Annotated in this window: 55 protein-coding genes and 2 tRNA genes (2 of these 57 running past the window's edge); 25 read left to right on the forward strand and 32 right to left on the reverse strand. The window is 55.0% G+C overall.

Translation table 11 applies throughout. The features are described 5' to 3' along the window. From rpsO to BFV65_RS18645, 7 genes are all read right to left on the reverse strand, one after another. Positions 1-61 carry the start of a 30S ribosomal protein S15 gene (gene rpsO / locus BFV65_RS18615; RefSeq protein ID WP_003861789.1) on the reverse strand. Its footprint begins 209 nt before the window's first position, so the window shows 61 of its 270 coding nt (coding positions 1-61); its start codon is at positions 59-61; its stop codon lies beyond the left edge, outside the window. 154 nt (positions 62-215) lie between these two features. Further along, on the reverse strand, positions 216-1166 hold the full coding sequence (gene truB, locus BFV65_RS18620) for a tRNA pseudouridine(55) synthase TruB (RefSeq protein ID WP_023298718.1): 951 nt from the start codon (positions 1164-1166) through the stop codon (positions 216-218). Further along, positions 1166-1570, reverse strand: coding sequence for a 30S ribosome-binding factor RbfA (gene rbfA / locus BFV65_RS18625; protein ID WP_003861793.1), 405 nt, complete (start codon positions 1568-1570; stop codon positions 1166-1168). Before rbfA ends, truB begins: the two co-directional genes overlap by 1 nt. Before the next feature lie 106 nt (positions 1571-1676). Beyond that, on the reverse strand, positions 1677-4364 hold the full coding sequence (gene infB, locus BFV65_RS18630; protein WP_022649517.1) for a translation initiation factor IF-2: 2688 nt from the start codon (positions 4362-4364) through the stop codon (positions 1677-1679). Positions 4365-4388: 24 nt separating this feature from the next. Continuing rightward, on the reverse strand, positions 4389-5891 hold the full coding sequence (gene nusA, locus BFV65_RS18635) for a transcription termination factor NusA (protein WP_003861798.1): 1503 nt from the start codon (positions 5889-5891) through the stop codon (positions 4389-4391). A gap of 28 nt (positions 5892-5919) precedes the next feature. Continuing rightward, complete coding sequence (gene rimP, locus BFV65_RS18640; RefSeq protein ID WP_014833432.1) at positions 5920-6372, reverse strand: ribosome maturation factor RimP; 453 nt, start codon at positions 6370-6372, stop codon at positions 5920-5922. A gap of 207 nt (positions 6373-6579) precedes the next feature. Next, positions 6580-6656: transfer RNA gene (locus tag BFV65_RS18645), tRNA-Met, on the reverse strand. A gap of 287 nt (positions 6657-6943) precedes the next feature. Here BFV65_RS18645 and argG point away from each other — a divergent pair. Beyond that, positions 6944-8290 (forward strand): argininosuccinate synthase, encoded by a 1347-nt coding sequence (argG, locus tag BFV65_RS18650; protein WP_022649518.1) that lies wholly within the window; start codon positions 6944-6946, stop codon positions 8288-8290. A 187-nt stretch (positions 8291-8477) separates the two neighbouring features. On the opposite strand, the gene BFV65_RS18655 is transcribed toward argG, so the two are convergent. The 6 genes from BFV65_RS18655 to rlmE form a co-directional block, all read right to left on the reverse strand. After that, positions 8478-8564, reverse strand: a tRNA-Leu gene (locus tag BFV65_RS18655). Between the two features lie 9 nt (positions 8565-8573). Further along, positions 8574-8906, reverse strand: a complete 333-nt coding sequence (secG, locus tag BFV65_RS18660; RefSeq protein ID WP_022649519.1) for a preprotein translocase subunit SecG — start codon at positions 8904-8906, stop codon at positions 8574-8576. A 222-nt stretch (positions 8907-9128) separates the two neighbouring features. After that, complete coding sequence (gene glmM, locus BFV65_RS18665; protein WP_003861804.1) at positions 9129-10466, reverse strand: phosphoglucosamine mutase; 1338 nt, start codon at positions 10464-10466, stop codon at positions 9129-9131. Beyond that, positions 10459-11307, reverse strand: coding sequence for a dihydropteroate synthase (gene folP, locus BFV65_RS18670; protein WP_063841041.1), 849 nt, complete (start codon positions 11305-11307; stop codon positions 10459-10461). The genes glmM and folP overlap by 8 nt, the downstream gene beginning before the upstream one ends. Before the next feature lie 98 nt (positions 11308-11405). Further along, positions 11406-13340, reverse strand: coding sequence for an ATP-dependent zinc metalloprotease FtsH (gene ftsH / locus BFV65_RS18675; protein WP_003861810.1), 1935 nt, complete (start codon positions 13338-13340; stop codon positions 11406-11408). A 102-nt stretch (positions 13341-13442) separates the two neighbouring features. After that, positions 13443-14069 carry a 23S rRNA (uridine(2552)-2'-O)-methyltransferase RlmE gene (gene rlmE, locus BFV65_RS18680; protein WP_003861812.1) on the reverse strand — a complete coding sequence of 209 codons (627 nt, stop codon included), beginning with the start codon at positions 14067-14069 and terminating at the stop codon, positions 13443-13445. A 127-nt stretch (positions 14070-14196) separates the two neighbouring features. Here rlmE and yhbY point away from each other — a divergent pair, with 127 nt between their 5' ends. Then, the gene (gene yhbY / locus BFV65_RS18685) at positions 14197-14490 is read left to right on the forward strand and encodes a ribosome assembly RNA-binding protein YhbY (protein ID WP_003861814.1); all 294 of its coding nucleotides are present in this window, start codon (positions 14197-14199) and stop codon (positions 14488-14490) included. A 151-nt stretch (positions 14491-14641) separates the two neighbouring features. Here yhbY and greA read toward each other — a convergent pair whose 3' ends face one another. Further along, entirely contained in the window at positions 14642-15118 is a 477-nt protein-coding gene (gene greA / locus BFV65_RS18690) for a transcription elongation factor GreA (protein WP_023298719.1), read from the reverse strand. A gap of 228 nt (positions 15119-15346) precedes the next feature. Here greA and dacB point away from each other — a divergent pair, with 228 nt between their 5' ends. Genes dacB through pmrB form a run of 3 tightly spaced genes read left to right on the forward strand, consistent with a single transcriptional unit; the run spans position 15347 to position 18485 of the window. Then, positions 15347-16780: a serine-type D-Ala-D-Ala carboxypeptidase gene (gene dacB, locus BFV65_RS18695; RefSeq protein WP_003861817.1), complete on the forward strand. Its 1434-nt coding sequence runs from the start codon at positions 15347-15349 to the stop codon at positions 16778-16780. Between the two features lie 2 nt (positions 16781-16782). Beyond that, positions 16783-17445 (forward strand): two-component system response regulator PmrA, encoded by a 663-nt coding sequence (gene pmrA, locus BFV65_RS18700; protein WP_003861819.1) that lies wholly within the window; start codon positions 16783-16785, stop codon positions 17443-17445. After that, on the forward strand, positions 17442-18485 hold the full coding sequence (gene pmrB / locus BFV65_RS18705) for a two-component system sensor histidine kinase PmrB (RefSeq protein WP_069596990.1): 1044 nt from the start codon (positions 17442-17444) through the stop codon (positions 18483-18485). The genes pmrA and pmrB overlap by 4 nt, the downstream gene beginning before the upstream one ends. A 32-nt stretch (positions 18486-18517) precedes the next feature. Here the strand turns inward: pmrB and cgtA are convergent, their stop codons facing one another. The 4 genes from cgtA to rplU all read right to left on the reverse strand — a co-directional run bounded on the left by cgtA (position 18518) and on the right by rplU (position 21358). After that, positions 18518-19693 (reverse strand): Obg family GTPase CgtA, encoded by a 1176-nt coding sequence (gene cgtA / locus BFV65_RS18710; protein WP_069596991.1) that lies wholly within the window; start codon positions 19691-19693, stop codon positions 18518-18520. Positions 19694-19708: 15 nt separating this feature from the next. Further along, positions 19709-20674 carry a DMT family transporter gene (locus BFV65_RS18715; protein ID WP_003861826.1) on the reverse strand — a complete coding sequence of 322 codons (966 nt, stop codon included), beginning with the start codon at positions 20672-20674 and terminating at the stop codon, positions 19709-19711. 95 nt (positions 20675-20769) lie between these two features. Next, positions 20770-21027 carry a 50S ribosomal protein L27 gene (gene rpmA, locus BFV65_RS18720; RefSeq protein ID WP_003861831.1) on the reverse strand — a complete coding sequence of 86 codons (258 nt, stop codon included), beginning with the start codon at positions 21025-21027 and terminating at the stop codon, positions 20770-20772. Between the two features lie 19 nt (positions 21028-21046). Next, positions 21047-21358, reverse strand: coding sequence for a 50S ribosomal protein L21 (gene rplU / locus BFV65_RS18725; protein WP_003025032.1), 312 nt, complete (start codon positions 21356-21358; stop codon positions 21047-21049). Positions 21359-21615: 257 nt separating this feature from the next. Here rplU and ispB point away from each other — a divergent pair, with 257 nt between their 5' ends. Both ispB and sfsB read left to right on the forward strand, forming a co-directional pair. Further along, on the forward strand, positions 21616-22587 hold the full coding sequence (ispB, locus tag BFV65_RS18730; RefSeq protein WP_006812126.1) for an octaprenyl diphosphate synthase: 972 nt from the start codon (positions 21616-21618) through the stop codon (positions 22585-22587). A 229-nt stretch (positions 22588-22816) separates the two neighbouring features. Continuing rightward, complete coding sequence (gene sfsB / locus BFV65_RS18735) at positions 22817-23104, forward strand: DNA-binding transcriptional regulator SfsB (RefSeq protein ID WP_017382732.1); 288 nt, start codon at positions 22817-22819, stop codon at positions 23102-23104. 63 nt (positions 23105-23167) lie between these two features. Here the strand turns inward: sfsB and murA are convergent, their stop codons facing one another. The 7 genes from murA to mlaF form a co-directional block, all read right to left on the reverse strand. Further along, complete coding sequence (gene murA, locus BFV65_RS18740) at positions 23168-24427, reverse strand: UDP-N-acetylglucosamine 1-carboxyvinyltransferase (RefSeq protein WP_006812128.1); 1260 nt, start codon at positions 24425-24427, stop codon at positions 23168-23170. Between the two features lie 50 nt (positions 24428-24477). Further along, positions 24478-24732, reverse strand: a complete 255-nt coding sequence (gene ibaG, locus BFV65_RS18745) for a BolA family iron metabolism protein IbaG (RefSeq protein ID WP_003861840.1) — start codon at positions 24730-24732, stop codon at positions 24478-24480. 126 nt (positions 24733-24858) lie between these two features. Then, positions 24859-25152, reverse strand: a complete 294-nt coding sequence (mlaB, locus tag BFV65_RS18750) for a lipid asymmetry maintenance protein MlaB (protein WP_022649525.1) — start codon at positions 25150-25152, stop codon at positions 24859-24861. Further along, complete coding sequence (gene mlaC / locus BFV65_RS18755) at positions 25152-25787, reverse strand: phospholipid-binding protein MlaC (protein WP_006812130.1); 636 nt, start codon at positions 25785-25787, stop codon at positions 25152-25154. Before mlaC ends, mlaB begins: the two co-directional genes overlap by 1 nt. Positions 25788-25805: 18 nt before the next feature. Next, positions 25806-26354, reverse strand: a complete 549-nt coding sequence (gene mlaD / locus BFV65_RS18760) for an outer membrane lipid asymmetry maintenance protein MlaD (protein ID WP_022649526.1) — start codon at positions 26352-26354, stop codon at positions 25806-25808. Positions 26355-26358: 4 nt separating this feature from the next. Further along, the gene (gene mlaE, locus BFV65_RS18765; protein WP_003861848.1) at positions 26359-27141 is read right to left on the reverse strand and encodes a lipid asymmetry maintenance ABC transporter permease subunit MlaE; all 783 of its coding nucleotides are present in this window, start codon (positions 27139-27141) and stop codon (positions 26359-26361) included. A 7-nt stretch (positions 27142-27148) separates the two neighbouring features. Beyond that, the gene (gene mlaF, locus BFV65_RS18770) at positions 27149-27961 is read right to left on the reverse strand and encodes a phospholipid ABC transporter ATP-binding protein MlaF (RefSeq protein ID WP_022649527.1); all 813 of its coding nucleotides are present in this window, start codon (positions 27959-27961) and stop codon (positions 27149-27151) included. A gap of 227 nt (positions 27962-28188) precedes the next feature. Here mlaF and BFV65_RS18775 point away from each other — a divergent pair, with 227 nt between their 5' ends. The 11 genes from BFV65_RS18775 (at position 28189) to npr (ending at position 36108) form a co-directional block, all read left to right on the forward strand. Continuing rightward, complete coding sequence (locus tag BFV65_RS18775; protein ID WP_003861852.1) at positions 28189-29166, forward strand: calcium/sodium antiporter; 978 nt, start codon at positions 28189-28191, stop codon at positions 29164-29166. A 13-nt stretch (positions 29167-29179) separates the two neighbouring features. After that, positions 29180-30166 carry an arabinose-5-phosphate isomerase KdsD gene (kdsD, locus tag BFV65_RS18780; protein WP_003861853.1) on the forward strand — a complete coding sequence of 329 codons (987 nt, stop codon included), beginning with the start codon at positions 29180-29182 and terminating at the stop codon, positions 30164-30166. A gap of 14 nt (positions 30167-30180) precedes the next feature. Then, positions 30181-30747, forward strand: a complete 567-nt coding sequence (gene kdsC, locus BFV65_RS18785; RefSeq protein WP_017382729.1) for a 3-deoxy-manno-octulosonate-8-phosphatase KdsC — start codon at positions 30181-30183, stop codon at positions 30745-30747. Beyond that, a complete protein-coding gene (gene lptC / locus BFV65_RS18790) occupies positions 30744-31319 on the forward strand; it encodes an LPS export ABC transporter periplasmic protein LptC (RefSeq protein ID WP_022649529.1) in 576 nt (191 codons plus the stop codon). Before kdsC ends, lptC begins: the two co-directional genes overlap by 4 nt. After that, the gene (gene lptA / locus BFV65_RS18795; RefSeq protein WP_006812136.1) at positions 31288-31842 is read left to right on the forward strand and encodes a lipopolysaccharide ABC transporter substrate-binding protein LptA; all 555 of its coding nucleotides are present in this window, start codon (positions 31288-31290) and stop codon (positions 31840-31842) included. Before lptC ends, lptA begins: the two co-directional genes overlap by 32 nt. A gap of 6 nt (positions 31843-31848) precedes the next feature. Then, positions 31849-32574 carry an LPS export ABC transporter ATP-binding protein gene (lptB, locus tag BFV65_RS18800; protein WP_003861862.1) on the forward strand — a complete coding sequence of 242 codons (726 nt, stop codon included), beginning with the start codon at positions 31849-31851 and terminating at the stop codon, positions 32572-32574. Positions 32575-32621: 47 nt separating this feature from the next. Beyond that, positions 32622-34055, forward strand: coding sequence for an RNA polymerase factor sigma-54 (gene rpoN / locus BFV65_RS18805; protein WP_022649530.1), 1434 nt, complete (start codon positions 32622-32624; stop codon positions 34053-34055). A 22-nt stretch (positions 34056-34077) separates the two neighbouring features. Continuing rightward, on the forward strand, positions 34078-34365 hold the full coding sequence (gene hpf, locus BFV65_RS18810) for a ribosome hibernation promoting factor (protein WP_014171818.1): 288 nt from the start codon (positions 34078-34080) through the stop codon (positions 34363-34365). Positions 34366-34447: 82 nt separating this feature from the next. Further along, on the forward strand, positions 34448-34939 hold the full coding sequence (ptsN, locus tag BFV65_RS18815) for a PTS IIA-like nitrogen regulatory protein PtsN (protein ID WP_003861869.1): 492 nt from the start codon (positions 34448-34450) through the stop codon (positions 34937-34939). 45 nt (positions 34940-34984) lie between these two features. Continuing rightward, positions 34985-35839, forward strand: coding sequence for an RNase adapter RapZ (rapZ, locus tag BFV65_RS18820; protein ID WP_003861870.1), 855 nt, complete (start codon positions 34985-34987; stop codon positions 35837-35839). Further along, positions 35836-36108: a PTS phosphocarrier protein NPr gene (npr, locus tag BFV65_RS18825; protein WP_003861872.1), complete on the forward strand. Its 273-nt coding sequence runs from the start codon at positions 35836-35838 to the stop codon at positions 36106-36108. Before rapZ ends, npr begins: the two co-directional genes overlap by 4 nt. A 39-nt stretch (positions 36109-36147) precedes the next feature. Here the strand turns inward: npr and mtgA are convergent, their stop codons facing one another. The 5 genes from mtgA to lptF all read right to left on the reverse strand — a co-directional run bounded on the left by mtgA (position 36148) and on the right by lptF (position 42409). Next, on the reverse strand, positions 36148-36873 hold the full coding sequence (gene mtgA / locus BFV65_RS18830; RefSeq protein WP_069596992.1) for a monofunctional biosynthetic peptidoglycan transglycosylase: 726 nt from the start codon (positions 36871-36873) through the stop codon (positions 36148-36150). Further along, complete coding sequence (gene elbB / locus BFV65_RS18835) at positions 36870-37523, reverse strand: isoprenoid biosynthesis glyoxalase ElbB (RefSeq protein WP_069596993.1); 654 nt, start codon at positions 37521-37523, stop codon at positions 36870-36872. The genes mtgA and elbB overlap by 4 nt, the downstream gene beginning before the upstream one ends. 232 nt (positions 37524-37755) lie before the next feature. Beyond that, complete coding sequence (gene arcB, locus BFV65_RS18840) at positions 37756-40089, reverse strand: aerobic respiration two-component sensor histidine kinase ArcB (protein ID WP_048966237.1); 2334 nt, start codon at positions 40087-40089, stop codon at positions 37756-37758. A 137-nt stretch (positions 40090-40226) separates the two neighbouring features. After that, entirely contained in the window at positions 40227-41309 is a 1083-nt protein-coding gene (lptG, locus tag BFV65_RS18845) for an LPS export ABC transporter permease LptG (RefSeq protein WP_022649534.1), read from the reverse strand. Beyond that, on the reverse strand, positions 41309-42409 hold the full coding sequence (gene lptF, locus BFV65_RS18850; protein ID WP_023307066.1) for an LPS export ABC transporter permease LptF: 1101 nt from the start codon (positions 42407-42409) through the stop codon (positions 41309-41311). The genes lptG and lptF overlap by 1 nt, the downstream gene beginning before the upstream one ends. A gap of 265 nt (positions 42410-42674) precedes the next feature. On the opposite strand from lptF, the gene pepA reads away from it, so the two are divergent. The 5 genes from pepA to ahr all read left to right on the forward strand — a co-directional run bounded on the left by pepA (position 42675) and on the right by ahr (position 49333). Beyond that, positions 42675-44186 carry a leucyl aminopeptidase gene (gene pepA / locus BFV65_RS18855; RefSeq protein WP_003861882.1) on the forward strand — a complete coding sequence of 504 codons (1512 nt, stop codon included), beginning with the start codon at positions 42675-42677 and terminating at the stop codon, positions 44184-44186. A 118-nt stretch (positions 44187-44304) separates the two neighbouring features. Then, positions 44305-44748, forward strand: coding sequence for a DNA polymerase III subunit chi (gene holC, locus BFV65_RS18860; protein WP_003861884.1), 444 nt, complete (start codon positions 44305-44307; stop codon positions 44746-44748). Continuing rightward, positions 44748-47603 (forward strand): valine--tRNA ligase, encoded by a 2856-nt coding sequence (locus BFV65_RS18865; protein WP_069596994.1) that lies wholly within the window; start codon positions 44748-44750, stop codon positions 47601-47603. The genes holC and BFV65_RS18865 overlap by 1 nt, the downstream gene beginning before the upstream one ends. 123 nt (positions 47604-47726) lie before the next feature. Further along, the gene (locus tag BFV65_RS18870) at positions 47727-48230 is read left to right on the forward strand and encodes a GNAT family N-acetyltransferase (RefSeq protein ID WP_003861887.1); all 504 of its coding nucleotides are present in this window, start codon (positions 47727-47729) and stop codon (positions 48228-48230) included. Positions 48231-48313: 83 nt separating this feature from the next. Next, positions 48314-49333 carry an NADPH-dependent aldehyde reductase Ahr gene (ahr, locus tag BFV65_RS18875; RefSeq protein WP_022649538.1) on the forward strand — a complete coding sequence of 340 codons (1020 nt, stop codon included), beginning with the start codon at positions 48314-48316 and terminating at the stop codon, positions 49331-49333. A 43-nt stretch (positions 49334-49376) separates the two neighbouring features. On the opposite strand, the gene BFV65_RS18880 is transcribed toward ahr, so the two are convergent. Next, positions 49377-51017 (reverse strand): dihydroxyacetone kinase subunit DhaK, encoded by a 1641-nt coding sequence (locus BFV65_RS18880; RefSeq protein ID WP_038416798.1) that lies wholly within the window; start codon positions 51015-51017, stop codon positions 49377-49379. 137 nt (positions 51018-51154) lie between these two features. Here BFV65_RS18880 and BFV65_RS18885 point away from each other — a divergent pair, with 137 nt between their 5' ends. Continuing rightward, positions 51155-52657: a helicase HerA-like C-terminal domain-containing protein gene (locus tag BFV65_RS18885; RefSeq protein WP_038416799.1), complete on the forward strand. Its 1503-nt coding sequence runs from the start codon at positions 51155-51157 to the stop codon at positions 52655-52657. Here the strand turns inward: BFV65_RS18885 and mnmL are convergent. After that, positions 52637-53578, reverse strand: coding sequence for a tRNA modification radical SAM protein MnmL/YtqA (gene mnmL, locus BFV65_RS18890; RefSeq protein ID WP_096147825.1), 942 nt, complete (start codon positions 53576-53578; stop codon positions 52637-52639). The two genes, BFV65_RS18885 and mnmL, sit on opposite strands and share 21 nt — an antisense overlap. 687 nt (positions 53579-54265) lie before the next feature. Between mnmL and gltB the strand changes: the two genes are divergently transcribed. Then, on the forward strand, positions 54266-57137 hold the 5' portion of the coding sequence (gene gltB, locus BFV65_RS18895) for a glutamate synthase large subunit (protein WP_069596995.1). It continues 1589 nt past the right edge of the window; the window shows 2872 of its 4461 coding nt (coding positions 1-2872); its start codon is at positions 54266-54268; its stop codon lies off the right edge, out of view.

Raw genomic sequence — 57137 nt, forward strand, 5'->3', positions numbered from 1 at the left:
CGTTAGTACCACGACCAAACTCAGAAACGATTTTAGCTTTAGCTTCAACGCTTAGAGACATTTTCAAACTCCAAAGTATAAAGAATGTAAGGATGCCGATCTCTAATTCAGCTATCCCATGTACGCCCCGCAGATTGTTAAACAATTTACCAGGCGTTAAGCGGCGATATTCTACTCGTCTCCCCTGCTTATCGCAAGGTGAGGCGTTATCACCGTCACGCTTCGACCGGGTATTCGACGACCAGACGACGCGGGGCAACGCGCCCTTCACCGTCCATTTCGCCCATCCCGATAAACTTGCCTTCCTCCCCTTCCGTCACACGGACCAGGCCCTCAAGCGGCGCCCCCGTTGTGCGGACCGGGTTTCCGTTCTTAAAGTAAACGGACGATGTTAAAGGAAGATTAACAACCGGGAAATCTGCTGCCGGACTGTCCATTGGCATCAGCAGCGGATCCAGCAGATCTGCCGGCGCAATTCCCTGCGCTTGCGCCTGTTCAGCCAGGGCGTGCAGATGCTCAAGCGTTACCATACGTTCGACCGGATACTTGCTGACCGCCAGACGACGCAGATAAATCACATGCGCGCCGCAGCCCAGCTTTTCACCGAGGTCGTCAATGATGGTGCGGATGTAGGTCCCTTTCGAACAGTGTACTTCCAGCTCCAGCTCATCACCTTCGTGGCGAATGAACAGCAGCTCATACACGGTAATCGGACGGGCTTCACGCGGAACGTCAATGCCCTGACGCGCATATTCGTAAAGCTTCTTGCCCTGATATTTCAACGCCGAATACATCGACGGCACCTGCATTGTGTCGCCCCGGAAGCTCTCCAGCGCCGCATCAAGTTGCTCTGCGCTGAAGGTTACCGGACGCTCTTCAACGACCTGACCATCCGCATCGGAAGTGTCCGTGCGCTGGCCCAGTTTGGCAATCACGCGGTAGCGCTTATCGGAATCCAGCAGATACTGGGAAAACTTTGTCGCTTCACCCAGGCAGATCGGGAGCATCCCGGTTGCCAGCGGATCCAGCGCGCCGGTGTGCCCCGCGCGATTGGCGTTATAAATACGCTTTACTTTTTGCAGCACGTCGTTGCTGGATGCGCCCTGTGGTTTATCCAGCAACAGCACGCCATGCACGTCACGACCGCGACGACGAGGACGACTCATCAGTCCTCCTTGCTGTCGTCCGCCGGGTTAACACGACGCTCATCGTCATGTTTCACCACGCTGGTCACCAGGTTGGACATACGCATACCCTCAACCAGCGAGTTGTCGTAGAAGAAGGTCAGCTCCGGCACAATACGCAGACGCATCGCTTTGCCAAGCAGAGAGCGGATGAAACCAGAGGCTTCCTGCAGCGCTTTAATGCCGTTCTTCACGGCGTCTTCATCCTGGTCATTCAGGAATGTCACAAACACTTTGGCGTACGCCAGGTCGCGGGACATTTCCACGCCAGACACGGTGGTCATCATCCCCACGCGTGGATCTTTGATTTCACGTTGCAGAATGAGAGCGATCTCTTTCTGCATCTCCTGCGCGACGCGCTGTGGGCGACCAAATTCTTTCGCCATAATAAATTCTCCAGACAAAAAAGGGGCTTAAGCCCCTTTTTAAAATTACTGCCGGGTGGCGCTTCGCTTACCCGGCCTACGCTAATTAATCTTCAGTTGACGAAGATTACGCGATGGTACGCTGAATTTCGATGATCTCGAACACTTCGATCATATCGCCAACGCGAACGTCGTTGTAGTTCTTAACACCGATACCACATTCCATGCCGTTACGAACTTCGTTAACGTCATCTTTGAAGCGGCGCAGGGATTCCAGCTCACCTTCGTAGATAACCACGTTGTCGCGCAGTACGCGGATTGGGTTGTGACGCTTAATGGTCCCTTCGGTAACCATACAGCCCGCGATCGCACCGAATTTCGGTGATTTGAACACGTCACGTACTTCAGCCAGACCGATGATCTGCTGTTTCAGCTCAGGAGACAGCATGCCGCTCATCGCTGCTTTCACTTCGTCAATCAGGTTATAGATGACGGAGTAGTAACGCAGATCCAGGCTTTCAGCATCGATAACTTTACGCGCAGATGCGTCAGCACGAACGTTGAAGCCAACCAGGATAGCGTTGGACGCGGCTGCCAGGGTTGCGTCGGTTTCGGTGATACCACCTACGCCAGAACCGATGATCTTCACTTTCACTTCGTCGGTAGACAGTTTCAGCAAGGAGTCGGAGATCGCTTCCACAGAACCCTGTACGTCCGCTTTCAGAACGATGTTCACTTCGTGAACTTCGCCTTCAGTCATGTTGGCGAACATGTTCTCGAGTTTAGATTTCTGCTGGCGAGCCAGTTTCACCTCACGGAATTTACCCTGACGATACAGCGCCACTTCACGTGCTTTCTTCTCGTCACGTACCACGGTTACTTCGTCACCGGCAGCCGGAACACCGGACAGGCCGAGGATTTCCACTGGGATGGACGGACCCGCTTCCAGCACTTCCTGACCCAGTTCGTTACGCATCGCACGAACGCGACCGTATTCGAAACCACACAGAACGATGTCGCCCTTGTGCAGAGTACCTTCGCGAACCAGAACGGTTGCAACCGGACCACGACCTTTATCCAGGAAGGATTCGATTACCGCGCCGCTCGCCATACCTTTACGAACCGCTTTCAGCTCCAGAACTTCAGCCTGAAGCAGGATAGCGTTCAGCAGGTCGTCGATACCGGTACCTGCTTTTGCAGAAACAGGGATAAACTGCGCTTCACCGCCCCACTCTTCCGGCATAACGCCGTACTGTGACAGTTCGTTCTTAACGCGATCCATATCGGCTTCTGGCTTATCGATTTTGTTGACTGCAACAACCAAAGGCACCTGCGCCGCTTTCGCGTGCTGGATAGCTTCAATGGTCTGTGGCATCACGCCATCATCGGCAGCAACAACCAGAACAACGATATCCGTTGCCTGAGCACCACGAGCACGCATTGAGGTAAACGCTGCGTGGCCTGGGGTATCCAGGAAGGTGATCATGCCGTTTTCGGTTTCTACGTGGTAAGCACCGATATGCTGGGTAATACCACCCGCTTCGCCGGAGGCAACCTTAGTAGAACGAATGTAGTCAAGCAGAGAGGTTTTACCGTGGTCAACGTGACCCATGATGGTCACAACCGGTGCGCGCGGTTCAGCCGCTGCGCCCGTATCACGGTCGCTCATTACTGCTTCTTCCAGCTCGTTTTCACGACGCAGGATAACTTTGTGGCCCATCTCCTCGGCAACCAGCTGTGCGGTTTCCTGGTCGATGACCTGGTTGATGGTGGCCATTGCGCCCAGCTTCATCATCGCTTTGATGACCTGAGAGCCTTTCACCGCCATCTTGTTAGCCAGTTCGCCAACGGTGATGGTTTCGCCGATCACAACGTCACGGTTAACGGCCTGAGCTGGCTTCTGGAAGCCCTGCTGCAGAGCGGAACCTTTACGCTTACCGCCTTTACCACCGCGAACCGCTGCACGTGCTTCTTCACGGTCAGCTTTAGATTCAGCGTGCTTGTTACCTTTTTTCGCAGGACGCGCCGCTTTTGTACTGCGAGTACGGCCACGACCACCTTCAACTTCACGGTCGTTATCGTCTTCTGCCTGGCGCGCATGCTGAGAAGTGGTTACGTGATAATCGCTGTTGTCTTCAGTTGGTTCAGCGGTATTCACACCGTTCTTCTCGTTTTCTTCTGCCATGCGACGCGCTTCTTCGGCGACGCGGCGAGCTTCTTCTTCAAGCTTTCGGCGGGCTTCTTCTTCCGCTTTACGCTTCAGCTCGGCAGCTTCATTTTCACGGCGGGCTTTTTCAGCCTGGGCAGTTTTGGTCATTTCGTCGGTCTGTTGATTGCTCACTTTGTCTTTTTCCGCAGCGTCACGCTTCGCTTTTTCACCGGCGTCGCGTTTCGCTTTTTCTGCGGCCTCACGTTCAGCTTTTAATTCTGCTTCGCGTTTAGCAGTGGCTTCTGCCTCACGCTGAGCTTGTTCTTCCGCTTCACGCTGTGCCTGCTCTTCCGCAGCAAGGCGTTCTGCCTCTTGCGGATCACGTTTTACAAAGGTGCGCGTCTTGCGGACTTCAATTTGTACCGATTTGCTTTTGCCACCGGTACCAGGGATGTTCAACGTGCTACGCGTTTTGCGCTGCAGCGTTAACTTGTCAGGCGTAGAGCCGTGTTCACGGTTCAGGTGCGCTAACAAGGTTTGTTTTTCTTGCGCGGTCACCGAGTCATCAGCGGCCTTCGGGATCCCTGCATCAGCAAATTGCTGTACCAGGCGGTCCACGGAGGTCTGAATCTCAGCAGCCAGCGATTTTACAGTTACATCAGTCATGCTGTTCCTTCCTGCTACAGTTTATTACGCTTCGTCGCCGAACCAGCAAATATTACGTGCGGCCATGATGAGTTCGCCGGCTTTCTCGTCGGTTAAACCTTCGATATCAGCCAGGTCATCAACGCCTTGCTCAGCGAGATCTTCCAGCGTACAAACACCACGGGCAGCCAGCTTGAACGCAATCGCACGATCAAGACCTTCCAGATTCAGCAGGTCATCAGCCGGCTTCTTATCGCCAAGGCTTTCTTCCTGAGCCAGCGCCAGGGTGGTCAGTGCGTTTTTAGCGCGTTCACGCAGGGCTTCAACGGTTGGTTCATCCAGACCGTCAATTTCCAGCAGCTCTTTCATTGGCACGTAGGCCAGTTCTTCCAGCGTAGAGAAACCTTCTTCAACCAGCACAGTGGCGAAGTCTTCGTCAATGTCCAGGTATTTGGTGAAGGTATCGATCGCCGCGTGGGCTTCAGCCTGATGCTTGGCCTGAAGGTCATCAACGGTCATCACGTTGAGTTCCCAGCCGCTCAGCTGTGACGCCAGACGTACGTTCTGACCGTTACGGCCAATCGCCTGCGCCAGGTTGCCCGCTTCTACAGCGATATCCATGGTGTGTTTGTCTTCGTCAACAACGATAGACGCCACATCAGCCGGTGCCATTGCGTTGATCACGAACTGCGCCGGATTGTCGTCCCACAGAACGATATCAATACGCTCGCCGCCCAGTTCGGTAGAAACCGCCTGAACACGTGCGCCACGCATACCGACGCAAGCACCGACCGGGTCGATACGCTTGTCGTTGGTTTTCACCGCAATTTTCGCACGGGAACCCGGATCGCGGGCCGCCGCTTTGATTTCGATAACTTCTTCGCCGATTTCCGGCACTTCGATACGGAACAGTTCAACCAGCATTTCTGGTTTAGAACGCGTCACGAACAGCTGTGCACCACGTGCTTCAGGACGTACGGCATACAGCACACCACGAATACGGTCGCCTGGGCGGAAGTTTTCACGCGGCAGCATGTCTTCACGCAGGATAACAGCTTCAGCGTTACCCGGCAGCCCTTCGGATTTGATCTCCAGAGAGATGTTATCGCGGTTCACTTTCTTCACCACGCCAGTGATGATTTCGCCTTCCTGATCGCGGAACTGATCGACAACCAGCGCGCGCTCGGCTTCGCGAACTTTCTGCACGATAACCTGCTTCGCGGTCTGGGTGGTGATACGGTCGAAGGTGACAGATTCAATCTGATCTTCAACGTAGTCACCCACGTTCAGACTTTCGTCTTCAAAACGTGCCGCTTCCAGGGTGATCTCTTTGGTCGGTTGGGTCACTTCTTCAACGATTACCCAACGACGGAATGTATCGAAGTCACCGCTTTTACGATCGATTTCTACGCGAACATCGATCTCTTGTTCGTATTTTTTCTTGGTTGCTGTAGCTAGTGCACTTTCCAGCGCTTCGAAAATCTTCTCACGCGGCAGTGATTTCTCGTTGGAGACGGCTTCAACAACAGCCAAAATTTCTTTGTTCATCGCGGGCTTTTCACCTCAATCCAGACTGTTAAAAGTGGGGAACCAGGTTCGCCTTCTGGATATTACTCAGCGCGAACACTTCATCTTTGCCTTCGACTGTCACCGTGATCATTTCACCATCAACGGCTTTGATAATTCCCTGCCATTTACGGCGGTTCTGTACGGCCATACGCAGAACGAGAGCCACTTCTTCACCGGTAAAGCGCACATAGTGCTCGGCCGTGAACATCGGACGATCGAGGCCAGGTGAGGAAACTTCCAGGTTGTACGCAACGGTAATCGGATCTTCAACATCAAGAACCGCACTCACCTGGTGGCTGACATCAGCACAATCATCAACATTGATGCCATCTTCACTATCAATATAGATGCGCAGCGTCGATGTGCGGCCGCGAACGAATTCGATGCCGACCAGTTCGTAGCCCAGTGCTTCGACCGGTGCAGTAATCATCTCTGTTAATTTTTGCTCTAATGTGGACAAGCCCACCCCCAAGACATAAAAAAAGGGCGTAAAGCCCAGTTATTCTGTAGTCAGATAACAAAAAACCCCGATAAATCGGGGCTTTAGATAACTGAACCCTATAGCCACAACTGTGGCCTGGAGCACTTTCCGAAAGAATTTTTTCAAATCCAGCTACGAAGGCTCTAAGTCTTCACAGTATATTTGAAAAAGAACTTTACAGGAAAGTGGTTGCGGGGGCCGGATTTGAACCGACGACCTTCGGGTTATGAGCCCGACGAGCTACCAGGCTGCTCCACCCCGCGCCTGAAACGTGGCAAATTCTACGCGTTTTGGACAGAATTTGCAAATAATGCTGGGATTTGGTACCGAAGACGGGACGTAAAATCGGCGTTTAGTATATTGATAGTTGACCCCACCTGTCAACCCAGCTTCTGCCAGACAGAACAGACCAATTTTTTTACAAAAAACGCACGAGTCTCTTCCGGTCTTCGACAAAAGATGATTAAATGAATACTCACTTATTTTGCATAAAAATGCACAAGAGAGCGAAAGCGGTCTCTAATCAGTCAATCAAGCAGGGTTTTATTCTATGACGACGATTCTCAAGCATCTTCCGGTAGGACAACGTATTGGCATCGCTTTCTCAGGCGGCCTGGATACCAGCGCTGCACTGCTGTGGATGCGCCAGAAGGGAGCGGTTCCGTATGCATATACTGCGAACCTGGGTCAGCCGGACGAGGAAGATTATGACGCGATCCCTCGTCGTGCCATGGAGTATGGCGCAGAGAACGCACGTCTGATTGACTGCCGTAAGCAACTGGTCGCTGAAGGCATTGCCGCTATCCAGTGCGGTGCTTTTCATAATACTACCGGCGGCCTGACCTATTTTAATACCACTCCGCTGGGTCGTGCTGTCACCGGCACCATGCTGGTCGCCGCCATGAAAGAAGATGGCGTGAACATCTGGGGTGATGGCAGTACCTATAAAGGCAACGATATTGAACGTTTCTATCGTTACGGTCTGCTGACCAACGCTGAGTTGCAGATCTACAAACCGTGGCTGGATACCGACTTCATCGACGAACTGGGTGGCCGTCATGAAATGTCTGAGTTTATGATTGCCTGCGGCTTTGACTATAAGATGTCCGTTGAGAAAGCCTACTCAACCGACTCCAACATGCTGGGTGCGACGCACGAAGCGAAAGACCTGGAATTCCTGAACTCCAGCGTAAAAATTGTTAACCCGATCATGGGCGTAAAATTCTGGGATGAGAACGTGAAGATCCCGGCGGAAGAAGTGACCGTGCGTTTCGAACGCGGCCATCCGGTTGCCCTGAACGGTAAAACCTTCTCAGACGATGTTGAACTGATGCTGGAAGCGAACCGCATCGGCGGTCGTCACGGTCTGGGTATGAGCGATCAGATCGAAAACCGTATCATCGAAGCGAAAAGCCGTGGCATTTACGAAGCTCCGGGGATGGCGCTGCTGCACATCGCTTACGAGCGTCTGCTGACCGGTATTCACAACGAAGACACCATTGAGCAGTATCACGCTCATGGCCGTCAGCTGGGCAAACTGCTGTATCAGGGTCGCTGGTTTGATCCACAGGCGCTGATGCTGCGTGACGCCCTGCAACGTTGGGTGGCGAGCGCAATCACCGGCGAAGTGACGCTGGAACTGCGTCGCGGCAATGATTACTCCATCCTCAATACCGTGTCTGACAACCTGACCTATAAAGCAGAGCGTCTGACCATGGAGAAAGGTGAGTCAGTATTCTCTCCGGACGATCGTATTGGCCAGCTGACCATGCGTAACCTGGACATCACCGATACCCGTGAGAAGCTGTTCAACTATGTTGAGAATGGCCTGCTCTCCGCGAATTCCGGTAATGGTCTGCCGCAGGTTGAGAATCTGGAACACAGCGATAAGAAGTAATCGACAGCAAGACATGCAAAAGGCGCCCAATGGGCGCCTTTTTTGTGGTCTTCGTAGGCCCGGTAAGCGCAGCGCCACCGGGCAAAACGGCGGGCGGCGCTGCGCTTACCCGCCCTACAATAGATCGGAAACACAGAATGTACAGACGAAAAAAAAGACGTCTTGCGACGTCTTTCTTCTGGAATATTGGTACCGAGGATGGGACTCGAACCCACAAGCCCGTTAGGGCACTACCACCTCAAGGTAGCGTGTCTACCAATTCCACCACCTCGGTACTGAATACTTACTGCGGGATATCGCTGGTTGGCTTAGCCGGTGCAGCTGGCTGAGTTTGCTCACTTTTTGCTGGCGCGCTCAGATTTTCCCACTCGCTTCCTTTACTGGTCTTGTTGCTGTTGATATTGCCCAGCACCAGACTGATGATGAAGAACAGCGTAGCCAGAATCGCCGTCGTACGGGTCATGAAGTTCGCAGAACCACTTGAACCGAACAGCGTACCGGAAGCGCCTGCTCCGAAGGAGGCTCCCATATCAGCGCCTTTACCTTGCTGCAGCATAATCAGCGCTACGAGAGCGATGGCTACAATAAGGAAAATAACTAAAAGAGCTTCGTACATAATCAACCTGTTCCTTGCGGATTTGCCGCATACCAATGCTTCGACCAATTAGCAGGATTTTGTTTCCCACTGAAGCGGGTGTGAATACTAACCAAAGCGAATCACCTTCGCAAGGGCATTTTCGAGGCATTGTATCAACTGCGGAAAAAAACAGCAAAAAGCCATTAATTGCTTAAAACAAAGGCGGCAAACGCCGCCTTTTTAAACACTTATTCTGAAAGATTATGCAGCTTTCACTGCATCCGCAATGCGGTGCGCAAATTCAGTTACCTGCGCTTCGTCTTCACCTTCCACCATCACGCGGATCAGCGGCTCGGTACCCGACTTACGCAGCAGGACGCGTCCACGACTGCCAAGCGTCGCTTCCACCTCTGCCATCACCGCTTTCACGTTATCATTTTCCAGCGGGTCGCCTTTACCAGCGGTGAAACGCACGTTCACCAGGATCTGCGGGAACATTTTCATGCCGCTGCACAGATCGTGCAGGCTCATATGGTTACGCGCCATCGCGGCAACAACCTGAAGCGCCGCCACAATGCCGTCACCGGTGGTGGTTTTATCGAGCAGGATCACGTGGCCGGAGTTTTCCGCGCCAATGCGCCAGCCTTTTTCCTGAAGTTTTTCCAGCACGTAGCGGTCACCCACTTTCGCGCGAACAAACGGGATGCCCAGCTGTTTCAGCGCCAGCTCCAGACCCATATTGCTCATCAGCGTGCCCACCGCGCCACCGCGCAGTTGCCCCTGACGCAGGCCTTCACGCGCAATGATGTATAGGATCTGATCGCCGTCGACCTTGTTACCTTCGTGGTCAACCATGATCACACGGTCGCCATCGCCATCCAGGGCAATACCCAGATCGGCTTTTTCAGCCAGTACACGCGCCTGCAAGGCACGCACGTCTGTCGCGCCGACTTCTTCATTGATGTTCAGACCGTCCGGCTCGCAGCCGATGGTGATCACTTTCGCGCCCAGCTCGCGGAAAACATTCGGCGCAATGTGATAGGTCGCACCGTTTGCACAGTCCACCACAATTTTGAGGTGTGCCAGGCTCAGTTCATTCGGGAACGTGCCTTTGCAGAATTCAATGTAGCGGCCTGCGGCATCGACAATACGGTTGGCTTTACCCAACTCAGCGGAGTCGACACAGGTGATCTCTTTCTCCATTTCCGCTTCAATCGCCTCTTCCACGTCATCCGGCAGTTTAGTGCCGTCGATGGAGAAGAATTTGATACCGTTGTCATAGAACGGATTATGAGAAGCTGAAATGACGATGCCCGCTTCCGCACGGAAGGTACGAGTCAGATAGGCAACAGCAGGGGTCGGCATTGGCCCCGTAAAGGAAGCTGAAAGCCCCGCCGCCGCCAGCCCGGCTTCCAGCGCGGACTCAAGCATATAACCCGAAATACGGGTATCTTTACCAATAATGATCTTACGGGAGCCATGACGCGCCAGTACCTTACCCGCCGCCCAGCCCAGCTTCAGGACAAAGTCAGGGGTAATTGGCGCATCGCCTACGCGCCCACGGATGCCATCGGTACCAAAATATTTACGATTACTCATAGCGTTTGTTTTCCTTCGCTGCCAGTGTGGCTTCCACCACACGCATGGCTTCTACTGTTTCTTTTACGTCATGGACGCGAATGATGTGTGCACCTTGCATCGCGGCAATCACCGCGCAGGCCAGACTGCCGCTCAGACGTTCGTTCGGCCCGACATTCAACAACTGACCAATCATCGATTTTCTCGACATTCCCACCAGCAGTGGCAGGCCGAACTGATGAAACTCTGATAAGCGCGCAAGCAACGCGTAATTGTGTGAGAGATTTTTACCGAAACCGAAGCCCGGGTCGAGCAGCAATTTCTCTTTTGCGATACCCGCACGTTCACAGCGTTCGATATGCTCAATAAAGAAGCGGGTGACGTCGGCAAACACATCTTCATATTTTGGCGCCTCCTGCATTGTCTTAGGCTGGCCCTGCATATGCATCAGACACACCGGTAGCCCGATTTCAGCGGCGGCTTCAATTGCGCCCGGCTCGGTCAGCGAGCGGATATCATTGATAATGTGAGCGCCCACTCTCGCCACTTCACGGATCACTTCGGGTTTGGAGGTATCAACAGAGATCCACACTTCAAAGCGCCGGGCGATAGCCTCCACCACCGGCACCACGCGCGCCAGCTCTTCTTCCACCGAAACCTCCGCCGCGCCAGGCCGCGTTGACTCCCCTCCAACGTCAATGATGGTGGCACCCGCGTTGATCATTAAATTCGCGTGTTTAACCGCGTCGATAAGCGAGTTATGCGTGCCGCCGTCAGAGAAGGAATCAGGCGTGACATTCAGGATCCCCATCACATGCGGATGTGAAAGGTCGAGATGCGAGTCCTGGGCGAAGAGTTTCATGGCTAAATCCCTGTTATTTTCATGGTTATATAAAAAAGAAAAACCCCGGAGCACGCTCCAGGGTTTGATGTACAGACAAACGCTTCAACAGCAGTGACTTACTTGTCGCCCAACTGCTCTGACATGGTGTTGCCCGGGTTTGGCGTACGCGGTTCATCGACCGGACGCGGTGCACGCGGGGTGCCATTGTTGTCAGAATTGTTAGACGCGCCTGGGTCTTCCCAGCCTGCTGGCGGACGCACTTCGCGGCGAGCCATCAGGTCGTCAATCTGCGGCGCATCGATGGTCTCATATTTCATGAGCGCATCTTTCATCGAATGCAGGATGTCCATATTGTCATTCAGGATCTGACGGGCGCGAGCGTAGTTACGCTCAATCAGCGCTTTCACTTCCTGGTCGATGATACGAGCCGTTTCATCGGACATATGTTTCGCTTTTGCCACGGAGCGGCCCAGGAATACTTCGCCCTCTTCTTCTGCATAGAGCAGCGGACCGAGTTTGTCGGAGAAGCCCCACTGGGTCACCATGTTACGTGCCAGGTTTGTCGCCACTTTAATATCGTTCGACGCACCGGTGGAAACATGTTCCGCACCGTAGATGATCTCTTCTGCCAGACGACCGCCGTACAGGGTTGAAATCTGACTTTCCAGCTTCTGACGGCTGGCGCTGATCGCGTCGCCTTCAGGCAGGAAGAAGGTCACACCCAACGCACGACCGCGTGGAATGATCGTCACCTTGTGTACCGGATCGTGTTCCGGCACCAGACGACCGATAATCGCGTGGCCCGCTTCGTGATATGCCGTGGACTCTTTCTGCGCTTCCGTCATCACCATGGAGCGACGTTCCGCACCCATCATGATTTTGTCTTTCGCTTTCTCAAATTCCACCATGGACACTACACGCTTGTTACCGCGAGCGGCAAACAGTGCTGCCTCGTTGACCAGGTTAGCCAGATCCGCACCGGAGAAGCCTGGAGTACCACGCGCGATGATTGCCGCGTCGATATCTGGTGCCAGCGGTACGCGACGCATATGCACTTTCAGGATCTGTTCACGACCACGAACATCCGGCAGACCGACCACAACCTGACGGTCGAAACGGCCTGGACGCAGCAGCGCAGGGTCGAGTACGTCTGGACGGTTAGTTGCCGCGATAACGATGATACCTTCGTTACCTTCAAAGCCGTCCATTTCAACCAGCATCTGGTTCAGGGTCTGCTCACGTTCATCGTGACCACCGCCCAGGCCTGCGCCACGCTGGCGGCCAACGGCGTCGATTTCATCGATGAAGATGATGCACGGTGCTGCCTTCTTAGCCTGCTCGAACATGTCACGCACACGAGATGCACCGACACCCACGAACATTTCAACGAAGTCAGAACCTGAAATAGTAAAGAACGGGACCTTCGCTTCACCCGCGATGGCTTTTGCCAGCAGGGTTTTACCGGTACCCGGAGGGCCGACCATCAGGACGCCTTTCGGGATCTTACCGCCCAGTTTCTGGAAACGGCTCGGCTCGCGCAGGTATTCAACCAGTTCACCCACCTCTTCTTTTGCTTCGTCACAACCTGCTACGTCAGCAAAGGTGGTCTTGATCTGGTCTTCCGTCAGCATACGCGCCTTGCTCTTACCGAACGACATGGCACCTTTGCCACCACCGCCCTGCATCTGGCGCATAAAGAAGATCCAGACACCGATAAGAAGCAGCATCGGGAACCAGGAAATGAAGATAGAAGCCAACAGGCTTGGTTCTTCCGGCGGCTCGCCTACCACTTTGACGTTTTTGGTCAGAAGGTTATCAAGCAGCTTAGGATCGTTCACCGGGATGTAAGTCGTGTAACGGTTACTATCTTTCTTGGTAACGTTGATCTCACGTCCGTTGATACGCGCTTCGCGAACCTGGTCCTGATTGACCTCTTGCAGGAAGGTAGAATAATCCACCTTGCGGCCATTCGACTCGCTGGGCCCAAAGCTCTGGAAAACTGACATCAGCACAACGGCAATGACCAGCCAGAGTATTAGGTTTTTCGCCATGTCACTCAAGGGATTAACCTCATATTACAACTGTGTTAAAAACAGCGTCAGGATACTCTATATCCAGTTTCATTCAAACTTTCGCCTGAAATCTACCGGTTATCATTTTCGCCCGGTCGCTACAATATACACTTCACGGGAACGGGCCCGGGAAGAGTCCGGCTTACGAACTTTGACCTTCGCAAACAGGGAGCGAATTTCCTTAAGATACTCCTCGAAACCTTCGCCCTGAAACACCTTCACAACAAAACTACCACCAGGCGCTAGTACATCACGACACATTTCTAACGCTAGTTCCACCAGATACATGGCGCGGGGGATATCCACCGCCGGTGTTCCACACATATTTGGTGCCATATCCGACATGACAACCTGGACCTTACTGTCACCTACACGATCAAGTAATGCTTTAAGCACTAATTCATCACGAAAGTCGCCCTGAAGGAAGTCGACACCGACGATGGGATCCATTGGTAAAAGATCGCATGCGATGATTCGGCCCGTTCCGCCGATCTGCGTAACCGCATACTGGGACCATCCGCCAGGTGCCGCACCGAGGTCGACCACCGTCATTCCCGGTTTAAAAAGTTTGTCACTTTGCTGTATTTCATCAAGTTTAAACCAGGCGCGGGAACGTAACCCCTTTTTCTGCGCCTGTTGAACATATTTATCGCTAAAGTGTTCCTGAAGCCAGCGGCTGGAGCTGGCAGAACGCTTTTTACCTGTCATTTAACATTTCCGTCCTGGTTCATCGTTACTTGCCTGTGACGTAAATTTCTACGCAGCTATTTGGCGATATTAGGGAGATGGCGGTAGAATGAACCGTTTTCAATCCCAACGTAAGCAAAAATATACGATGAATCTGAGTACTAAACAAAAACAGCACCTTAAAGGTCTGGCACATCCGCTCAAGCCTGTAGTGATGCTTGGCAACAATGGTTTGACCGAAGGGGTGCTTGCCGAGATTGAACAAGCGCTGGAACACCACGAGCTGATCAAGGTGAAAATCGCCTCTGAAGACAGAGACACTAAAAACCTGATCGTGGAAGCCATCGTGCGCGAAACCGGCGCCTGTAATGTACAGGTCATCGGTAAAACGCTGGTGCTCTATCGCCCATCTAAAGAGCGCAAAATCTCGCTGCCACGTTAAGGATATCCTGAATCAAACACATTTTCTGTGTGAAACGAGGGATTTCTTTCAGCAGGCGAGCAAAATGCCATGCTCCTTGAGTTGATAAAAGGCCGCTATGCGGCCTTTTTCTTTTCTTTACAATGTATCAACATCTTAGAAGAGAAGCGAATTACAGGTATTCAACCTTAATAATTTCGTATTCCACTTCGCCACCCGGGGTGCGGATAATCACAACATCATCCTGCTCTTTGCCAATCAGGCCGCGAGCAATCGGGGAGTTCACCGAAATCAGGTTCTGTTTGAAGTCCGCTTCATCATCACCCACGATGCGATAGGTTTGCTCTTCGTCGTTGTCCAGATTCAGGACGGTGACGGTAGAGCCAAAGATCACGCGACCGTTGTTTGGCATTTTAGTGATATCGATAACCTGCGCGTTGGACAGTTTCGCTTCGATATCTTTGATGCGCCCCTCGCAGAAACCCTGCTGCTCACGCGCCGCGTGGTATTCAGCATTCTCTTTCAGGTCGCCATGCTCACGCGCATCCGCGATAGCGGCGATGATTTCAGGGCGACGTACGGATTTCAGAAAATCCAGCTCTTCGCGCAGTTTTTCGGCACCACGTAAGGTCATCGGAATAGCTTGCATTTGTTATACCTCTTAAACATTCCTGTTGGGAGCAGTGTTCCCTGCTCCAGCCCACCTGAACAGGCCAGAAGCAAAAAGAAAACCGACCCGGGAGCAACGCCCCAGGTCAGCAGCAATTTTTCAATTTGATACGCATTTTACCGCGAAGTTCACTATGGGTCATCGTTTACTTTACAGTGCCATGCACCGTAGTATGACGGTTTGTTTTCGGGTTGTTAGCGCGAGATTATGCGATTTTCCAGTTTTATCATCGGATTGACTACCAGTATAACGTTCACCGTTCAGGCCGCGAATGTTGATGAGTACATTAATCAACTGCCCGCCGGCGCGAACCTTGCCCTGATGGTGCAGAAGGTTGGCGCGCAGGCTCCCGAGATTGACTATCACAGTCAACAGATGGCGCTGCCTGCCAGTACCCAGAAGGTGATCACTGCCCTCGCCGCCCTGCTCCAGCTCGGGCCTGACTTCCGTTTTACTACCACCCTTGAAACCAGAGGTAACGTTGAGGGTGGCGAACTGAAAGGCGATCTTATCGCCCGTTTTGGTGGCGATCCCACCTTTAAGCGCCAGGATGTCCGCAACATGGTGGCGGTACTGAAAAAATCCGGCGTAACAAAAATTGATGGCAACGTGCTGATCGACACCTCCATTTTCGCCAGCCACGATAAAGCGCCTGGCTGGCCATGGAACGACATGACGCAGTGCTTTAGCGCCCCGCCAGCCGCCGCCATCGTTGACCGTAACTGCTTCTCCGTATCGCTTTACAGCGCGCCAAAACCCAATGACTTAGCGTTTATCCGCGTGGCGTCTTACTACCCGGTCACGATGTTCAGCCAGGTGCGGACGCTGGCGAAAGGCTCCCCGGAGGCACAGTATTGTGAGCTCGACGTGGTACCGGGCGATCTCAATCGCTATACGCTCACCGGCTGCCTGACCCAGCGGGCCGATCCCCTCCCGCTGGCCTTTGCCATTCAGGATGGCGCAGGCTATGCCGGTGCCATTTTTAAAGATGAACTGAAGCAGGCGGGCATAACCTACACCGGAACGCTGCTGCGCCAGACGCAGGTGAATGAACCAGGCACGGTGATTGCCAGCAAACAGTCCGCGCCACTGCATGATTTGCTTAAGATTATGCTGAAAAAGTCGGATAACATGATTGCCGACACGGTGTTCCGTATGATCGGGCACGCGCGCTTTGGTGTGCCAGGAACCTGGCGGGCCGGTTCTGATGCCGTACGTCAGATCCTGCGCCAGCAGGCGGGTATCGATCTGGGCAATACGATCGCTGTCGACGGTTCCGGTTTATCGCGCCATAACCTGATCTCACCGGCCACCATGATGCAGGTGTTGCAGTACATCGCTCAGCATGACGCTGAGCTAAACTTTATTACAATGCTGCCGCTCGCCGGACACGATGGGTCACTTCAGTACCGTGCGGGCCTTCACGCTGCAGGCGTGGATGGCAAAGTGTCAGCCAAAACGGGTTCCCTGCAGGGCGTTTACAACCTTGCCGGTTTTATCACGACAGCCAGCGGGCAACGCATGGCCTTTGTGCAGTATCTGTCCGGCTATGCCGTCGAACCGGCTGACCAGCGCAATCGTCGTATTCCACTGGTGCGTTTCGAAAGCAGGCTCTATAAGGACATCTACCAGAATAACTAGCGATGAAACTACTGATAGTTGAAGACGATCTGTTATTACAGGAAGGGTTAGCGCTGGCGCTGGGGAATGAGGGCTACGCCCTGGATTGTGCCGCCACGGCGGCTGAAGCAGATGCCTTGATCCAGAGCGGAGAATACAGCCTTGTGATCCTGGATTTGGGACTGCCGGATAAAGACGGCGCGACGCTGCTCTGCCAGTGGCGTCGTCGCGGAGTGGAGAATCCCGTATTGATTCTTACCGCCCGCGATGCCATTGAAGACAGAATTAACGGGCTGGATTCTGGCGCTGACGATTATCTGGTAAAACCCTTCGCCCTTGCCGAGCTACAGGCTCGCGTACGGGCGTTGATCCGCCGCTATCAGGGCCACAGCGACAACCTGCTGACGGACGGGGATATCACCCTCAATCTGCAAACTCAGCAGGTGCTGCGCCAGTCTCAGCCTGTGGAAGTGACCCCAAAAGAGTTCGCTCTGCTGACGCGTCTGATCATGCGCAGCGGGCAGACCGTGCACCGTGAAACGCTGCAACAGGACATCTACTCCTGGCAGGACGATCCAGGATCAAACACGCTTGAAGTTCACATTCATAATCTGCGCCGCAAGCTCGGTAAAGATCGCATCAAAACCGTACGTGGCGTGGGTTACCGTCTGGAGAGCCAGAAATGAACAGTATGCGCCGGCGATTAATGGTGTTGCTGGCGGTTATACTGCTATTTTTTCAACTGGTTAGCGTAGTCTGGCTGTGGCATGAGAGCCGCGAGCAAATCGGTTTTCTGGTGAACGAAACATTGTCTGCGAAAGCGCGCAACAACCATGTCGAAAAAGAGATCCGCGAAGCCATTGCCTCCCTGCTGGTCCCTTCTCTGGTGATGGTCGGTTTTACCCTGTTCTTCTCATTCTGGGCCGTCACCTGGATCACCCGACCACTCAACAAACTTCGCGTCAGCCTTGCGAACCGTTCGGCGGATAATCTGACTCCCCTGCCGATGTATTCTGATATGGAAGAGATAGGCGCTGTGACCACATCGCTCAATCAACTCCTCGCCCGGCTGGATCACACTATTCAACAGGAACGCCTGTTTACCGCCGATGCGGCACACGAGTTACGTACGCCGCTTGCGGGGATCAGGCTCCATCTGGAACTGATGGCTCAGTCCGGTTCCCCTCAGGCCACGCCACTGATAAACCGGATCGATCAGTTGATGCACACGGTGGAACAGCTGCTGATGCTGGCGCGTGCCGGACAGGCGATGGCCAGCGGCCATTACGATACCGTGAACTGGACTGAGACGATCATTGCTCCGCTTAACCTGGAGCATGAAGCCAAAGAGCATACGGTGATATGGCCGGCCCACAGCGCGCTGACGGTTCAGGGGGACGCCGTCCTGTTACGTCTGATGCTAAGGAACCTTCTGGAGAATGCCGCCCGCTACAGCCCGGCAGGCACAACCATTGAAGTGGCATTAACAGCGACGGAGAGCGGTACCCGGGTGAGCGTTACCGATCAGGGGCCGGGTATTGATGAGGCACACCGCCAGTCGATCACCGAACCTTTCCGACGTCTCGACCAGCGCTACGGCGGCAGCGGCCTTGGGCTGAGCATCGTACAGCGTATCGTACAGCTCCATCATGGCAATTTAACGCTGGAGAACGGCGCTGCGGGCGGCCTCATCGCCAGCTGTTGGTTACCGGCGAAAATAGGATAAAAAAAGCCCCGTTAAGGGGCTTTATACTGAAGTTAGTGCTTGTAGATGAACTCGACGCCTTCTTCGTCGTCTTCATCCCAGTCATCGTCCCAGTCTTCATCATCTTCATCCGCTTCCAGCTCTTCGAGCTGCTGGCGGTGGTAGTCATCCCACATGAATTCAACTTTTTCAGGCTGTTTTGCCTCTTCTGCCTGAACAACCGGATTCTCGATGATAAAGGTCATCACATCCCAGCAGAGATCTTTCACGCCAACCTGGCTGGCGGCAGAGATCAGGTAGTACTTATCTTCCCAACCCATCGCTTCGGCAATCGCTTTAGCTTTCGCTTCAGCTTCCGCTTTATCCATCAGGTCGATCTTGTTAAATACCAGCCAGCGCGGTTTTTGCGCCAGTTTTTCACTGTATTTCTCCAGCTCACCGATAATGATACGGGCGTTTTCAACCGGATCGGAACCGTCGATTGGATCGATGTCGATGAGGTGCAACAGTACGCGACAACGCTCAAGGTGCTTCAGGAAGCGAATCCCCAGACCGGCGCCTTCTGCTGCCCCTTCAATCAGACCCGGGATGTCAGCGATCACGAAGCTCTTCTCGTTATCCATACGGACAACGCCCAGGCTCGGTACCAGCGTCGTAAACGGATAATCCGCCACTTTTGGTTTCGCCGCAGAGACCGCACGGATAAACGTCGATTTACCGGCGTTTGGCATACCCAGCATCCCCACATCCGCCAGCAGCATCAGTTCCAGTTGCAGGTCGCGCTTATCACCCGGGGTACCCATGGTTTTCTGACGCGGGGTACGGTTAACGGAAGATTTGAAACGGCTGTTACCCAGACCGTGCCAGCCGCCTTTCGCCACCATCAGGCGCTGACCGTGTTTGGTCATATCACCCATGGTTTCGCCCGTGCCCTGATCGATGACACGCGTACCTACCGGCACTTTGATCGTCACGTCTTTACCGCGTTTACCGGTACAGTCGCGGCTCTGGCCATTCTGCCCACGTTCGGCGCGGAAAGATTTTTCGAAACGGTAGTCGATCAGCGTGTTGAGGTTTTCATCCGCCTCCAGCCACACGTCGCCACCGTCCCCACCGTCACCGCCGTCAGGACCGCCACGAGGAATATATTTTTCACGGCGGAAGCTTACACAACCGTTACCGCCATCACCTGCCACGACCAGAATCGTCGCTTCATCAACAAACTTCATTTTACTCTCCGTAACTCATTCGCCTGAGCGGGGGACTATTACAACCGCTTCATTTTTGCGCCAACGCCCCCAGAGACGATGACCAATGGCGGAATACATCGCGCCCGCAACCACGACAAACGCACCGAGATAACCCAACAGGTTGAGCATCGGCTTGACGAAGACATCGGGCCAGGCCATTGATAACAAATCTGAAAATAACAGCGTAAACAGCGGGGTAAGCGTGATTAAGGCGCTAACCTGTGCTGCCTGCCAGCGCGCCATAGCTTCAGCCAGCGCGCCATAACCGACCAGCGTGTTCAGCCCACAAAAAATGAGGCACGCCAGTTGCCAGTCGCTGAGCTGGGTAATCACCCCCGGCTTAGCTAACGGCAATAATGCCAGTGTACACAAAGTGTACAGCAAAAAGAGGATCTGCTGTGAGGCAAGACGACGCAATAACACCTTTTGCGCGACGCCATAACTCACCCAGACCGTTGCTGCACCCACCCCAAAAATGACACCCCAGGTGTAATCCGTCAGGCGGGTAAAAATCTCGATCAGACTGGTGTTAAAGAACATCACCAGACCGCAAAGCAACATGCTTGCCCCGATGATCTGCGTACCGCGCATCTTCTCCTTGAGGATGAATACGCTGGCGACCATCATGCCGACCGGTGATAGCTGACCAATCACCTGAGACGCTGTAGGGCTAAGATATTGCAGGGAAGAGCTGAACAGAATGAAGTTACCGAACAGACCGCCCGTCGCGATAGCCAATAACACCAGCCAGCGCGGTTTTCGGAAGATGCGCAGCGGTGGCAGCTTACCTTTGACGGCCAGAATGGCGCCCAGGCCTATACTTGCCATCAGGAAGCGATAAAACACCACCGTGGGCGGTTCCATCACTTCCAGTACCTGCTTCATTGCAATTGGCAGTGCACCCCAGCACATCGCGGTAGTGAGCGCCAAAAGAATACCAATGCCGGCCTGCTGCTTCATGCCCGTTTTCCCTACAGAAAATTTTCCGGGTTTCCAATGTAAAAAGCCCCGCAACACGTTGCGGGGCTTTAATCCGTTACCGGACCGAGAAAACCTTACTCAGCAACGATGCTGATGTATTTACGGTTGTTCGGGCCTTTAACTTCAAATTTCACTTTACCGTCTGCTTTAGCAAACAGAGTGTGGTCACGACCGCAACCTACGTTGGTACCCGCGTGGAACTTGGTGCCACGCTGACGAACGATGATGCTACCCGCCAGAACGGATTCGCCACCGAAACGCTTAACGCCCAGGCGTTTAGCTTCTGAATCGCGACCGTTACGTGTGGAGCCGCCAGCCTTTTTATGTGCCATTTAAATCTCTCCTCAGGTCTTAGGCGCTGATGCCAGTAATTTTCACATCAGTGAACCACTGACGGTGGCCCTGCTGCTTACGATAGTGTTTACGACGACGAAACTTAACGATTTTAACTTTCTCGCCACGACCGTGAGCAACAACTTCAGCTTTGATAACGCCGCCATCAACGAAAGGAACGCCGATTTTGACTTCTTCACCGTTTGCGATCATCAGAACTTCAGCGAACTCAACAGATTCGCCAGTTGCGATGTCCAGCTTTTCCAGGCGAACGGTCTGACCTTCGCTTACTCGGTGTTGTTTACCACCACTTTGGAAAACCGCGTACATATAAACTCCGCTTCCGCGCACATCCTCGAATGATTCAGAGTGCGCTATAAATATTCACAATAGGGCGCGAATATTACGCAAAACGCGAGCCTTTGACAAGTGCTACCATCAATACATGAAGAAAAAAAACACAACACGTACGGTAACGTTTATCTGAGCCATTTTTTCAGTACAATCAGCAATACTATTTATAAACCGAAACCCTTTGTGTACCCATCTCGTGTGGGATAAACAGGATAAAAAGCCCGGCTTTTGCGATGAATTTAGAAAAAATCAATGAGTTAACCGCGCAAGATATGGCGGGTGTGAATGCAGCAATCCTGGAGCAACTCAACTCTGACGTTCAGCTGATCAATCAGTTGGGCTATTACATCGTCAGCGGCGGCGGTAAACGTATTCGTCCGATGATTGCCATTCTGGCCGCACGCGCGGTTGGCTATCAGGGAAATGCCCACGTCACGATCGCGGCGCTGATCGAATTTATCCACACCGCCACCCTGCTTCATGACGATGTTGTGGATGAATCAGACATGCGTCGTGGCAAAGCCACCGCCAATGCCGCGTTTGGTAATGCGGCAAGCGTTCTGGTAGGGGATTTTATCTATACCCGAGCCTTCCAGATGATGACCAGCCTTGGCTCGCTGAAGGTGCTGGAAGTGATGTCAGAAGCCGTAAACGTTATCGCTGAAGGCGAAGTCCTACAGTTGATGAACGTCAACGACCCGGATATCACCGAAGAAAACTATATGCGGGTGATTTACAGCAAGACCGCACGTCTGTTTGAAGCCGCCGCGCAGTGCTCCGGCATTCTGGCAGGCTGTAGCGAAGCTCAGGAAAAAGGGCTTCAGGACTACGGCCGTTACCTCGGCACCGCGTTCCAGCTGATTGATGATTTGCTGGACTACAGCGCGGATGGCGAAACGCTCGGTAAAAACGTTGGCGATGACCTGAACGAAGGCAAGCCAACGCTGCCGCTGCTCCACGCGATGCGCAATGGCACACCAGAGCAGGCGAAAATGATCCGGGAGGCTATCGAGCAGGGAAATGGTCGCCATCTTCTGGAACCGGTACTGGAAACAATGGCCATCTGTGGTTCCCTTGAATGGACGCGTCAGCGTGCTGAAGAAGAAGCAGACAAAGCCATCGCCGCAATTCAGGTCATTCCCGACAGCCCATGGCGTGATGCGCTAATCGGCCTCGCGCACATCGCCGTCCAGCGCGACCGTTAATCCCCTCCTCATCTCCCTGCGATCTCGTAGGGAGGTTCCAGTACGCACCAATAAATTACATTTACGCGTAAGCTCATCAGGTTACAGGCCGTATGTATAAAGCCGTGCCTTATTCTGAATATTGCTTCTCGTAACATGAACTTTTTAGAACAGATGTTCGAAGTGAGTATAGTAATGCTGTCTTTTCACACGAAACGACGTGGACGATAACGAACACAAGGACAGCATTATGGATACAAAATTCATCGACTGGCATTCTGCTGACATTATTGCGGCACTGCGTAAAAAAGGAACTTCGCTGGCTGCCGAATCACGTCGTCATGGGCTGAGCTCGTCGACGCTGGCAAACGCCCTGACCCGCCCATGGCCGAAGGGGGAACTGATTATCGCGACGGCGCTGGATACGCATCCGTGGGTGATATGGCCGTCACGCTACCACGATCCCATCACCCATGAATTTATCGACAGAACGCGCATGATGCGCCAGAGCAAAACGAAGAAAGCGCATCAGGACTGATGCACCCGGATTTACAGGAACAGCAATCCCCCGGCCTGTTCTGGCAGGGGGGTGCCGGAACGATTACTCGCCCTTCACACGCTCGATATTCGCACCCAGCGCGCGCAGTTTGTCTTCAATACGCTCGTAACCACGATCGATGTGGTAGATACGATCGACAACGGTAGTCCCTTCCGCAATACAACCTGCCAGTACGAGGCTCGCAGATGCGCGCAGATCGGTCGCCATCACCTGCGCACCGGACAGTTTTTCAACGCCGTGGCAAATTACCGTGTTGCTTTCAATCTCAGCATGCGCACCCATACGGATCAGTTCCGGTACGTGCATGAAACGGTTTTCGAAGATGGTTTCCGTGATGAAGCCCGTGCCTTCGGCCACCAGGTTCAACAGCGTGAACTGTGCCTGCATATCCGTCGGGAATGCCGGATGTGGCGCAGTACGCACGTTAACGGCTTTAGGACGCTGCCCGTGCATATCCAGGCTGATCCAGTCTTCACCGATTTCAATGTCCGCACCCGCATCGCGCAGCTTCGCCAGCACCGCATCCAGGGTATCCGGCTGGGCGTTACGGCAGACAATCTTACCGCCAGAAATGGCCGCGGCTACCAGGAAAGTACCGGTTTCGATACGGTCTGGCAGTACGCGATAGACACCCCCGCCCAGACGTTCAACGCCTTCGATGGTGATACGGTCTGTGCCCTGCCCGCTGATCTTCGCTCCCAGCGCGACCAGGAAGTTTGCAGTATCCACAATCTCCGGTTCACGCGCGGCGTTTTCGATGATCGTGGTCCCTTCTGCCAGCGTAGCAGCCGACATGATGGTGACCGTTGCGCCCACGCTCACTTTGTCCATGACAATGTGCGCGCCTTTCAGGCGACCATTGACGGACGCTTTAACGTACCCCTCTTCCAGCTTGATCTCCGCGCCCAGCTTTTCCAGACCGAAGATATGCAGGTCGACTGGACGGGCGCCGATAGCGCATCCGCCCGGCAGTGAAACCTGTCCCTGACCGAAACGCGCAACCAGCGGGCCAAGCGCCCAGATGGAAGCACGCATGGTTTTCACCAGCTCATACGGCGCTGAGAAGTTGTTCACGTTGCTGGCATCGATCCAGACGGAACCGTTACGCTCCACTTTGGTGCCCAACTGGCCGAGCAACTTCATGGTCGTGTCGATATCTTTCAGCTTCGGTACGTTCTGGATCTCTACCGGCTCTTCTGCGAGCAGCGCAGCGAAAAGAATGGGCAGCGCGGCGTTTTTAGCGCCAGAAATTGTGACTTCGCCCTGGAGACGCGTGGGTCCCTGTACACGAAATTTATCCATCGTTTGCTCTCTTATAAATTCAACCGTGCTGCGGGCGCTTCGCCCTCAGCTCAAAAACCGTTTAGTTTGCGATCGCGTGCCCACTCCTGTGGGGTGAACGCTTTAATCGACAGGGCGTGGATGCGGTTATCCGCAATGTATTCCATCAGCGGCGCGTACACAGCCTGCTGTTTCTTCACGCGACTCATTCCGTCGAACATCTCACCCACAGCAATAACCTGGAAGTGACTGCCATCGCCAGAGACGTGGGCTTCCTGAAGGGAGAGTGCATTCATCAGCACTGTCTGGATTTCATTATTTTCCATGGGGTCTACATCATCTGATAGTGAAAACAAGCTCAACATCTTAGAGCAAAGTGGCGCGGTCTTAAACAAGCAAAAAGCCCCGACGCGTAAACTGTCGGGGCTTTCGGAAGTAACGTACTGAAAAAGTTAGCGAGGTAATACGTCTTCAGGCAAATTGTAAAGCTGTGCAAGGGTTACGACATTATCGCTTACCCCCGTCAGGGTGACGCTACTCCCCTGCTTTTTGCCCGTGGCCACCAGGTGCGCCAGCAGGGCGATACCGGCGGTATCTACCCGCGTGACGCCATGGAGATCAATCAACGTCACGCCCTGCATCGCGTTATGGCGAGCGTCCCACAGCGGGTTAAGCAGATCCTGATCCAGCTCTCCCGTCAGCGTCAACGTCTCGCCGTCACGCGCCCAGCTAAGCTGCTGTGACATTACTTCTTCTCGTCCAGGGTAATTTTCTGACGAGAGATGGACTGAAGCTGAGCCGTCAGGCCATCGATGCCTTTGGTGCGCAGCAGATCGCTCCACTCGTTCTGTTTAGTGGTGATCATGCTGACGCCTTCAGCGATCATGTCGTACGCCTGCCAGTTTCCGGTCTGGCTGTTTTTACGCCACTGGAAGTCCAGGCGTACCGGTGGACGACCGTTTGGATCGATAATCGTCACGCGGATAGGAATGATGGTGGCATCGCCCAGCGGCTGTTCAGGGGCAATCTGATAGGTCTGCCCGTGGTACATCGCCAGCGCCTGGCCGTAAGCCTGTTTCAGGTATTCACGGAACGCCGCAAAGTAAGCCTCGCGCTGCGCCGGGGTCGCGTCTTTGTAGTAACGGCCCAGCACCAGTGCGCCCGCGTACTTGATCTGCACATACGGCAGCAGCTCCTGATCCACCACATCGCGCAGATAATCAGGGTTAGAACGGATTTTGGGCTGTTCGTTTTTAAGACGGTCGAAGGTTTTCTTCGCGGCCTCATCCATCAGTTTGTACGGGTTACTCTGATCCGCAGCGTGCGCCGCGGTTAGAGGGGCAATGACCAGCATGGCAACCATTAACAGTCGTTTAAACATGAATGACTTCTCCTGAAATTAATTCGTCGCGCCTGGCGTCGGTTCGACGTTGGTGTGGTCTTCACTCTGCGCAGGGGCATCGTCAGACTTTTTATCATCCCCTTTACTGTTGTAAAGGAACTGACCAATCATATCTTCCAGCACCATCGCTGACTTGGTATCCTGGATTACGCTACCGTCTTTAAGGATAGACGTTCCCAGCTCAGGATCTTCAAAACCAACGTTAAGGGCCAGATATTGCTCCCCCAGCAGGCCAGAGGTGCGGATAGAGAGCGAGCTGGTGTCCGGAATGTGGTTATAGCGTTCTTCGATATCCATTGCGACGCGCGGCAGATAGGTTTTCTCATCAAGCGTAATGTCAGCGACACGTCCAATAACGACGCCACCAATACGGACCGGTGAGCGCGCCTTCAGGCCGCCGATATTATCGAAAGTCGCGTAGACGCGATACGTCGGCTCGGTGCGAACAGAGGTGATGTCCGCCGCGCGCAGGCAGATAAACAGCGCGGCCAGCAGCGCCAGAAGCAAAAACACGCCAACCCAAATTTCATTTTTTCTCGTTTGCATGAACTCAATTCCCAAACATCAGTGCGGTGAGCACAAAATCCAGACCTAAAACGGCCAGCGACGAATGTACGACAGTACGCGTCGTTGCACGGCTAATGCCCGCCGACGTCGGAATGGCATCGTAACCATTAAACAACGCAATCCAGGTAACCGTCACAGCGAAAACCACGCTCTTGATCAGACAGTTCACCAGATCCATCCGCAGATCGATGGCGTCCTGCATGGCAGACCAGAAGAACCCGGCATCAATGCCTTTCCAGTTGACGCCAACCAGCGCGCCTCCCCAGATACCTACCGCCACAAAGAGGATAGTCAGTAACGGCAAGGAGATAACCCCGGCCCAGAAGCGCGGCGAGATCACCCGGCGCAGCGGATCGACCGCCATCATCTCCATACTGGAGAGCTGCTCTGTGGCGCGCATCAGGCCAATTTCAGCCGTCAGCGCTGATCCGGCACGCCCGGCGAACAGCAGCGCTGCTACAACCGGCCCGAGTTCACGCAGCAGCGAGAGCGCCACCAGCATGCCAAGGCTGGTTTCCGCGCTGTAGGTTGTCAGCACCAGATACCCCTGCAACCCCAGCACCATGCCAATAAAAAGACCCGACACGATGATGATAAGCATCGACAGCACGCCGACGTTATAAAGCTGCCGCACCAGTAACGGCGCATGCTTGCGGAACTCCGGTTTGCCAACCAGCGCGTTGAACAACATTAATCCGGCACGCCCGAACGTACTGATGGTTTTTAGGCCACGGTGTCCAAGACCCGCCAACGCATTTAACAGCATGAGTGGATTAACTCCCTATTCCCAGTAAATCGTCATGATAGTCGCCCGCCGGATAGCGGAAAGGCACCGGCCCATCTGCGATACCGTCCAGGAACTGCCGCACGCGCGGATCGCCATTCTCCTGCAACGCCTGAGCGCTGCCGTGGGCGACGATCTTTTTGTCAGCCACAATATAGGCGTAATCAGCAATGCTCAGCACTTCCGGCACGTCGTGGGAAACCACCACGCAGGTGACGCCAAGGGCGCTGTTCAGCTCCGAGATTAACTTCACCAGCACGCCCATGGTGATAGGGTCCTGCCCAACGAACGGTTCATCGAACATGATTAAATCGGGTTCCAGGGCAATAGCACGCGCCAGCGCGGCGCGGCGCGCCATCCCACCCGAGAGTTCGGACGGCATAAGTTTCGCAGCCCCCCGCAACCCCACGGCTTCAAGCTTCATCATCACCGTGCTGTGCAACAGCGCAGGAGGAAGATGGGTATGCTCACGCAGCGGATAGGCCACGTTGTCAAATACGTTCATATCGGTGAATAGCGCACCCGACTGAAAGAGCATGCTCATCCGTTTGCGAACCGTGTAGAGGCGCGAGCGAGACATCTCCGGGACGTTTTCACCGTCGAAGAGAATTTCGCCGCTATCAGGGGGGATTTGCCCGCCGATAAGACGCAGCAACGTCGTTTTACCGATCCCTGACGGCCCCATGATGGCGGTGATTTTACCGCGCGGCACGGTCAGCGAAATATCATCAAATATCACCCGGTTGCCGCGAGAAAAACTGACGCCCCGGACATCGACTATATTCGCCATCGTTTGGCTCATTTATGGTTCCTTACTTACCTTGCTTCACTGCTGGCATGAAGCGTAAATCAGCCCTAAACCCCGCATTTTTACAGAATATTCACTATTGGGGTTAGCGAAAGCTGGCATTTGTTTTACTTTTCCGGCGCATAAAGTCAAAATTAGGAATTCGTCACGTCTCAGACTTCATCTGGCGCTAAAATTCGTGCGCAGTGGACCAGCGAGTATACCTGAAGAAAGGACTTTTGATGCTTTTAGCAACAGCACTGTTAATAATTGGTTTACTGTTGGTGGTCTACAGTGCTGACCGTTTGGTCTTTGCCGCATCCATTCTCTGTCGACTCATTGGCATGCCGCCCATCATTATTGGGATGACGGTGGTCAGTGTAGGCACATCGCTTCCTGAAATCATCGTTTCTGTTTCAGCCTCGTTGCATGGCCAGGTCGACCTCGCTATTGGCACTGCGATTGGCTCTAACATCGTCAATATCTTGCTGATTTTAGGCTTAGCCGCATTACTGCATCCATTTCGCGTACATTCCGATGTTTTGCGTCGTGAATTGCCGCTAATGTTAGTCGTCAGTCTGCTGGCAGGCTATGTGCTTTATGACGGGGTGCTGAGCGTCGGTGACGGTATATTCCTGCTCGCCCTGGCCGTGATCTGGTTGCTTTACAGCGTGAAGATCGCACGTCTGGCGGAAAAACAGGGTAACGATAGCCTCACGCGTGAGCATCTCGCCGAACTGCCACGGGAAGGGACCTTACCCGTCGCCCTGCTGTGGCTGGGCGTCGCGCTGATCATAATGCCAATGGCCACGCGGATGGTGGTCGATAACGCGACGGTGCTGGCGAACGCGTTTGCGATGAGCGAACTGACAATCGGTCTGACGGTCATCGCCATCGGCACCAGCCTGCCAGAGCTGGCTACCGCCATCGCCGGGGCGCGTAAAGGGGAAGATGATATCGCCATCGGCAATATCATTGGCTCGAATATTTTCAATATCGCGATCGTGACGGGGCTGCCGGCATTAATCTCACCGGGGCCGTTTAACCCTATGGTCTTCACGCGCGATTACGGTGTGATGCTACTGGTCAGCGTAATTTTCGCCCTGCTCTGCTGGCGGCGAAAAGAGCAGATCGGCAAAGGCGCGGGCGCGCTGCTGACGGGTGGATTTATCGTATGGCTGGCGATGCTGTACTGGCTCTCGCCACTTCTCTCTGGGTAAACGGAAACGCATTATGTCGCAAATAGAATTGCAGCCGGGTTTTGACTTTCAGAAAGCAGGCAAAGACGTTCTGGAGATTGAACGTGAAGGTCTGGCGCAGTTAGATCAGTACATTAATCAGGATTTTAGTCTGGCCTGTGAGAAGATGTTCTACTGCGCCGGTAAAGTCGTGGTGATGGGGATGGGCAAATCCGGCCATATCGGGCGCAAAATGGCGGCGACCTTTGCCAGTACCGGCACGTCGTCATTCTTCGTTCATCCCGGTGAAGCCGCGCACGGTGACCTCGGCATGGTTACGCCGCAGGACGTGGTTATTGCGCTGTCCAACTCCGGGGAATCGAATGAAATCCTGGCGTTGATCCCGGTGCTGAAGCGTCTGCACGTACCGCTGATTTGCATGACCAGCCGCCCGGAAAGCAGCATGGCGCGTGCGGCAGATATTCACCTGTGCGTGAAGGTGCCGAAAGAAGCCTGTCCGCTGGGGCTGGCGCCGACCTCCAGCACAACCGCCGCGCTGGTGATGGGCGATGCCCTTGCCGTTGCGCTGCTGGAAGCCCGCGGTTTTACGCCTGAAGATTTCGCTCTGTCTCACCCCGGCGGCGCGCTCGGGCGCAAACTGCTGCTGCGGGTCAACGATATTATGCACACCGGGGATGAGATCCCGCACGTCAGCAAAGAGGCCTCTTTGCGCGACGCGTTACTGGAGATCACCCGTAAAAACCTGGGCATGACGGTTATCTGCGACGATCTGATGAAGATTCAGGGCATTTTCACCGACGGCGACCTGCGCCGGGTATTCGATATGGGTGTGGATGTCCGAACGCTGGGCATCGCTGATGTAATGACACCCGGCGGGATCCGCGTCCGTCCGGGCACGCTGGCGGTAGATGTACTGAACCTGATGCAGTCCCGTCATATTACCTCAGTGATGGTTGCCGATGGCGACCAACTGCTGGGTGTGGTACATATGCATGATCTGCTGCGCGCTGGCGTAGTGTAATGAAGGATAAGACAATGAGTAATGCGGGTGCATCCCTTGCAACCTGTTATGGCCCGGTGAGCGCCCACATGATGGCAAAGGCGGAAAATATCCGCCTGCTGATCCTCGATGTGGATGGTGTGCTCTCCGACGGTCTGATTTATATGGGCAATAACGGCGAAGAGCTGAAAGCCTTTAACGTTCGCGACGGTTACGGTATCCGCTGTGCGCTCACGTCCGGTATTGAAGTTGCAATCATCACCGGGCGGAAAGCTAAACTGGTAGAAGATCGGTGTGAAACGCTGGGCATTACCCATCTCTATCAGGGGCAGTCTGATAAGATGGTAGCCTTCCGGGATCTGTTGGGAAAACTGGCCATTGCACCAGAGAATGTGGCATACGTCGGGGATGATTTGATCGACTGGCCAGTCATGGCGGAGGTGGGTCTGAGCATCGCCGTGGCTGACGCGCACCCGCTGCTGATCCCGCGTGCTGATTATGTTACCCATATTCACGGTGGCCGCGGCGCCGTCCGTGAAGTCTGCGATCTGCTTCTGCTGGCGCAGGGCAAGCTTGATGAGGCGAAAGGGCAATCGATATGAGTAAAACCAGACGTTGGGTTATCATTCTGCTTGCGCTTGTCGCCCTGGTACTGATTGGCGTAAACCTCGCTGACCGCGAAGATACGCAAGCGGAAGTGGTTAACACGAGCGACCCGACCTATAAAAGCGATCACAGCGACACCGTGGTCTATAGCCCGGAAGGCGCGCTGAACTATCGCCTCGTTGCTCAGCATGTAGAATATTTTTCAGATGACGGTACTTCGTGGTTTACCCAACCGGTCATGACCACCTTTGATACGGACAAAGTGCCGACGTGGTCTATCAAGTCTGACCGGGCAAAACTGACAAATGACCGTATGCTTTACCTGTATGGTCACGTTGAGGTCAACGCCCTGACCGCTGACGCGCAACTGCGAAAAATTACGACGGATAACGCCCAGATCAACCTGGTCACCCAGGATGTCACGTCGCAGGATTTAGTCACCCTGTATGGCACAACATTTAATTCCAGCGGTTTAAGAATGCGCGGGAACTTACGCAGCAAAAACGCCGAGCTGATTGAAAAGGTTAGAACCTCCTATGAAATTCAAAACAAACAAACTCAGCCTTAAAGTTGTTATCGCCAGCGCGCTGCTGGCGGCCAGTCTTCCCGCGCTTGCTGTGACTGGCGATACCGAACAGCCGATTCATATTGAATCCGATACCCAGTCTCTGGATATGCAGGGTAACGTCGTCACCTTTACCGGCAACGTGGTCATGACCCAGGGCACCATCAAAATCAACGCCGACAAAGTGGTCGTTACCCGACCGGGCGGCGAGCAGGGCAAAGAGATTATCGATGGTTATGGTAACCCGGCCACCTTCTACCAGATGCAGGACAACGGCAAGCCGGTGAAAGGCCATGCCTCGCATATGCACTATGAACTGGCGAAGGATCTGGTCATCCTGACCGGTAATGCTTACCTGGAACAGCTGGACAGCAATATCAAAGGCGACAAAATCACTTATCTGGTGAAAGAGCAGAAAATGCAGGCCTCCAGTGAAAAAGGCAAACGCGTCACGACCGTTCTTGTGCCTTCGCAATTGCAGGACAAGAACAACGGCCAGGCTCCGGCACAGAAAAAGAGTAACTAATTCGTTATGGCAACTTTAACTGCAAAAAACCTCGCGAAAGCGTATAAGGGCCGCCGCGTCGTCGAAGATGTCAGTCTGACCGTCAACTCCGGCGAAATCGTGGGTTTGCTTGGCCCTAACGGGGCGGGTAAAACCACGACCTTCTACATGGTGGTGGGCATCGTCCCGCGTGACGCCGGCAACATCATCATCGATGATGAAGATATCAGCCTGCTGCCACTGCATGCCCGCGCGCGTCGTGGCATCGGCTATCTGCCGCAGGAAGCCTCCATCTTCCGCCGCTTAAGCGTGTTCGACAACCTGATGGCCGTGCTTCAGATCCGTGACGATCTGACCAGCGAGCAGCGCACTGACCGTGCGAACGAGCTGATGGAAGAGTTTCATATTGAACATCTGCGTGACAGCCTCGGTCAGGCGCTGTCCGGTGGTGAACGCCGCCGCGTTGAGATTGCGCGCGCGCTGGCAGCAAACCCGAAATTTATCCTCCTGGATGAACCGTTTGCGGGCGTTGACCCCATCTCCGTTATCGATATCAAACGTATTATTGAGCACCTGCGCGACAGCGGGCTTGGCGTGCTGATCACGGACCACAACGTTCGTGAAACGCTGGCCGTGTGTGAGCGCGCCTACATAGTGAGCCAGGGCCATCTGATTGCCCACGGTACGCCGCAGCAAATCCTCGAAGATGAGCATGTTAAGCGCGTGTACCTTGGGGAAGACTTCAGACTCTGATAGGGTAGAGGTTAAGTCACGCCGAACCGGAGAAAAACGCTCTGAACATGAAGCAAGGTTTGCAATTACGGCTCAGCCAGCAACTGGCCATGACGCCGCAGCTACAACAGGCAATCCGTCTGTTGCAGCTGTCCACGTTAGAACTCCAGCAGGAGCTCCAGCAGGCGCTGGACAGCAATCCGCTGCTGGAGCAAACCGATCTTCATGACGAGGTAGACGCTCAGCAGACGCAGGACACAGAAACGCTCGACTCCGTAGATGCGCTCGAACAGAAAGAGATGCCGGAGGAACTGCCGCTGGATGCCAGCTGGGATGAAATCTACACCGCGGGTACCCCTTCCGGGACGCGTGCAGATTACCAGGACGATGAACTCCCGGTCTACCAGGGCGAAACTACCCAGTCGCTTCAGGACTACCTGATGTGGCAGGTGGAGCTGACGCCTTTCTCCGATACCGATCGCGCCATTGCCACCTCGATTGTCGATGCCGTTGACGACACGGGCTATTTGACCGTGACGCTGGACGAGATTCTGGAAAGCATCGGCGATGACGAGATTGAACTGGAAGAGATCGAAGCCGTCCTGAAACGCGTTCAGCGTTTCGACCCGATTGGCGTCGCCGCGAAAGATCTGCGCGACTGCCTTCTGATCCAGCTTTCGCAGTTTGCCAAAGAGACACCGTGGATTGATGAAGCCCGGCTCATCATCAGCGAGCATCTGGATTTGCTGGCAAATCACGACTTCCGCACCCTGATGCGCGTCACGCGCCTCAAAGAAGAGGTGCTGAAGGAAGCGGTGAATCTGATCCAGTCACTCGATCCGCGTCCGGGGCAATCTATCCAGACCAGCGAACCGGAATACGTTATTCCTGATGTGCTGGTGAGAAAACACAATGGCCGCTGGGTCGTTGAACTGAACGCCGACAGCATTCCTCGCCTGCAAATCAACCAGCAATACGCCTCCATGTGCACCAGCGCCCGTAACGACGCTGATAATCAATACATTCGCAGCAACCTTCAGGAAGCACGCTGGTTGATTAAGAGTCTGGAAAGCCGTAATGACACGCTGCTGCGCGTCAGCCGCTGTATTGTCGAACAGCAGCAGGCATTCTTTGAGCAGGGCGAAGAATTTATGAAACCGATGGTGCTGGCGGACATCGCCCAGGCCGTCGAGATGCATGAATCAACCATTTCCCGCGTGACCACGCAGAAGTATCTGCACAGCCCACGCGGTATTTTTGAGCTTAAGTATTTCTTCTCCAGCCACGTGAACACCGAAGGCGGCGGCGAAGCCTCGTCAACGGCTATTCGCGCACTGGTGAAGAAGTTGATCGCCGCGGAGAACCCCGCGAAGCCACTCAGTGACAGTAAGTTAACCACCATGCTGTCCGATCAGGGTATTATGGTGGCACGCCGTACTGTCGCGAAGTATCGAGAGTCTTTATCCATTCCGCCGTCTAACCAGCGTAAACAACTGGTTTGACACAACCGATAAGGAAGACACTATGCAGCTCAATATCACCGGACATAACGTCGAAATTACTGAGGCTTTACGCGATTTTGTAAACGCTAAGTTCGCGAAACTCGAGCAGTATTTCGAGAGGATCAACCAGGTCTATGTTGTGTTGAAAGTGGAGAAAGTGACGCATATCTCGGATGCGACCCTGCACGTCAACGGAGGGGAACTTCATGCCAGTGCGGAAGGGCAAGACATGTACGCGGCTATCGACGGCTTGATTGATAAGCTTGCGAGACAGCTCAATAAACATAAAGATAAACTGAAACAACACTAATTGTCCGGGCAGTTAACGGGTGCAGGACGGCCTGTTGTGAAACACAACAGGCCATTTGTACAGTTAGCGCTTAGGTGAAATTATGATAAACAACGATTCCGCTCTTCAACTGAGCAATGTCCTTAACCAGGATTGTACCCGCAGTGGCGTTCACTGCCAGAGCAAAAAACGTGCGCTGGAAATCATCAGTGAGCTGGCCGCAAAACAGCTGGGTCTGCCGCCGCAGATCGTGTTTGAAGCCATTCTGACCCGTGAAAAAATGGGCAGTACCGGCATCGGCAATGGCATTGCGATCCCGCATGGCAAGCTGGAAGAAGATACGCTGCGTGCCGTGGGGGTGTTTGTGCAACTGGAAACGCCTATCGCTTTTGACGCCATCGATAACCAGCCTGTGGATCTGCTCTTCGCGCTGCTGGTTCCTGCCGATCAGACCAAAACCCACCTGCACACGCTGTCGCTGGTTGCCAAACGTCTGGCGGATAAAACCATTTGTCGTCGACTGCGCTCAGCTCAAAGTGATGAAGAGCTTTATCAAATTATCACTGAAGCAGAAGGCAATCAGGATGAGGCATAATCGGGAAAGGGCCTTCAGAACGGCTTCCCTGAGGAGAAACGGAACATGGTGCTGATGATCGTCAGCGGTCGTTCGGGGTCCGGGAAGTCCGTGGCCCTGCGCGCGCTGGAAGACATGGGATTTTACTGCGTAGATAACCTGCCGGTAGTGCTGTTACCCGATCTGGCGCGGACGCTGGCGGACAGGCAAATCTCTGCCGCCGTCAGTATTGACGTGCGTAACATGCCGGAATCGCCGGAAATCTTCGAGCAGGCAATGAACAGCCTGCCGGAGTGCTTCTCGCCTCAGCTCTTGTTCCTGGATGCTGACCGCAACACGCTGATCCGCCGTTACAGCGATACACGTCGTTTGCACCCGCTCTCGAGTAAAAATCTTTCGCTGGAAAGCGCCATCGATAAAGAGAGCGATCTGCTTGAGCCGCTGCGTTCCCGGGCCGACCTGATTGTCGACACTTCAGAAATGTCCGTCCACGAGCTGGCGGAAATGCTGCGTACTCGCTTACTCGGCAAGCGCGAGCGCGAACTGACGATGGTGTTTGAATCCTTCGGCTTTAAGCACGGTATCCCTATCGATGCGGATTACGTTTTTGATGTGCGTTTCCTGCCGAACCCACACTGGGATCCGAAACTGCGTCCGATGACCGGTCTGGATAAGCCGGTGGCGGCGTTCCTCGACCGACACACAGAAGTACACAATTTTATCTACCAGACGCGAAGCTACCTTGAGCTATGGTTACCTATGCTGGAGACAAACAATCGTAGCTACCTGACGGTGGCGATTGGCTGTACCGGCGGTAAACATCGTTCGGTCTACATTGCCGAACAGCTGGCCGATTACTTCCGCTCACGCGGGAAGAACGTTCAGTCCCGTCATCGCACGCTGGAAAAACGCAAAACATGACCGTAAAACAGACCGTCGAAATCACCAATAAGCTGGGCATGCATGCGCGCCCGGCGATGAAGCTGTTTGAACTGATGCAGGGTTTTGATGCTGAGGTGCTGCTGCGCAACGATGAGGGAACCGAGGCAGAAGCCAACAGCGTGATTGCGCTGCTGATGCTGGATTCTGCCAAAGGCCGCCAGATTGAAGTTGAAGCCACCGGCCCGCAGGAAGAAGAAGCGCTGGCGGCAGTGATTGCCCTGTTTAACGCCGGGTTTGACGAAGATTAACGTTCGCCACGTCGGCGGGTAGCGCTGCGCTTACCCGCTTTACATAAGATTATTTCGCTCCATAAACCCTTCCCCACCCAGCTGACGCATCTGGCGCATAATCCACGCCTGGCGGCTTCGCACGTAGCCTGACGGCGCGCTGGCCTTAAAACGCAGCGGGTTCGGCAGCACGGCGGCAAGCAGTGCCGCTTCGGACATAGTCAGCCTGCTGGCGGGCTTGCCAAAATAGCGCTGCGATGCCGCTTCGACGCCAAACACGCCGTCACCAAACTCCGCGATATTCAGGTAAACAGTCAAAATGCGTTTTTTGCTCCACACCGTCTCGACGCCCAGCGTCAGCCCGGTCTCCAGCCCTTTTCTCACCCAGCTGCGACCGTCCCATAAGAACAGGTTTTTTACCGTCTGCTGGGAAAGCGTCGACGCACCGCGGACGCGGTTTTCATGACGTTCATTATGATCCAGCGCCTTCTCGATAGCCGCCACGTCAAAACCCCAGTGCTCCGGGAATTTCTGATCTTCTGCCGCAATGACCGCCAGCCCCATCCACGGGGATATTTCATCCATGCCGACCCAGTCTGAGTGGGCAACATAGCCAAAATCACCCGAGAGCCAGGCGCTAATCTGCCGCTCTGCCATCACGGCCGAGAACGGGACGGGCAGGATGCTGAACAGCGCAATGCCTCCGCCCCAAAAAACGGCCAGGACCAGCACAATACGCAGCAGGATCCGTTTTAACCACCCGCCAGGGGATAATTTACGGCTCATTCGGTAAGAACCAGCACTCTGTCCACCAGCTTTTCAATGCCTGCAGCAGCCTCGGCAATGTTCTGCGCCAGCATATACGCCGGCGTGGTGACGATTTTATTGTCCTCATCCACCACAATGTCGTCTACCGGACATGGCACGTGTTCGCCGCCCATATCTTCGACAATTTCAGCAGTATCAATGTCGGTTCCGATCGTGAGCCGCAGCGGGAAATCAAAAATCTTCGGCAGCATGGCTGGCGCAATGCAGATAAAGCCCTGCGGCTTACCTGCCGCATGCATCGCCAGCGATAGCGCTTTTAAGTCGGTCTCGACCTGACACGCCGCGCCTTGCGTTGCAAACGTGCTCAGGTTTTTCGCCGCGCCAAAGCCGCCCGGCACGATGAGCGCATCTAGCTCAGCCGCATCGGCCTGTACCAGCGGATGAATATCCCCGCGCACAATACGTGCCGCTTCAATCAGCACGTTACGGCTTTCCGCCATTGGCTCGCCGGTAAGATGATTAACCACGTCTGCCTGCGTTTTATCCGGAGCGAAGCAGATAACGTCGGCCCCCTGGCGCGATAATGCCAGCAGCGTTAATACGGTTTCATGTATCTCTGAACCATCGTAAACGCCACATCCGCTCAGCACGACACCCACTTTCTTCATTCTGACGATCCTTCTATGCAACTCGCTGAAGCACATTAAAAATTCTGATTAAAACGCTATGCTTCACACATTTCACTGATTCATGTAACAAACTGTTTAAGATTTGCTATCTTATCTGCGTGCGGCCTTAATTTTCAGGCGGCGTCCATGCGAAAACAACCCATAAAAATCAGGCGCAGCCACGATTTCCCTGGTGTTGGCGCAGTATTCGCGCACCCCGGTATAGCCGGGGTCATTTTTTTCGGGATTCTACCCAGGCTTTCAGCACTGCCACATCGTTTTGCCACTCTTGTTTCATCTCTTCAACCCAATCACCTACGTTATCTTCCCAGGCAGGTAAATCAGGCGACTGAATCTGTTGGCCCAGTTGCTGGAGATGGCGTAACCCGACTGAACCAGCTGCGCCTTTGATTTTATGTCCCTCTTCGACGATGCCCTTCTGGTCACGCGCCGTCAGGTTGGATTCGAGCACGTTCAGATAGCCCGGCATCATTTTTTCGAACACGGCCAGGCCATCGGTGATCAGTTTGGGTCCCACCAGATCGATATACTGCTCCAGCATGGCGGTATCCAGTATCGTTTGGGTTTTGGCGCTATCAACAGACGTCATGGTGCTCTCCTCTTCATCACAGGTATCCCAGAACTTCTTGATCATCGCCGTCAGGGCAGGTACTGCCAGCGGCTTGCTGAGCACGTCGTCCATACCGGCCTCGAGGTACTCTTTTTTATCTTTCAACACGTTTGCGGTCAACGCAACCAGAGGCGGCAGCTCGTCAGGAGCATATTTGTGCGTCAGCTCGCGGGAGATATCCAGCCCGGTCATGTCCGGTAGCTGAATATCGAGCAGCACCAGGTCGTACTCGCCCGGCGTGAACATCTCCAGCGCGGCTTTGCCGGTCATCGCGACATCCACGCTGTTACCGAGTTTTTCCAGTACCGACCGGGCGACAATGACGTTCAGCTCAATATCTTCAACCAGCAGGACGTGCAGGGCTGGAAGCGGCATATCGTCGTTCTCAAACGTATCTTCCACTTCTTCAGCAACAGCAGGGGCGTGGACGGTAAGCGTAAAGGTGGAGCCTTTACCCGGCTGGCTGGCAACGGTGATATCCCCACCCATACTTTTCGCCAGACGTTTCGACACCGCCAGGCCAATGCCCGTGCCGGTCGCCGGTTTACCGCCGTGGCTGTCTTTAACCTGATAATACATGGCGAAGATCTTATCCTGCTCATCCTGAGGAATGCCGATACCCGAGTCCTCAACTTCAAAGTGCAGCATGTCCCCCTCATCATAGCGAATGCGCACCGCAACCTGTCCCTTCTGGGTAAACTTCACGGCGTTGCTGATGAGATTCCACAGGATCTGACGCAGACGCGTGCCGTCCGTCACCACTTTATGCGGCAGCGGCAGCGTCGGTTCCATCACGAAGCTCAACCCTTTCTGCTGGGCCTGCAAACCTGACAGGTTCTCCAGGTCCGCGAGGAAGCCGGTAAAATCAACCGGCTGGTTGTCGAGCTGAACCTTACGGCGCTCCATCTTATCCATGTCGATAATATCATTGAAGATATTGCCCAGCGTGACCGCCGAAACGTGGATCGTTTTGAGGTATTTTTCCTGCTCACTGGTCAGATCGGTGTCCAGCAGAATACGGCTCAGCCCCACGATACCGTTTAGCGGCGTACGAAGCTCATGGCTGATGGTGGAGATGAAGGTGGTCTTGTCACGACTGGCGCGCTCCAGCGCATCCTGATATCGCTTACGCTCGGTGATATCACGGCCAAAGCCCATCAGACCATGACGTTTACCCACCCGGTCGTAATAAGGCACTTTGCGGATTTCAAAGCAGGCTTTGCGCCCGTCGGGATAATCCAGCCACTGCTCATAGGTCAACGAGACGTTATGACGGAAGACCTTTTCATCTGTCTCCATCACTTTTGCCGCCGCCTCTTCGGAATAGACATCCTGAGGTTTCAGGTGGATCAGCTGCTTTTCGCTTTTCCCGGTCAACAGTTCCATGGCCCGGTTACAGCCGGAGAACTCTTTATCTTCATTACGGTAGAACACCAGATCCGGCGACGCATCGAGGAACGAGCGCAGGAAAGAGGATTGCTGTTCAAGCTGGATCTGCGTGACCTCACGCTCTTTCATCTCAATTTTCAGCTGCTCCAGCGTGGTCTGACGCTCGGCTTCCGCCTTCTCACGGTCTGAAATTTCCTGATTCAGCTGGGCAATGTTGTCCTTGAGCTGAACGTTGAGTTTAAGATCGCGCTCGCGCATCTCTTCCAGCTTATCCACCAGTTTCGATAAACGCTGTCGGGACTCTTCCAACTGCTCAACCACCACGGAGAGGAAATAGACCGCCCATGGGGTGATCAGCAGGCCAAAGAAAATAGAGCGGATCACGTCGATGCTCTCGACCTGACCATGCAGAACCATGGTCACGGCCATTTGCACGACGATGGCCAGAACGACCAGCGCCAGCGCCAGCAGCATGGAAAAACGCACCAGCCCGAGCTTCATCATCAGGTCGACGTAGTACTGGGCCAGCATTCGAATTTGCTTCATAGAGGATCCCTTCACGACTTTATCGCTCAATAATACTCAAATTCACGGCGAGGCGTTGAAGGTTGTGAGAAAAAGTGCGGGGTGAAACAGGAGATTAGCCTCGCCCCCGGGCAAGCGGGAGCGAGGAAGAAGGTTTATCAGGAGCGTTTTAGCAGCATCCAGAGGCTGATCAGGAAGAAACTGGCGCTCGGCAACAGCGCGCCGATAATTGGCGGAATGCCATACACCAGCGTCAGCGGACCAAAAATCTGATCGAGGACGTAGAACACGAAACCAAAGCTGATACCGGTTACCACGCGAACCCCCATCGGCACGCTACGTAGCGGTCCAAAGATGAACGACAGCGCCATCAGCATCATCACCGCCACGGACAGCGGCTGGAAGATTTTGCTCCACATGTTGAGCTGGTAACGCCCCGCATCCTGCCCGCTCGATTTCAGATACTTCACGTAGTTATGCAGACCGCTGATGGAGAGCGCATCGGGATCAAGCGCCACGACGCCAAGCTTGTCCGGCGTCAGGTCGGTTTTCCAGGTACCGCTAACGGTCTGCGAACCGGTGATCTGTTTCGGGTTAGTCAGGTCAGATTCATCAACCTGGGATAACCGCCACAGCTTGTTGTTTGCATCAAATTTAGCAGAGGCGGCATAACGCACTGACTGCAAACGACGATCGTTATTGAAAGCATAGATACTCACGCCACCCAGCTCGTCATCCCCTTTCACGCGTTCGATATAGACGAAGTTCTGGCCATCTTTCGCCCATAATCCCTGCTGCGTGGAGAGCAGAGAACCGCCGTACATCGCCTGAGCACGGTAGTTACGCGCCATCTGTTCGCCCTGCGGCGCGACCCATTCGCCGATCGCCATGGTCAGCAGCACCAGCGGGATCGCGGTTTTCATCACCGACAGCGCAACCTGCATACGGGTAAAGCCCGATGCCTGCATCACCACCAGTTCGCTACGCTGAGCCAGCATCCCCAGGCCCAGCAGCGCACCCAGCAGGGCCGCCATCGGGAAGAAGATCTGCACATCTTTTGGTACGCTGAGCAGGGTGTACATCCCGGCGCCCAACGCGTCGTAACTCCCCTGCCCGGCTTTTTTCAGCTGGTCGACAAATTTGATAATGCCCGAGAGCGACACCAGCATGAACAGGGTCATCATGATGGTGGTAAAAATTGTTTTACCGATATAGCGGTCAAGTACGCCAAACGCCTGCATTAGATGGCTCCTTTACGCGTAAACCGGGCACGAAGACGACGCACAGGCACCGTGTCCCACAAGTTGAGTCCGACTGCCAGCAGCAGATACAAACCATTCACGACCCAGGTCCAGATCATCGGGTCAATTTTTCCTTTCCCGCCGTTAGACTTGATTGAGGTTTGCAGCAGGAAGAACACCAGATACAGCAGCATCGCTGGCAGCATCGACAGCACGCGGCCCTGGCGCGGGTTTACCACGCTCAACGGAACCACCATCAGCGCCATCATAAATACGGTGAATACCAGCGTGATACGCCAGTGCAGTTCAGCACGCGCACGATCGGTATCAGTATTCATTAAGGTGCGCATATCCATCTGCTCAGTATCCGTTGGATCGAGCGCGACGGCCTGGTGACCAATGATGGCCTGGTAGTTCTGGAAATCGGTGATACGGAAGTCACGCAGCATAGCCGTGCCTTCGAAACGCGTTCCTTTGTTCAGCGTGACAACCTGAGAGCCGTCTTTACGCTGCGCCAGCTGACCGGAGTCCGCCACTACCACAGAAGGGCGCGCGTTACCTTTCGGGCGCAGTTGAGCAAGAAACACGTCATTGAAGCGGCTGCCATCGACGCTTTCGATAAACAGCACGGAGTTACCGTCGGTCGCCTGCTGGAACTGCCCCTGCGCCAGCGCCGCCAGCCCCGGGTTAGCTTTTGCTTCCGCCAGCACCTCATCCTGATGACGGGACGAGGTCGGCCCCGCCCACATGACGTTAACCGCGGCAACAATGCCCGTAAACAGCGCCAGCACCATGGCTGCCTTTACCAATACGGCCTTACTGAGGCCGCAGGCATGCATCACGGTGATTTCACTTTCGGTATAGAGCTTACCCAGGGTCATCAGCAGACCAAGGAACAGGCTTAACGGCAGGATAAGCTGCGCCATTTCCGGCACGCCAAGCCCGAGCAGGGAAAGCACCAGATTCGTTGGGATTTCGCCATCAACTGCCGCGCCGAGGATCCTGACCAGCTTCTGACAGAAAAAGATCAGAAGGAGGATAAAGAGGATCGCCAGTTGGCTCTTCAGCGTCTCCCGAACCAGATATCTTATGATTATCACTTTAAATACGCCCGTTAAAACTCGTCTTATGCAGGAATTTAGCTTGTTTCATGGCTTAAACGTCATTTATTCTCTTGAGTCGTCGAAATCATCGCTAAGATTAAAAAACCCGGCGGATTCGCGCTTCATGACATTTATTGACGTGTCGAAACCGTAGTAACGTAAGATTAACACGAAGTCACCACAACGGCGGACATGAGTTACGAAAGGTTTCAATTCTATCCGTAGCCGCCGCCGTTGTCTTTAAGATTCAGGAGCGTAGTGCATGGAGTTCAGTGTAAAAAGCGGTAGCCCGGAGAAACAGCGGAGTGCCTGCATCGTTGTGGGCGTCTTTGAACCACGCCGACTCTCCCCGATCGCCGAGCAACTCGATAAAATCAGCGACGGCTATATCAGCGCCCTGCTGCGCCGTGGCGAACTGGAAGGCAAACCAGGGCAGACCCTGTTGCTGCACCACGTTCCAAACGTCCTGTCCGAGCGTATTCTGCTGATTGGCTGCGGTAAAGAACGTGAGCTTGATGAGCGCCAGTACAAGCAGGTTATTCAGAAAACCATTAATACACTGAATGATACTGGTTCGATGGAAGCCGTCTGCTTCCTCACGGAGCTGCACGTTAAGGGCCGCAACACGTACTGGAAAGTACGCCAGGCCGTCGAAACCGCAAAAGAGAGCCTCTACAGCTTTGATCAGTTGAAGACCACCAAAAGCGAGCCGCGTCGCCCGCTGCGTAAAATGGTCTTTAACGTGCCGACCCGTCGCGAGCTGACCAGCGGCGAGCGCGCCATTCAGCACGGTCTGGCGATTGCTGCCGGTATTAAAGCGGCAAAAGATCTTGGCAATATGCCGCCAAACATCTGTAACGCCGCGTACCTGGCGTCACAGGCGCGCCAGCTGGCTGACGCCTACAGCAAGAACGTCATCACCCGCGTTATCGGCGAACAGCAGATGAAAGAGCTGGGGATGCACTCTTATCTGGCGGTCGGTAACGGCTCCCAGAACGAATCCCTGATGTCGGTCATCGAATACAAAGGCAATCCGTCTGAAGACGCGCGTCCGATCGTGCTCGTTGGCAAAGGGCTGACCTTCGACTCCGGCGGTATCTCCATCAAGCCTTCAGAAGGCATGGATGAGATGAAGTACGACATGTGTGGCGCGGCGGCGGTTTACGGCGTCATGCGCATGGTCGCGGAACTTCAGTTGCCCATCAACGTGATCGGCGTGCTGGCGGGCTGCGAAAACATGCCTGGCGGCCGCGCTTATCGCCCGGGTGATGTGCTGACTACCATGTCCGGCCAGACCGTTGAAGTGCTGAACACCGACGCCGAAGGCCGTCTGGTGCTGTGCGACGTGCTGACCTACGTTGAGCGTTTCGAACCTGAAGCGGTTATCGACGTAGCTACCCTGACCGGCGCCTGCGTGATTGCGCTGGGGCATCACATCACCGGCCTGATGTCGAACCACAATCCGCTGGCGCATGAGCTGATCGGCGCGTCCGAACAGGCTGGCGACCGCGCGTGGCGTCTGCCGCTGGGGGACGAGTTCCAGGAACAGCTGGAGTCTAACTTCGCGGATATGGCGAACATTGGTGGTCGTCCTGGCGGCGCAATTACCGCAGGCTGCTTCCTGGCGCGCTTCACCCGCAAGTACAACTGGGCGCACCTGGACATTGCGGGGACCGCATGGCGCTCCGGTAAAGCCAAAGGCGCGACCGGACGTCCGGTGGCGCTGCTGTCGCAGTTCCTGCTCAATCGCGCGGGTTTTAACGGCGACGAGTGATGAAAAACGCCGGGTAGCGGCTTCGCCTTACCCGGCCTACAACGTCACTCAACCGTAGGCCGGGTAAGCGTAGCGCCACCCGGCTTTGCATTTAAATCCACGACAAGAAACCCCATATATGAAGAATGCAACGTTCTACCTTCTGGACAATGACACCCATCAGGATGGCCTCAGCGCCGTTGAACAACTGGTGTGTGAAATTGCCGCAGAACGTTGGCGCGCAGGTAAACGCGTCCTGATTGCCTGTGAAGATGAGCAGCAGGCGATTCGTCTGGATGAAGCGCTATGGGCGCGCCCGCCGGAGAGTTTTGTTCCGCATAACCTGTCGGGCGAAGGTCCACGCGGCGGGGCACCGGTGGAAATTGCCTGGCCGCAAAAACGCAACAGCAGCGCGCGCGACATTCTCATTAGCCTGCGGACAGACTTTGCAGATTTTGCCACCGCTTTCACAGAAGTGGTAGACTTTGTCCCTTACGAAGAATCTTTGAAACAGCTGGCGCGCGAACGCTACAAAGCGTACCGCCTGGCCGGTTTTAACCTGAATACGGCAACCTGGAAATAATGGAAAAGACATATAACCCACGCGATATCGAACAGCCGCTTTACGAGCACTGGGAACAGCAGGGCTATTTCAAGCCTAACGGCGACGAAAGCAAAGAGTCCTTCTGCATCATGATCCCGCCGCCGAACGTCACCGGCAGTTTGCATATGGGGCATGCTTTCCAGCAGACCATCATGGATACCATGATCCGCTACCAGCGTATGCAGGGTAAAAACACCCTGTGGCAGGCGGGGACTGACCACGCGGGTATCGCGACCCAGATGGTGGTTGAGCGTAAAATTGCCGCTGAAGAGGGTAAAACCCGCCACGACTACGGTCGCGACGCGTTTATCGACAAAATCTGGCAGTGGAAAGCGGAATCCGGCGGCACTATTACCCGTCAGATGCGCCGTCTCGGCAACTCCGTGGACTGGGAGCGTGAGCGCTTCACCATGGACGAAGGCCTGTCCAACGCCGTGAAAGAAGTCTTCGTGCGCCTGTACAAAGAAGACCTGATTTACCGTGGCAAACGCCTGGTCAACTGGGACCCGAAACTGCGTACCGCCATCTCTGACCTGGAAGTGGAAAACCGCGAGTCTAAAGGCTCCATGTGGCACATCCGCTATCCGCTGGCCGACGGTGCAAAAACCGCAGACGGTAAAGATTACCTGGTGGTGGCGACCACCCGTCCGGAAACCCTGCTGGGCGATACCGGCGTGGCCGTTAACCCGGAAGATCCGCGCTATAAAGATCTGATCGGCAAATTTGTGGTGCTGCCGCTGGTGAACCGCCGTATTCCGATTGTGGGCGACGAACACGCCGACATGGAAAAAGGCACCGGCTGCGTGAAAATTACCCCGGCGCACGACTTTAACGACTATGAAGTCGGTCGTCGTCATCAACTTCCGATGATCAACATTCTGACCTTCGACGGCGATATCCGCGAAAGCGCAGAAGTGTACGACACCAAAGGCAACGAATCCGACGTTTATTCCAGCGACATCCCGGCTGAGTTCCAGAAGCTGGAGCGCTTTGCCGCGCGTAAAGCCGTCGTAGCCGCCGTGGACGCGCTCGGCCTGCTGGAAGAGATTAAACCTCACGATCTGACCGTGCCGTACGGCGACCGTGGCGGCGTGGTTATCGAGCCAATGCTGACCGACCAGTGGTACGTGCGTGCCGACGTGCTGGCGAAACCGGCTGTGGAAGCGGTTGAGAACGGCAGCATTCAGTTCGTGCCGAAGCAGTACGAAAACATGTACTTCTCCTGGATGCGCGATATTCAGGACTGGTGTATCTCCCGTCAGCTGTGGTGGGGTCACCGTATCCCGGCGTGGTACGACAATGAAGGCAACGTCTACGTTGGCCGCACCGAAGAGGAAGTGCGTCAGGAAAACAACCTGGGCGCTGACGTTGCGCTGCGCCAGGACGAAGACGTGCTGGATACCTGGTTCTCTTCCGCGCTGTGGACCTTCTCGACCCTCGGCTGGCCGGAAAACACCGACGCGCTGCGTCAGTTCCACCCAACCAGCGTGATGGTCTCCGGCTTCGACATCATCTTCTTCTGGATCGCCCGCATGATCATGATGACCATGCACTTCATCAAAGACGAAGATGGCAAGCCGCAGGTTCCGTTCCATACCATCTACATGACCGGCCTGATCCGCGACGACGAAGGCCAGAAGATGTCCAAATCCAAGGGTAACGTTATCGACCCGCTGGACATGGTTGATGGTATCTCTCTGGAAGAGCTGCTGGAAAAACGTACCGGCAACATGATGCAGCCGCAGCTGGCGGAGAAAATCCGCAAGCGTACCGAGAAGCAGTTCCCGAACGGGATCGAATCTCACGGTACCGACGCCCTGCGCTTCACCCTGGCGGCGCTTGCCTCCACCGGTCGTGACATCAACTGGGATATGAAGCGTCTGGAAGGTTACCGTAACTTCTGTAACAAGCTGTGGAACGCCAGCCGCTTCGTGCTGATGAACACCGAAGATCAGGATTGCGGATTTAACGGCGGCGAAATGACCCTGTCTCTGGCAGACCGCTGGATCCTGGCGGAATTTAACCAGACGGTGAAAGCGTTCCGCGACGCGCTGGACAGCTACCGCTTCGACATCGCGGCAGGCATCCTGTACGAATTCACCTGGAACCAGTTCTGTGACTGGTATCTGGAGCTGGCGAAGCCGGTCATGAACGGCGGCACTGAGGCAGAGCTGCGCGGTACGCGTAATACGCTGATTACCGTTCTGGAAGGTCTGCTGCGCCTTGCGCACCCGATCATTCCGTTCATCACCGAAACCATCTGGCAGCGCGTGAAGGTGATTGCCGGTATTAACGCCGATACCATCATGCTCCAGCCGTTCCCGGCATTCGATGCCGCGAAAGTGGATGAAGCCGCGTCTGCGGATACCGAGTGGCTGAAACAGGCGATCGTTGCGGTACGTAACATCCGCGCGGAAATGAACATCGCTCCGGGTAAACCACTGGAGTTGCTGCTGCGCGGTTGCAGCGAAGCTGTCGTTCGTCGCGTCACCGAGAACAACACCTTCCTGAAAACCATGGCGCGTCTGGAAAGCATCACCGTGCTGCCTGCCGATGATAAAGGTCCGGTTTCCGTGACCAAAATTATCGACGGCGCGGAGCTGTTGATCCCGATGGCGGGCCTGATCGACAAAGACGCTGAGCTGGCTCGTCTGGCGAAAGAAGTGGCGAAAGTCGACGTGGAAATTGGCAAAATCGAAAGCAAACTGGCGAACGAGGGCTTTGTGGCCCGCGCGCCGGAAGCGGTCATCGCCAAAGAGCGTGAGCGTCTGGTTGCCTTCGCCGATGCGAAGACCAAACTGATCGAGCAGCAGGCGGTTATTGCAGCCCTGTAATGCTTTTACCCCTTACGCTTCAGGGCGTAAGGGGTATCCTTCCTGAAAACTCCTCGCTTGCACTCCCCTTTCTGCGGTGCTATTAACAGCAGTTGTGTGTCAATTTTTGTCATGAGTAATGCTATGAGCGTGATTACCCCCGTCGCGACGACAATGCGTCGGATCACTGAGCAGGACAACCCGGCTATCGCCGCCGTTATCCGCACGGTATCGGCCGAATATGGCCTGACCGCCGACAAAGGCTACACCGTGGCCGATCCCAATCTGGACGAACTTTTTCAGCTGTACAGCCAGCCGGGCCATGCCTATTGGGTCATCGAGCAGGACGGCCAGGTCGTGGGCGGCGGCGGCATTGCCCCCCTGCTCTGCAGCGAGCCGGATATCTGTGAACTCCAGAAAATGTATTTCCTGCCAACGATACGCGGACAAGGCCTGGCGAAAAAGCTGGCGCTGGTCGCCCTGGAACATGCACGCTCACAGGGCTTTAAACGTTGCTACCTTGAAACCACCGCTTTCCTTAAAGAGGCCATTGGCCTGTATGAGCATCTGGGCTTTGAGCATATCGATGCCCCACTGGGCTGCACGGGCCACGTGGACTGCGAAGTCAGGATGCTGAAAAGTCTGTAAGTTTTGTTCCTGCCGTCTTCTGTTAAGCGTCTGTAAACTGAATGCTCTACACTCACAGTTCACACCAAAACAGGGGAAACGCGATGTCGAAGATAAAAAGCTACGCCGCACCGCAGGCGGGTGCAGAACTTGAGCTGTACGAGTACGATGCGGGCGAACTAAAAGCGGAAGACGTCGAAGTACAGGTGGATTACTGCGGGATCTGCCATTCAGACCTCTCGATGATCGACAATGAATGGGGCTTTTCCAGCTATCCGCTGGTTGCCGGGCACGAAGTCATTGGCCGCGTCGTTGCGCTCGGCAGCGCCGCGCAGGACAAAGGGCTGAAAGTGGGCCAGCGCGTGGGTATCGGCTGGACGGCACGCAGCTGCGGCCACTGCGACGCCTGTATTAGCGGTAACCAGATCAACTGCCTTGAGGGCGCTACGCCGACCATCCTGAACAAGGGTGGTTTCGCCGATAAACTACGCGCCGACTGGCAATGGGTTATCCCGCTGCCGGACAGCATTGATATTGAATCAGCAGGTCCGCTACTGTGTGGCGGTATCACCGTATTTAAACCGCTGCTGATGCATCACGTAACTGCCACCAGCCGCGTGGGCGTGATCGGTATTGGCGGGCTGGGGCATATTGCCATCAAACTGCTGCACGCGATGGGCTGTGAAGTGACGGCGTTCAGCTCTAACCCGGCGAAAGAGCAGGAAGTGCTGGCGATGGGTGCGGATAAAGTGGTGAACAGTCGCGATCCCGAGGCGCTCACCGCCCTGGCAGGCCAGTTTGACCTGATCATCAACACCGTCAACGTCGATCTCGACTGGCAGCCGTACTTTGAAGCCCTGGCCTACGGCGGTAACTTCCACACCGTGGGTGCGGTGATGAAGCCGCTGCCGGTTCCGGCGTTTACCCTGATCGGCGGCGATCGCAGCGTATCCGGATCTGCTACCGGCACGCCATATGAGTTACGCAAGCTGATGAAGTTTGCCGGACGCACAAAAGTGGCGCCGACCACCGAACTGTATCCGATGTCAAAAATCAACGAAGCAATCCAGCACGTGCGCGACGGCAAAGCCCGCTACCGCGTGGTGTTGAAAGCGGATTTCTGATGTGAGTTTGCCGGGTGGCGGCTTCGCCTGACCCGGCCTACTTTCACTGCCGCGCCAATACGTTAAGTACTTCTGCCACCGCGACCGCTCCCGGATCCATCACCCCATCCAGGTTCTCTTTATTGACATACGACGAGCGTCCCGCGCCGGCTTTCGCCATTTTTGCCGTTGCTTCGGCGCCCTGCTGCGCAGCCTGCGCCGCCGTCCGCAGATCGCCATCCCTTAACGCCTCCAGCGCCGGTTGCAGGGCGTCGATCAGCGTGCGATCCCCGAGATCTGCACCGCCATACTGCTTCATCTGCGCCAGTCCGCTCAACAATGCTTCTGGTAGCGGCTGTCCATCGTGAAGCTTTTGTCCTGCCGCCGTGAAGAAGATCGACATCAGCACCCCGCTCGACCCGCCCATTACCGTAGCCAGCCGCTCCCCCACCAGCAGGAGTAATGTCGGCACGTCGTTAAGGGGCAGGTTGTTCTCCTCAAGTCGCTGCGCAATATCCCGCGCCCCTTGCGCAAAGGTGGAGCCCGTATCGCCATCGCCTACTTTGGCATCCAGCGCGTTGAGGCGGTTTTCCAGCTGGATCAATGTCTTCGTTACCGAAGCGACGGCCTCGCTCACCTGCGGATTGTCCGATGGGGTATATTCCACGCGGTCATGAAGGGCGCTATGGGGGACGGTACGCAGGGGCGCGAACGCGACGGGCTTCTGCCAGCCCAGCGTCTCGACCTCGGCGTGTATCGCCTTCTCGAAGAAATCGCTGAGCTTTAACAGCGTTAGCGAAAACCCTTTCATATCCAGCGCACTCACCAGCGGCGCCGGGCCAATCAGATACGCTATGTTCTCTTTCAGCGCCGAATGCGCCAGCTCTTTGGTGAGCAGAGCCATCTCAAGCGCTGACACGCCGCCGAGGTTGTTGATCAGCACCGCAAAGCGCCCGTCACCCGCCTGCGCGCGTAACGGCGTCACCAGCGTGTCGATAATGGCTTTGCTGTTTTGCGTATCCACCACCGATGCCCCCGGCTCGCCGTGAATGCCCAAACCCAGCTCGACATGGCCTTGTTTTATGCGCCCCTCTTCATCATCGCTGCCCGGCAGGTTGCACGTTTGCATCGCCACGCCCAGGCTCCAGAGGTTATCGCAGGCCTGTTGCGCTATATCCCGCACGTCGTTTAGCGATTTCCCCTGCTCTGCCGCATATCCCGCAATCTTATGCACCAGCGCCGTTCCCGCGATACCACGCGGTTGCTTGTTATCCGGCAGGGCAATATCATCCGCGACGATAACCATCTCCACCTTCAGGCCGTAGCGTTTGGCTTTTTCCGCTGCCAGGCCAAAGTTAAGCCGGTCGCCGGTGTAGTTTTTCACAATTAGCAGGCAGCCACGATCGCCCGTCACCGCCACAATGGCATTGAGGACCGCATCCACGCTTGGGGAGGCGAACAAATCGCCACACACCGCTGCGGTAAGCATGCCTTTACCGACGAACCCGGCATGTGCCGGTTCATGGCCGGAGCCGCCACCGGAGATCACCGCCACGCGGCTTTTATCCCAGTCGCCGCGTGCCACCACGCGGATGGCCGGATCGATATCCAGTTTGACGAGATTACCGTGCGGCGCGGAGAGAAGTATGCCTTCAATGGCATCGTTGACAAGCTGTTTGCGGTCGTTAAAAAAGAATCTGGACATAGTTTCCCAAAATTTTGTTTACCGTATGCAAAAGCATAGTCCGCACTGGATAATGCGCCGCAAAGTGAGGAATTTACGCAGACATTTTGCCGTCAGGTTGCCTATACTCCACCCAGGACTACGAGAGGACGTGCATCATGAGTACACCATTGTTAATCGCCAGGACGCTGGAAAAAGAGCTGTTTTTACTCCCCGCGATGGCGAACCGTCATGGCCTGATCACCGGCGCGACCGGGACGGGAAAAACCGTCACCCTGCAAAAGCTGGCTGAGTCGTTGTCCGAGGCTGGCGTGCCGGTTTTTATGGCTGACGTGAAGGGCGATTTAACCGGGGTGGCTCAGGAAGGCACGGCGTCAGAAAAACTGCTCGAGCGCCTGAAAAATATCGGCATCACGGACTGGACGCCGCACGGTAATCCAGTGGTGGTCTGGGATATCTTCGGCGAAAAAGGGCATCCGGTGCGCGCCACCGTCTCCGACCTCGGCCCTTTGCTGCTGGCCCGTCTGCTTAATCTTAACGACGTGCAGTCCGGGGTGCTGAACATTATTTTCCGTATCGCCGACGATCAGGGCTTACTGCTGCTCGACTTCAAAGATCTGCGCGCCATCACCCAGTACATTGGCGATAACGCCAAATCCTTCCAGAACCAGTACGGCAATATCAGCAGCGCCTCGGTGGGCGCCATTCAGCGCGGGCTCCTGACGCTGGAGCAACAGGGCGCCGAGCATTTCTTCGGCGAGCCAATGCTGGATATCAAAGACTGGATGCGCACCGACAGCAGCGGCAAAGGCATCATCAACATTCTGAGCGCAGAGAAGCTCTACCAGATGCCGAAGCTCTACGCCGCCAGCCTGCTGTGGATGCTCTCTGAACTCTACGAACAACTGCCGGAAGCAGGCGATCTGGAAAAACCCAAACTGGTGTTCTTCTTTGACGAAGCGCACCTGTTGTTTAACGACGCGCCGCAGGTGCTGCTGGATAAAATTGAACAGGTTATCCGCCTGATCCGCTCCAAAGGCGTCGGGGTCTGGTTTGTGTCGCAAAACCCGTCGGATATTCCGGACAACGTACTGGGGCAACTGGGTAACCGCGTGCAGCACGCCCTGCGCGCCTTTACGCCGAAAGATCAGAAAGCGGTGAAAGCCGCGGCGCAAACCATGCGTGCCAATCCGGCCTTTGATACCGAAACCGCCATTCAGGCGCTGGGCACCGGTGAAGCGCTGATTTCGTTCCTCGATGCAAAAGGCAGCCCGACAGTTGTCGAGCGCGCGATGGTGATTGCGCCCTGCTCGCGCATGGGGCCAGTAACGGACGATGAACGCAACGGCCTGATCAACCACTCCCCGGTGTACGGGAAGTATGAAGACGAGGTGGATCGCGAATCCGCGTTCGAGATGCTGCAAAAAGGGGTGCAGGCGACTGCCGAATCGCAGGATGCGCCTGCCGCCAAAGGGCAATCTGTAGCCGTGGACGACGGCATTCTCGGCGGGCTGAAAGATATTCTGTTCGGCAGCACCGGGCCGCGCGGCGGCAAACGCGATGGCGTGGTGCAGACCATGGCAAAAAGCGCGACGCGTCAGATTACCAACCAGATAGTGCGCGGCATGCTGGGAAGTCTGTTAGGCGGCCGTCGCCGGTAGCGGTGGAACCCACGGGCGGCCAAGCGCCGACCCCTGTACGCCGTTCTCCTGTAGATAGCGGTCGATTTCCAGCATCCCCGTCCAGCGGTTCTCACACCAGAGCGGTGCCAGAAGCGTTGGGCGGCGGGCGCTTGCCGAGATGCGGTGGTAAACAATCTCCGGCGGCGTGTGGCGAATCATCTCCCCCGCCGTCACCGTATAGTCGTCGAGTTCGATGCCACTTAACCGCCCCGCTTCCCAGGCTTTCGCCATAATGCTTCCCGTAACGATATGCAGCGGGTGCAGCTTAATGCCGTCCACGCCGGTCTCGACGACTTTTTCCAGCGTTTCAAGGCCATGCTGCTGCCCTTCTCCCGGCAAGCCGACAATCAGATGCGAGCAGACTTTTAATCCACGCTCGCGGGCGAGACGCGTGGTGCGCTGGTAGCAGGCAAAATCATGCCCGCGATTGATACGGTGCAGGGTTTTGTCGTGCGCGGTCTGCAAGCCCAGCTCCAGCCAGATCTCGTAGCCCTTCTCTTTGTACTCGCTAAGTAAATCCAGCACGGCGTCCGGCACGCAGTCCGGACGCGTCCCCACGCACAGCCCGACAATGTTCGCTTGAGCAACCGCCTGTTGATACATAGCGCGCAGCACCTGCACCTCCGCCCACGTGCTGGTGTAGGCCTGGAAATAGGCCAGATATTGCTTCGCGCGGTTCACCAGACTCGCCTGATGGGCGAGCTGTTCAGCGATAGATTTATGCTGTTGAGCTTCATCAGCAAACGAGGCCACGTTACAGAAGGTGCAGCCACCACGCCCGATGGTGCCATCGCGGTTCGGACAGCTAAAGCCGCCGTGCAGCGTCAGTTTGTGAACCTTTTGTCCGTAGCGCTGCAAAAGATCCCCACCAAACATATTGACTAATTTCTGTAACTGCATAATCTGATAGACCGTCCCGAAGAAAGGGGACAAGCCTGCCATTTTTAGCCTCTGTCGGCGATGACCTGGATCAATCGCCCTGGACGGCCTTTATCTGTTTGAATAAATAATCACGATTACCGAGATTTCATTCACCCTGTACGTAATTACTTTTCCTTATGTTCTGATGGTTTTTTTCATTTATAGCGCCAGGACTGAAAAACAGTGATTTTATGCGGGTTTGAATGCAACACCAGATTAATATTCTGCTATAAATCTGCATTTCAGCACGCTGCATCGATAATACCGCTTTAATATAGTGAGTCAGATCACACTCCCCTGCACCTCCCCGGTGCTTTAAGTGGTTGTAAAAATAGTTAAATACGTATTAAAAACAAAAAGATAACTACGCTTTAGCACATTTTTGTATAAATAAGATTGCCATTTGACCTGTGTACCAATTCCCGATAAGTTGGAAATCCGCTGGAAGCTTTCTGGATGAGCGGCCTGCTCATCATATTTATGCAGTAATTGAGATTCCCTCTGAAGCAAGTCCTCAAACTTGTTTACCTGCGCGAAAGGATGAAAAAGAGGGCGAATGCGAGGTCCGCGTATGAAACGCTAACCCCGTCGCCATGCTCTTTCTGCGCCTGTGCGCCACGGTAAAGTTCAGTGGGAAGCCCGACGAGCCTGGGGAGGTTCACTGATATGTTGTACGATAAATCCCTTGAGAAGGATAACTGTGGTTTCGGCCTGATCGCCCACATAGAAGGCGAACCTAGCCACAAGGTAGTGCGTACTGCTATTCACGCACTGGCCCGTATGCAGCACCGTGGCGCCATCCTTGCCGATGGTAAAACCGGCGACGGTTGCGGCCTGCTGCTGCAAAAACCGGATCGTTTCTTCCGCATCGTGGCGGAAGAGCGCGGCTGGCGTTTAGCCAAAAACTACGCTGTCGGTATGCTGTTCCTGAATCAGGATCCTGAAAAAGCTGCCGCGTCACGCCGCATCGTTGAAGAAGAACTTCAGCGTGAAACCCTGTCGATTGTCGGCTGGCGCGATGTGCCAACCAACGAAGGGGTGCTCGGTGAAATCGCCCTCTCCTCGCTGCCTCGTATTGAACAGATTTTCGTCAACGCGCCTGCGGGCTGGCGTCCGCGTGATATGGAACGCCGTCTGTTTATTGCCCGCCGCCGCATTGAAAAACGTCTTCAGGACGATAAAGAGTTCTACGTCTGTAGCCTCTCTAACCTGGTGAACATCTATAAAGGTCTATGCATGCCGGCTGACCTGCCGCGCTTCTACCTGGACCTGGCGGATCTGCGTCTGGAATCGGCCATTTGCCTGTTCCACCAGCGCTTCTCCACCAACACCGTTCCACGCTGGCCGCTGGCTCAGCCGTTCCGCTACCTGGCGCACAACGGTGAGATCAACACCATCACCGGTAACCGCCAGTGGGCCCGCGCCCGTACCTATAAGTTCCAGACCCCGCTGATCCCGGACCTGCACGATGCCGCGCCGTTCGTGAACGAAACCGGCTCGGACTCCAGCTCAATGGATAACATGCTGGAACTGCTGCTGGCGGGCGGGATGGATATCGTGCGCGCCATGCGTCTGCTTGTACCGCCGGCCTGGCAGAACAACCCGGATATGGACCCTGAGCTGCGCGCGTTCTTTGACTTTAACTCCATGCACATGGAGCCGTGGGATGGCCCGGCAGGCATCGTTATGTCCGACGGACGTTTTGCCGCCTGTAACCTGGACCGTAACGGTCTGCGTCCGGCGCGCTATGTCATTACCAAAGACAAGCTCATCACCTGTGCCTCTGAAGTGGGTATCTGGGATTACCAGCCAGACGAAGTGGTCGAGAAAGGCCGCGTCGGACCGGGCGAGCTGATGGTGATTGACACCCGCGGTGGGCGTATTCTGCACTCTGCTGAAACCGACAACGATCTGAAGAGCCGCCATCCGTACAAAGAGTGGATGGAGAAAAACGTGCGTCGTCTGGTGCCGTTTGAAGATCTGTCAGACGAAGAAGTGGGTAGACGCGAGCTGGACGATGACACCCTCGCGAGCTTCCAGAAGCAGTTTAACTACAGCGCGGAAGAGCTGGACTCGGTTATTCGCGTGCTCGGCGAAAACGGCCAGGAAGCGGTCGGCTCAATGGGTGACGATACCCCGTTTGCTGTGCTCTCCAGCCAGCCACGCATTATTTACGACTATTTCCGTCAGCAGTTTGCGCAAGTCACCAACCCGCCAATCGATCCGCTGCGCGAAGCCCACGTCATGTCGCTGGCCACCAGCATCGGCCGTGAGATGAACGTATTCTGTGAAGCCGAAGGTCAGGCGCACCGTCTGACCTTTAAATCACCGATCCTGCTGTACTCCGATTTCAAACAGCTCACCACCATGACCGAGGAGCACTATCGCGCCGACACGCTCGATATCACCTTCGACGTGACCGAAACGAGCCTCGAAGAGACGGTGAACGTGCTGTGCGACAAAGCCGAGCAGATGGTGCGTAACGGCACCGTTCTGCTGGTGCTGTCTGACCGCAACATCGCGAAAAACCGTCTGCCGGTGCCTGCACCCATGGCGGTGGGGGCTATCCAGACGCGTCTGGTGGACAAGAGCCTGCGCTGCGATGCCAACATCATCGTTGAAACTGCGAGCGCGCGCGACCCGCACCACTTTGCGGTGCTGTTAGGCTTTGGCGCCACGGCGATCTACCCGTATCTGGCCTACGAAACACTGGCCCGCCTGGTGGATACCCGCGCGATCGACAAAGACTACCGTGCTGTGATGCTGAACTACCGTAACGGCATCAACAAAGGTCTGTACAAGATCATGTCCAAAATGGGCATCTCGACCATCGCCTCTTACCGCTGCTCGAAGCTGTTTGAGGCGGTCGGTCTGCATGACGACGTTGCCAACCTCTGCTTCCAGGGCGTGATCAGCCGTATTGGTGGCGCAGGCTTTGCTGACTTCCAGCAGGATCTGGTGAACCTGTCGAAACGCGCCTGGCTGGCACGTAAGCCGCTGGAACAGGGCGGTCTGCTGAAATACGTTCACGGGGGTGAGTATCACGCTTATAACCCGGACGTGGTGCGCACACTGCAACAGGCGGTGCAAAGCGGCGAGTACAGCGATTATCAGCAGTATGCTGATCTGGTGAACAACCGTCCGGCGGCGACGCTGCGCGATCTCATTGCCCTCAATCCGGGTGAGGAAGCGGTCAGCATTGACGAGGTTGAACCCGCATCTGAACTGTTCAAACGTTTCGATACCGCGGCGATGTCCATCGGCGCGCTGAGCCCGGAAGCCCACGAAGCGCTGGCGGAAGCCATGAACAGCATCGGCGGCAACTCCAACTCCGGCGAAGGCGGTGAAGATCCTGCCCGTTACGGCACCAATAAAGTGTCCCGTATCAAGCAGGTAGCGTCCGGCCGTTTCGGCGTAACGCCTGCGTACCTGGTTAACGCCGACGTGATCCAGATTAAGGTCGCGCAGGGGGCAAAACCGGGTGAAGGCGGTCAGCTGCCGGGTGATAAAGTCACCCCGTACATCGCTAAGCTTCGCT

It is taken from the genome of Enterobacter hormaechei subsp. hoffmannii (genome assembly GCF_001729745.1).
GTDB lineage: Bacteria > Pseudomonadota > Gammaproteobacteria > Enterobacterales > Enterobacteriaceae > Enterobacter > Enterobacter intestinihominis.

Excerpts from the sequence above, each read along its gene's own strand:
- truB (WP_023298718.1), bottom strand. The coding sequence starts at position 1,166 with ATGAGTCGTCCTCGTCGTCGCGGTCGTGACGTGCATGGCGTGCTGTTG.
- rbfA (WP_003861793.1), bottom strand. The coding sequence starts at position 1,570 with ATGGCGAAAGAATTTGGTCGCCCACAGCGCGTCGCGCAGGAGATGCAG.
- infB (WP_022649517.1), bottom strand. The coding sequence starts at position 4,364 with ATGACTGATGTAACTGTAAAATCGCTGGCTGCTGAGATTCAGACCTCC.
- nusA (WP_003861798.1), bottom strand. The coding sequence starts at position 5,891 with ATGAACAAAGAAATTTTGGCTGTTGTTGAAGCCGTCTCCAACGAGAAA.
- argG (WP_022649518.1), top strand. The coding sequence starts at position 6,944 with ATGACGACGATTCTCAAGCATCTTCCGGTAGGACAACGTATTGGCATC.
- secG (WP_022649519.1), bottom strand. The coding sequence starts at position 8,906 with ATGTACGAAGCTCTTTTAGTTATTTTCCTTATTGTAGCCATCGCTCTC.
- glmM (WP_003861804.1), bottom strand. The coding sequence starts at position 10,466 with ATGAGTAATCGTAAATATTTTGGTACCGATGGCATCCGTGGGCGCGTA.
- folP (WP_063841041.1), bottom strand. The coding sequence starts at position 11,307 with ATGAAACTCTTCGCCCAGGACTCGCATCTCGACCTTTCACATCCGCAT.
- ftsH (WP_003861810.1), bottom strand. The coding sequence starts at position 13,340 with ATGGCGAAAAACCTAATACTCTGGCTGGTCATTGCCGTTGTGCTGATG.
- rlmE (WP_003861812.1), bottom strand. The coding sequence starts at position 14,069 with ATGACAGGTAAAAAGCGTTCTGCCAGCTCCAGCCGCTGGCTTCAGGAA.
- yhbY (WP_003861814.1), top strand. The coding sequence starts at position 14,197 with ATGAATCTGAGTACTAAACAAAAACAGCACCTTAAAGGTCTGGCACAT.
- greA (WP_023298719.1), bottom strand. The coding sequence starts at position 15,118 with ATGCAAGCTATTCCGATGACCTTACGTGGTGCCGAAAAACTGCGCGAA.
- dacB (WP_003861817.1), top strand. The coding sequence starts at position 15,347 with ATGCGATTTTCCAGTTTTATCATCGGATTGACTACCAGTATAACGTTC.
- pmrA (WP_003861819.1), top strand. The coding sequence starts at position 16,783 with ATGAAACTACTGATAGTTGAAGACGATCTGTTATTACAGGAAGGGTTA.
- pmrB (WP_069596990.1), top strand. The coding sequence starts at position 17,442 with ATGAACAGTATGCGCCGGCGATTAATGGTGTTGCTGGCGGTTATACTG.
- cgtA (WP_069596991.1), bottom strand. The coding sequence starts at position 19,693 with ATGAAGTTTGTTGATGAAGCGACGATTCTGGTCGTGGCAGGTGATGGC.
- BFV65_RS18715 (WP_003861826.1), bottom strand. The coding sequence starts at position 20,674 with ATGAAGCAGCAGGCCGGCATTGGTATTCTTTTGGCGCTCACTACCGCG.
- rpmA (WP_003861831.1), bottom strand. The coding sequence starts at position 21,027 with ATGGCACATAAAAAGGCTGGCGGCTCCACACGTAACGGTCGCGATTCA.
- rplU (WP_003025032.1), bottom strand. The coding sequence starts at position 21,358 with ATGTACGCGGTTTTCCAAAGTGGTGGTAAACAACACCGAGTAAGCGAA.
- ispB (WP_006812126.1), top strand. The coding sequence starts at position 21,616 with ATGAATTTAGAAAAAATCAATGAGTTAACCGCGCAAGATATGGCGGGT.
- sfsB (WP_017382732.1), top strand. The coding sequence starts at position 22,817 with ATGGATACAAAATTCATCGACTGGCATTCTGCTGACATTATTGCGGCA.
- murA (WP_006812128.1), bottom strand. The coding sequence starts at position 24,427 with ATGGATAAATTTCGTGTACAGGGACCCACGCGTCTCCAGGGCGAAGTC.
- ibaG (WP_003861840.1), bottom strand. The coding sequence starts at position 24,732 with ATGGAAAATAATGAAATCCAGACAGTGCTGATGAATGCACTCTCCCTT.
- mlaB (WP_022649525.1), bottom strand. The coding sequence starts at position 25,152 with ATGTCACAGCAGCTTAGCTGGGCGCGTGACGGCGAGACGTTGACGCTG.
- mlaC (WP_006812130.1), bottom strand. The coding sequence starts at position 25,787 with ATGTTTAAACGACTGTTAATGGTTGCCATGCTGGTCATTGCCCCTCTA.
- mlaD (WP_022649526.1), bottom strand. The coding sequence starts at position 26,354 with ATGCAAACGAGAAAAAATGAAATTTGGGTTGGCGTGTTTTTGCTTCTG.
- mlaE (WP_003861848.1), bottom strand. The coding sequence starts at position 27,141 with ATGCTGTTAAATGCGTTGGCGGGTCTTGGACACCGTGGCCTAAAAACC.
- mlaF (WP_022649527.1), bottom strand. The coding sequence starts at position 27,961 with ATGAGCCAAACGATGGCGAATATAGTCGATGTCCGGGGCGTCAGTTTT.
- BFV65_RS18775 (WP_003861852.1), top strand. The coding sequence starts at position 28,189 with ATGCTTTTAGCAACAGCACTGTTAATAATTGGTTTACTGTTGGTGGTC.
- kdsD (WP_003861853.1), top strand. The coding sequence starts at position 29,180 with ATGTCGCAAATAGAATTGCAGCCGGGTTTTGACTTTCAGAAAGCAGGC.
- kdsC (WP_017382729.1), top strand. The coding sequence starts at position 30,181 with ATGAGTAATGCGGGTGCATCCCTTGCAACCTGTTATGGCCCGGTGAGC.
- lptC (WP_022649529.1), top strand. The coding sequence starts at position 30,744 with ATGAGTAAAACCAGACGTTGGGTTATCATTCTGCTTGCGCTTGTCGCC.
- lptA (WP_006812136.1), top strand. The coding sequence starts at position 31,288 with ATGAAATTCAAAACAAACAAACTCAGCCTTAAAGTTGTTATCGCCAGC.
- lptB (WP_003861862.1), top strand. The coding sequence starts at position 31,849 with ATGGCAACTTTAACTGCAAAAAACCTCGCGAAAGCGTATAAGGGCCGC.
- rpoN (WP_022649530.1), top strand. The coding sequence starts at position 32,622 with ATGAAGCAAGGTTTGCAATTACGGCTCAGCCAGCAACTGGCCATGACG.
- hpf (WP_014171818.1), top strand. The coding sequence starts at position 34,078 with ATGCAGCTCAATATCACCGGACATAACGTCGAAATTACTGAGGCTTTA.
- ptsN (WP_003861869.1), top strand. The coding sequence starts at position 34,448 with ATGATAAACAACGATTCCGCTCTTCAACTGAGCAATGTCCTTAACCAG.
- rapZ (WP_003861870.1), top strand. The coding sequence starts at position 34,985 with ATGGTGCTGATGATCGTCAGCGGTCGTTCGGGGTCCGGGAAGTCCGTG.
- npr (WP_003861872.1), top strand. The coding sequence starts at position 35,836 with ATGACCGTAAAACAGACCGTCGAAATCACCAATAAGCTGGGCATGCAT.
- mtgA (WP_069596992.1), bottom strand. The coding sequence starts at position 36,873 with ATGAGCCGTAAATTATCCCCTGGCGGGTGGTTAAAACGGATCCTGCTG.
- elbB (WP_069596993.1), bottom strand. The coding sequence starts at position 37,523 with ATGAAGAAAGTGGGTGTCGTGCTGAGCGGATGTGGCGTTTACGATGGT.
- arcB (WP_048966237.1), bottom strand. The coding sequence starts at position 40,089 with ATGAAGCAAATTCGAATGCTGGCCCAGTACTACGTCGACCTGATGATG.
- lptG (WP_022649534.1), bottom strand. The coding sequence starts at position 41,309 with ATGCAGGCGTTTGGCGTACTTGACCGCTATATCGGTAAAACAATTTTT.
- pepA (WP_003861882.1), top strand. The coding sequence starts at position 42,675 with ATGGAGTTCAGTGTAAAAAGCGGTAGCCCGGAGAAACAGCGGAGTGCC.
- holC (WP_003861884.1), top strand. The coding sequence starts at position 44,305 with ATGAAGAATGCAACGTTCTACCTTCTGGACAATGACACCCATCAGGAT.
- BFV65_RS18865 (WP_069596994.1), top strand. The coding sequence starts at position 44,748 with ATGGAAAAGACATATAACCCACGCGATATCGAACAGCCGCTTTACGAG.
- BFV65_RS18870 (WP_003861887.1), top strand. The coding sequence starts at position 47,727 with ATGAGCGTGATTACCCCCGTCGCGACGACAATGCGTCGGATCACTGAG.
- ahr (WP_022649538.1), top strand. The coding sequence starts at position 48,314 with ATGTCGAAGATAAAAAGCTACGCCGCACCGCAGGCGGGTGCAGAACTT.
- BFV65_RS18880 (WP_038416798.1), bottom strand. The coding sequence starts at position 51,017 with ATGTCCAGATTCTTTTTTAACGACCGCAAACAGCTTGTCAACGATGCC.
- BFV65_RS18885 (WP_038416799.1), top strand. The coding sequence starts at position 51,155 with ATGAGTACACCATTGTTAATCGCCAGGACGCTGGAAAAAGAGCTGTTT.
- mnmL (WP_096147825.1), bottom strand. The coding sequence starts at position 53,578 with ATGCAGTTACAGAAATTAGTCAATATGTTTGGTGGGGATCTTTTGCAG.